Annotated in this window: 54 protein-coding genes, 1 tRNA gene and 1 pseudogene (2 of these 56 only partly in view); 19 read left to right on the top strand and 37 right to left on the bottom strand. The window is 61.0% G+C overall.

Annotated elements, in window-relative coordinates:
- On the bottom strand, positions 1–2,106 hold the 5' portion of the coding sequence (locus FHT28_RS13750; protein ID WP_168596518.1) for a DNA translocase FtsK. 567 nt of this gene lie to the left of the window's left edge; the window shows 2,106 of its 2,673 coding nt (coding positions 1–2,106); its start codon is at positions 2,104–2,106; its stop codon lies beyond the left edge, outside the window.
- Positions 2,107–2,203: 97 nt separating this feature from the next.
- Between FHT28_RS13750 and FHT28_RS13745 the strand changes: the two genes are divergently transcribed.
- Positions 2,204–2,380, top strand: coding sequence for a hypothetical protein (locus FHT28_RS13745; protein ID WP_168596517.1), 177 nt, complete (start codon positions 2,204–2,206; stop codon positions 2,378–2,380).
- Here FHT28_RS13745 and FHT28_RS13740 read toward each other — a convergent pair whose 3' ends face one another.
- The 3 genes from FHT28_RS13740 to tesB form a co-directional block, all read right to left on the bottom strand.
- The gene (locus FHT28_RS13740) at positions 2,381–3,739 is read right to left on the bottom strand and encodes an ammonium transporter (RefSeq protein WP_037196900.1); all 1,359 of its coding nucleotides are present in this window, start codon (positions 3,737–3,739) and stop codon (positions 2,381–2,383) included. It abuts the gene before it with no gap.
- Positions 3,740–3,767: 28 nt separating this feature from the next.
- Positions 3,768–4,118 carry a P-II family nitrogen regulator gene (locus tag FHT28_RS13735; protein ID WP_034509110.1) on the bottom strand — a complete coding sequence of 117 codons (351 nt, stop codon included), beginning with the start codon at positions 4,116–4,118 and terminating at the stop codon, positions 3,768–3,770.
- Positions 4,119–4,332: 214 nt separating this feature from the next.
- Positions 4,333–5,217: an acyl-CoA thioesterase II gene (gene tesB / locus FHT28_RS13730; protein WP_092573162.1), complete on the bottom strand. Its 885-nt coding sequence runs from the start codon at positions 5,215–5,217 to the stop codon at positions 4,333–4,335.
- A gap of 83 nt (positions 5,218–5,300) precedes the next feature.
- Between tesB and FHT28_RS13725 the strand changes: the two genes are divergently transcribed.
- Positions 5,301–6,515 (top strand): ubiquinone biosynthesis hydroxylase, encoded by a 1,215-nt coding sequence (locus FHT28_RS13725; RefSeq protein WP_168596516.1) that lies wholly within the window; start codon positions 5,301–5,303, stop codon positions 6,513–6,515.
- 161 nt (positions 6,516–6,676) lie between these two features.
- Positions 6,677–7,150, top strand: coding sequence for a VOC family protein (locus tag FHT28_RS13720; RefSeq protein ID WP_037196903.1), 474 nt, complete (start codon positions 6,677–6,679; stop codon positions 7,148–7,150).
- Between the two features lie 18 nt (positions 7,151–7,168).
- Here the strand turns inward: FHT28_RS13720 and FHT28_RS13715 are convergent, their stop codons facing one another.
- The 4 genes from FHT28_RS13715 to FHT28_RS13700 form a co-directional block, all read right to left on the bottom strand.
- Positions 7,169–7,357 carry a Trm112 family protein gene (locus tag FHT28_RS13715; protein ID WP_037196904.1) on the bottom strand — a complete coding sequence of 63 codons (189 nt, stop codon included), beginning with the start codon at positions 7,355–7,357 and terminating at the stop codon, positions 7,169–7,171.
- 10 nt (positions 7,358–7,367) lie between these two features.
- Positions 7,368–8,036, bottom strand: a complete 669-nt coding sequence (locus tag FHT28_RS13710) for an LON peptidase substrate-binding domain-containing protein (protein WP_173412076.1) — start codon at positions 8,034–8,036, stop codon at positions 7,368–7,370.
- Positions 8,037–8,258: 222 nt separating this feature from the next.
- A complete protein-coding gene (gene trxA, locus FHT28_RS13705; protein ID WP_037196907.1) occupies positions 8,259–9,233 on the bottom strand; it encodes a thioredoxin in 975 nt (324 codons plus the stop codon).
- Between the two features lie 157 nt (positions 9,234–9,390).
- Positions 9,391–9,900: a prolyl-tRNA synthetase associated domain-containing protein gene (locus FHT28_RS13700; RefSeq protein ID WP_168596515.1), complete on the bottom strand. Its 510-nt coding sequence runs from the start codon at positions 9,898–9,900 to the stop codon at positions 9,391–9,393.
- 244 nt (positions 9,901–10,144) lie between these two features.
- On the opposite strand from FHT28_RS13700, the gene FHT28_RS13695 reads away from it, so the two are divergent.
- Positions 10,145–10,219 (top strand) — tRNA-Gly (locus FHT28_RS13695).
- 307 nt (positions 10,220–10,526) lie between these two features.
- Here the strand turns inward: FHT28_RS13695 and ugpC are convergent.
- The 6 genes from ugpC to FHT28_RS13665 all read right to left on the bottom strand — a co-directional run bounded on the left by ugpC (position 10,527) and on the right by FHT28_RS13665 (position 17,118).
- Positions 10,527–11,591, bottom strand: coding sequence for a sn-glycerol-3-phosphate ABC transporter ATP-binding protein UgpC (ugpC, locus tag FHT28_RS13690; RefSeq protein ID WP_168596514.1), 1,065 nt, complete (start codon positions 11,589–11,591; stop codon positions 10,527–10,529).
- 29 nt (positions 11,592–11,620) lie between these two features.
- Positions 11,621–12,475, bottom strand: coding sequence for a sugar phosphate isomerase/epimerase (locus FHT28_RS13685; protein WP_168596513.1), 855 nt, complete (start codon positions 12,473–12,475; stop codon positions 11,621–11,623).
- A 30-nt stretch (positions 12,476–12,505) separates the two neighbouring features.
- Complete coding sequence (locus FHT28_RS13680) at positions 12,506–13,744, bottom strand: ROK family transcriptional regulator (RefSeq protein ID WP_047553748.1); 1,239 nt, start codon at positions 13,742–13,744, stop codon at positions 12,506–12,508.
- 148 nt (positions 13,745–13,892) lie between these two features.
- Complete coding sequence (locus FHT28_RS13675) at positions 13,893–14,735, bottom strand: carbohydrate ABC transporter permease (protein ID WP_047553751.1); 843 nt, start codon at positions 14,733–14,735, stop codon at positions 13,893–13,895.
- A complete protein-coding gene (locus FHT28_RS13670) occupies positions 14,732–15,661 on the bottom strand; it encodes a sugar ABC transporter permease (RefSeq protein ID WP_047637751.1) in 930 nt (309 codons plus the stop codon). Before FHT28_RS13670 ends, FHT28_RS13675 begins: the two co-directional genes overlap by 4 nt.
- A 158-nt stretch (positions 15,662–15,819) precedes the next feature.
- Positions 15,820–17,118, bottom strand: coding sequence for an extracellular solute-binding protein (locus tag FHT28_RS13665; protein ID WP_047553757.1), 1,299 nt, complete (start codon positions 17,116–17,118; stop codon positions 15,820–15,822).
- Between the two features lie 283 nt (positions 17,119–17,401).
- Here FHT28_RS13665 and FHT28_RS13660 point away from each other — a divergent pair, with 283 nt between their 5' ends.
- Entirely contained in the window at positions 17,402–18,448 is a 1,047-nt protein-coding gene (locus FHT28_RS13660; protein ID WP_168596512.1) for a Gfo/Idh/MocA family oxidoreductase, read from the top strand.
- 87 nt (positions 18,449–18,535) lie between these two features.
- On the opposite strand, the gene FHT28_RS13655 is transcribed toward FHT28_RS13660, so the two are convergent.
- Both FHT28_RS13655 and FHT28_RS13650 read right to left on the bottom strand, forming a co-directional pair.
- Positions 18,536–19,678 (bottom strand): ROK family transcriptional regulator, encoded by a 1,143-nt coding sequence (locus FHT28_RS13655; protein ID WP_168596511.1) that lies wholly within the window; start codon positions 19,676–19,678, stop codon positions 18,536–18,538.
- Positions 19,679–19,876: 198 nt separating this feature from the next.
- Positions 19,877–20,029, bottom strand: a pseudogene (locus tag FHT28_RS13650) (cupin domain-containing protein); the annotation flags it as partial.
- A gap of 164 nt (positions 20,030–20,193) precedes the next feature.
- Between FHT28_RS13650 and FHT28_RS13645 the strand changes: the two are divergent.
- Entirely contained in the window at positions 20,194–21,087 is an 894-nt protein-coding gene (locus FHT28_RS13645) for a LysR family transcriptional regulator (RefSeq protein ID WP_037196112.1), read from the top strand.
- A 72-nt stretch (positions 21,088–21,159) separates the two neighbouring features.
- Here FHT28_RS13645 and FHT28_RS13640 read toward each other — a convergent pair whose 3' ends face one another.
- From FHT28_RS13640 to FHT28_RS13630, 3 genes are all read right to left on the bottom strand, one after another.
- A complete protein-coding gene (locus FHT28_RS13640; RefSeq protein ID WP_168596510.1) occupies positions 21,160–21,945 on the bottom strand; it encodes a carboxymuconolactone decarboxylase family protein in 786 nt (261 codons plus the stop codon).
- A gap of 190 nt (positions 21,946–22,135) precedes the next feature.
- The gene (locus FHT28_RS13635) at positions 22,136–23,119 is read right to left on the bottom strand and encodes an aldo/keto reductase (protein WP_168596509.1); all 984 of its coding nucleotides are present in this window, start codon (positions 23,117–23,119) and stop codon (positions 22,136–22,138) included.
- Between the two features lie 14 nt (positions 23,120–23,133).
- A complete protein-coding gene (locus FHT28_RS13630) occupies positions 23,134–23,505 on the bottom strand; it encodes a DUF2255 family protein (protein ID WP_168596508.1) in 372 nt (123 codons plus the stop codon).
- A 464-nt stretch (positions 23,506–23,969) separates the two neighbouring features.
- On the opposite strand from FHT28_RS13630, the gene FHT28_RS13625 reads away from it, so the two are divergent.
- On the top strand, positions 23,970–24,611 hold the full coding sequence (locus FHT28_RS13625) for a DUF1007 family protein (RefSeq protein ID WP_168596507.1): 642 nt from the start codon (positions 23,970–23,972) through the stop codon (positions 24,609–24,611).
- A 39-nt stretch (positions 24,612–24,650) separates the two neighbouring features.
- Here FHT28_RS13625 and FHT28_RS13620 read toward each other — a convergent pair whose 3' ends face one another.
- The gene (locus FHT28_RS13620) at positions 24,651–25,397 is read right to left on the bottom strand and encodes a phosphatase PAP2 family protein (protein WP_168596506.1); all 747 of its coding nucleotides are present in this window, start codon (positions 25,395–25,397) and stop codon (positions 24,651–24,653) included.
- 684 nt (positions 25,398–26,081) lie between these two features.
- Here FHT28_RS13620 and FHT28_RS13615 point away from each other — a divergent pair.
- The gene (locus FHT28_RS13615) at positions 26,082–26,831 is read left to right on the top strand and encodes a MipA/OmpV family protein (RefSeq protein ID WP_047554380.1); all 750 of its coding nucleotides are present in this window, start codon (positions 26,082–26,084) and stop codon (positions 26,829–26,831) included.
- Here the strand turns inward: FHT28_RS13615 and FHT28_RS13610 are convergent.
- The 12 genes from FHT28_RS13610 to FHT28_RS13555 form a co-directional block, all read right to left on the bottom strand.
- A complete protein-coding gene (locus FHT28_RS13610; protein ID WP_051963419.1) occupies positions 26,772–28,112 on the bottom strand; it encodes a cyclopropane-fatty-acyl-phospholipid synthase family protein in 1,341 nt (446 codons plus the stop codon). The genes FHT28_RS13615 and FHT28_RS13610 overlap by 60 nt on opposite strands.
- Positions 28,112–28,537, bottom strand: coding sequence for an EamA family transporter (locus FHT28_RS13605; RefSeq protein ID WP_210255740.1), 426 nt, complete (start codon positions 28,535–28,537; stop codon positions 28,112–28,114). The genes FHT28_RS13610 and FHT28_RS13605 overlap by 1 nt, the downstream gene beginning before the upstream one ends.
- Positions 28,537–29,685, bottom strand: a complete 1,149-nt coding sequence (locus tag FHT28_RS13600) for a GNAT family N-acetyltransferase (RefSeq protein ID WP_168596504.1) — start codon at positions 29,683–29,685, stop codon at positions 28,537–28,539. The genes FHT28_RS13605 and FHT28_RS13600 overlap by 1 nt, the downstream gene beginning before the upstream one ends.
- Positions 29,666–30,481 (bottom strand): alpha/beta fold hydrolase, encoded by an 816-nt coding sequence (locus FHT28_RS13595; protein ID WP_037196105.1) that lies wholly within the window; start codon positions 30,479–30,481, stop codon positions 29,666–29,668. Before FHT28_RS13595 ends, FHT28_RS13600 begins: the two co-directional genes overlap by 20 nt.
- The gene (locus tag FHT28_RS13590; RefSeq protein WP_047553779.1) at positions 30,471–31,343 is read right to left on the bottom strand and encodes a fatty acid desaturase; all 873 of its coding nucleotides are present in this window, start codon (positions 31,341–31,343) and stop codon (positions 30,471–30,473) included. The genes FHT28_RS13595 and FHT28_RS13590 overlap by 11 nt, the downstream gene beginning before the upstream one ends.
- Positions 31,340–31,693 (bottom strand): permease, encoded by a 354-nt coding sequence (locus FHT28_RS13585; RefSeq protein WP_168596503.1) that lies wholly within the window; start codon positions 31,691–31,693, stop codon positions 31,340–31,342. The genes FHT28_RS13590 and FHT28_RS13585 overlap by 4 nt, the downstream gene beginning before the upstream one ends.
- Positions 31,690–32,643 carry an arginase family protein gene (locus tag FHT28_RS13580; RefSeq protein WP_047553783.1) on the bottom strand — a complete coding sequence of 318 codons (954 nt, stop codon included), beginning with the start codon at positions 32,641–32,643 and terminating at the stop codon, positions 31,690–31,692. The genes FHT28_RS13585 and FHT28_RS13580 overlap by 4 nt, the downstream gene beginning before the upstream one ends.
- A gap of 4 nt (positions 32,644–32,647) precedes the next feature.
- Positions 32,648–34,069: an aminotransferase class III-fold pyridoxal phosphate-dependent enzyme gene (locus FHT28_RS13575; RefSeq protein WP_037196099.1), complete on the bottom strand. Its 1,422-nt coding sequence runs from the start codon at positions 34,067–34,069 to the stop codon at positions 32,648–32,650.
- A 20-nt stretch (positions 34,070–34,089) separates the two neighbouring features.
- The gene (locus tag FHT28_RS13570) at positions 34,090–34,773 is read right to left on the bottom strand and encodes an MtnX-like HAD-IB family phosphatase (protein WP_047553786.1); all 684 of its coding nucleotides are present in this window, start codon (positions 34,771–34,773) and stop codon (positions 34,090–34,092) included.
- A 103-nt stretch (positions 34,774–34,876) separates the two neighbouring features.
- A complete protein-coding gene (locus FHT28_RS13565) occupies positions 34,877–36,253 on the bottom strand; it encodes a HAMP domain-containing sensor histidine kinase (protein ID WP_037196093.1) in 1,377 nt (458 codons plus the stop codon).
- Positions 36,250–36,906, bottom strand: coding sequence for a response regulator transcription factor (locus FHT28_RS13560; protein ID WP_037196206.1), 657 nt, complete (start codon positions 36,904–36,906; stop codon positions 36,250–36,252). Before FHT28_RS13560 ends, FHT28_RS13565 begins: the two co-directional genes overlap by 4 nt.
- A gap of 164 nt (positions 36,907–37,070) precedes the next feature.
- A complete protein-coding gene (locus FHT28_RS13555) occupies positions 37,071–37,937 on the bottom strand; it encodes a LysR family transcriptional regulator (RefSeq protein ID WP_047553789.1) in 867 nt (288 codons plus the stop codon).
- A 105-nt stretch (positions 37,938–38,042) separates the two neighbouring features.
- On the opposite strand from FHT28_RS13555, the gene FHT28_RS13550 reads away from it, so the two are divergent.
- Positions 38,043–38,471, top strand: a complete 429-nt coding sequence (locus tag FHT28_RS13550) for a VOC family protein (RefSeq protein ID WP_037196204.1) — start codon at positions 38,043–38,045, stop codon at positions 38,469–38,471.
- 62 nt (positions 38,472–38,533) lie between these two features.
- Here the strand turns inward: FHT28_RS13550 and FHT28_RS13545 are convergent, their stop codons facing one another.
- On the bottom strand, positions 38,534–39,988 hold the full coding sequence (locus FHT28_RS13545; protein WP_168596502.1) for a PLP-dependent aminotransferase family protein: 1,455 nt from the start codon (positions 39,986–39,988) through the stop codon (positions 38,534–38,536).
- Positions 39,989–40,096: 108 nt separating this feature from the next.
- On the opposite strand from FHT28_RS13545, the gene FHT28_RS13540 reads away from it, so the two are divergent.
- The 4 genes from FHT28_RS13540 (at position 40,097) to FHT28_RS13525 (ending at position 43,666) form a co-directional block, all read left to right on the top strand.
- Positions 40,097–40,960 carry a DMT family transporter gene (locus FHT28_RS13540; RefSeq protein ID WP_092573149.1) on the top strand — a complete coding sequence of 288 codons (864 nt, stop codon included), beginning with the start codon at positions 40,097–40,099 and terminating at the stop codon, positions 40,958–40,960.
- Positions 40,961–41,047: 87 nt separating this feature from the next.
- Positions 41,048–41,512 carry a nuclear transport factor 2 family protein gene (locus tag FHT28_RS13535; RefSeq protein WP_037196087.1) on the top strand — a complete coding sequence of 155 codons (465 nt, stop codon included), beginning with the start codon at positions 41,048–41,050 and terminating at the stop codon, positions 41,510–41,512.
- A 1-nt stretch (position 41,513) separates the two neighbouring features.
- On the top strand, positions 41,514–42,113 hold the full coding sequence (locus FHT28_RS13530) for a TetR/AcrR family transcriptional regulator (RefSeq protein ID WP_168596501.1): 600 nt from the start codon (positions 41,514–41,516) through the stop codon (positions 42,111–42,113).
- A gap of 227 nt (positions 42,114–42,340) precedes the next feature.
- The gene (locus tag FHT28_RS13525) at positions 42,341–43,666 is read left to right on the top strand and encodes a glucoamylase family protein (RefSeq protein WP_037196084.1); all 1,326 of its coding nucleotides are present in this window, start codon (positions 42,341–42,343) and stop codon (positions 43,664–43,666) included.
- A gap of 158 nt (positions 43,667–43,824) precedes the next feature.
- Here the strand turns inward: FHT28_RS13525 and FHT28_RS13520 are convergent, their stop codons facing one another.
- The 3 genes from FHT28_RS13520 to FHT28_RS13510 all read right to left on the bottom strand — a co-directional run bounded on the left by FHT28_RS13520 (position 43,825) and on the right by FHT28_RS13510 (position 47,819).
- A complete protein-coding gene (locus FHT28_RS13520) occupies positions 43,825–44,814 on the bottom strand; it encodes an Ldh family oxidoreductase (protein WP_168596500.1) in 990 nt (329 codons plus the stop codon).
- A gap of 83 nt (positions 44,815–44,897) precedes the next feature.
- Positions 44,898–46,433, bottom strand: coding sequence for an aldehyde dehydrogenase family protein (locus tag FHT28_RS13515; protein WP_168596499.1), 1,536 nt, complete (start codon positions 46,431–46,433; stop codon positions 44,898–44,900).
- A gap of 102 nt (positions 46,434–46,535) precedes the next feature.
- Positions 46,536–47,819 (bottom strand): FAD-binding oxidoreductase, encoded by a 1,284-nt coding sequence (locus tag FHT28_RS13510; RefSeq protein WP_047553803.1) that lies wholly within the window; start codon positions 47,817–47,819, stop codon positions 46,536–46,538.
- Between the two features lie 207 nt (positions 47,820–48,026).
- Between FHT28_RS13510 and FHT28_RS13505 the strand changes: the two genes are divergently transcribed.
- Both FHT28_RS13505 and FHT28_RS13500 read left to right on the top strand, forming a co-directional pair.
- The gene (locus tag FHT28_RS13505) at positions 48,027–48,263 is read left to right on the top strand and encodes an Lrp/AsnC ligand binding domain-containing protein (RefSeq protein ID WP_034509182.1); all 237 of its coding nucleotides are present in this window, start codon (positions 48,027–48,029) and stop codon (positions 48,261–48,263) included.
- A 404-nt stretch (positions 48,264–48,667) separates the two neighbouring features.
- Positions 48,668–49,870: a glycosyltransferase family 4 protein gene (locus FHT28_RS13500; RefSeq protein WP_168596498.1), complete on the top strand. Its 1,203-nt coding sequence runs from the start codon at positions 48,668–48,670 to the stop codon at positions 49,868–49,870.
- On the opposite strand, the gene FHT28_RS13495 is transcribed toward FHT28_RS13500, so the two are convergent.
- Positions 49,837–50,691, bottom strand: coding sequence for a glycosyltransferase family A protein (locus FHT28_RS13495; RefSeq protein ID WP_168596497.1), 855 nt, complete (start codon positions 50,689–50,691; stop codon positions 49,837–49,839). The two genes, FHT28_RS13500 and FHT28_RS13495, sit on opposite strands and share 34 nt — an antisense overlap.
- Positions 50,692–50,876: 185 nt before the next feature.
- On the opposite strand from FHT28_RS13495, the gene FHT28_RS13490 reads away from it, so the two are divergent.
- From FHT28_RS13490 to FHT28_RS13475, 4 genes are all read left to right on the top strand, one after another.
- On the top strand, positions 50,877–52,391 hold the full coding sequence (locus FHT28_RS13490; RefSeq protein ID WP_047553808.1) for a polysaccharide biosynthesis C-terminal domain-containing protein: 1,515 nt from the start codon (positions 50,877–50,879) through the stop codon (positions 52,389–52,391).
- 10 nt (positions 52,392–52,401) lie between these two features.
- A complete protein-coding gene (locus FHT28_RS13485; RefSeq protein ID WP_168596496.1) occupies positions 52,402–54,192 on the top strand; it encodes an alpha/beta fold hydrolase in 1,791 nt (596 codons plus the stop codon).
- A 63-nt stretch (positions 54,193–54,255) separates the two neighbouring features.
- Positions 54,256–54,924, top strand: coding sequence for a response regulator (locus FHT28_RS13480; RefSeq protein WP_047553810.1), 669 nt, complete (start codon positions 54,256–54,258; stop codon positions 54,922–54,924).
- Positions 54,914–55,635: the 5' portion of a sensor histidine kinase gene (locus FHT28_RS13475; RefSeq protein ID WP_047553812.1), read on the top strand. The gene runs 694 nt beyond the window's last position; 722 of the gene's 1,416 nt are visible here — the first part of the coding sequence; its start codon is at positions 54,914–54,916; its stop codon lies off the right edge, out of view. Before FHT28_RS13480 ends, FHT28_RS13475 begins: the two co-directional genes overlap by 11 nt.

Raw genomic sequence — 55,635 nt, 5'->3', positions numbered from 1 at the left:
CGCGCGCGCCATCTGCGCCAGGCGCTGCACCGCGCCTTCGATATCCTTGCCGGCGACCATCATCAGGTCGGCCATCTCGTCGATGATGACGACGATGTAAGGCATCGGCTTCAGATCGAACTCTTCCGTCTCGTAGATCGCCTCGCCGGTCTGGCGGTCAAAACCGGTCTGGACAGTGCGGCTGATGGCCTCGCCCTTGGCGACGGCCTGCTCGACACGCATGTTGAACCCGTCGATGTTGCGCACGCCGATCTTCGACATCTTCTTGTAGCGCTCCTCCATCTCGCGGACGGTCCATTTGAGCGCGACGACGGCCTTCTTCGGGTCGGTGACCACAGGCGAGAGCAGATGCGGAATGCCGTCATAGACAGACAGTTCCAGCATCTTCGGGTCGATCATGATCAGACGGCACTGCTCCGGCGTCATGCGATAGAGCAGCGACAGGATCATCGTATTGATGGCGACCGACTTGCCGGAACCGGTGGTGCCGGCGACGAGCAGATGCGGCATCTTGGCGAGATCGGCGATGACGGGTTCGCCACCGATCGTCTTGCCGAGCGCCATGGCAAGCTTGGCCTTGGAGGTCTCGAAATCGCGGCTGGCGACAAGTTCACGCAGATAGACGGTCTCGCGCGTGGAATTCGGCAGTTCGATGCCGATGGCGTTGCGGCCGGGAACCACGGCGACGCGGGCGGCGATCGCGCTCATCGAGCGGGCAATATCGTCGGCCAGGCCGATGACACGCGAGGACTTGATGCCAGGAGCAGGCTCCAGTTCATAGAGTGTCACCACCGGGCCGGGTCGGACATGGATGATCTCGCCCTTGACGCCGAAATCCTCCAGCACGCCTTCGAGCATGCGGGCATTCTGCTCCAGCGCATCGGCGGAAAGCGTCGTATCCCGGGTGACGGTCTTCGGCTCGGCGAGCAAATGCACAGCTGGCAGCTGGAAGCCATAGGGCCGTATGAACGAGGTCTGTGCCTCACGCTCCGCACGCACGCCGGGCTTCGGACGCGCGGCCGGCGGGATGATGCGCTGGCCGGCTGCCGCCTTCGGCGAAGCGGGACGCAACGGCCACTCATCCTCGTCCTCATCATCGGGCAGGATATCGGCCGGGCGCCGCGGATCGCGCTCATAGGACGAATCCTCGTCCTCATCGTCGTCATCGCTGAGGCTGATGGAGGGCGCGGAAACGACACGGCGCGCGGCCGAGCCTCCGAGCGAAGGCTCGACGCGATCGCCCCGGGCCATCGGCGTCTTGGCGCGCACGGGCTCGTTCAGCGTGCCGAATTCGTCATCATTGAAATCATAAGGCGCATCGAAGGCGTGGTCGCGGCGCTTGCGCGGACCCATGCCGAACAGGCGGCGGAGACGAGCATGCGCATTATACCATGCATGCATGACCGCCCCGAAGGCCATAAAGTTGCCCAAAAAGCCGGTGCGATCATCGTCCTCGTCTTCATCGCCTACCCGACGAGCGCGGCTGTGTGTGTTCTCATAATCGTCTTCGTCCTCGTCGTCCTCCGCCAGGCTTTCACCGATCACGCCCGCGCCAAAAAGCATGAGCCAGATCGCGGGAACAGCCAGAACCGAACCGATCACGATGGCGACGACGCCGCTCGGATAGGTGCCGATGAAAAGGGCGGGAAAGCGCAGGAGAATATCGCCGACGACCCCGCCGATGCCGTTCGGGATCGGCCAGGTCGGCGGCGCGGGAAAGCAGGCGATGGAGCCGGCCGCGACGACGCAGCCGCCGAGCCACGCGCCAAGGCGCGACGGCACGCGATTGAGCTTGCGGTTGGAAATGAAAGCAAAGGCCCAGGCGGCGACAGGCAGCAGCGCGACGACGGAGGCAAGCCCGAGCGCCTGCATCATGATATCGGCAAAGGCGGCACCGGGAAAACCGAGCAGGTTGGTCGGCGCATTGCCGGTGGCGTAGGAATAGCTAGGATCCATGACGTTCCAGGTCGCCAGCGCCGCGACGGCCAGCGCCAGCAGGAACAGCAGCCCAAAGCCCGCCAGACCCTTGATCTGACGCCACACCACAGCCGAAAGCGAAAAACGGTCGGGGCGACCGCTCAACGCCGCCGAATTGCTTCTGCCCATGATATCCAGTCCCGTTCCTTGTCGAAAGCGCAAGCGAATCGGTCTATGCCCACTCGCCGGCAGGTTAGCCCTACCTAATCAGAGGAGGGTTAATGGCATGTTAACCATGCGCCCAAGCCTGGCGAATCAACTGCTTTTGCAGCCGGATATTACCGCACAAACAAAAAGGGCCCGAACCAAGGTTCGGGCCAAGAGCGGCCTATTTGCGATGAAATACGCCGCGACGGGATGTTTAGCGATGCCGGAGGCCATGCTCCGGCATCGCAAGCTCTGATCAGGAATTGTGGTAGGCAGCTTCGCCGTGGGAAGCGAGGTCGAGACCTTCGCGCTCGGCTTCCGGGGTGACACGCAGACCGATGATGATGTCGACGACCTTGTAGAGGATCGCCGAACCGACGCCGCACCAAACGATCGTGGTGACGACTGCGGTCAGCTGAACCATGACCTGGCTGCCCATGGTGACGCCATCGGCATAGCCGACGCCGCCGAGCGATGCGCTGGCGAAGATGCCGGTTGCAATGGCGCCGAAGATGCCGCCGACGCAATGGACGCCAAAGACGTCAGCCGTATCGTCGTAGCCGAACTTGTTCTTCACGACGGACACGAAGAAGTAGCACAGCGGGGAGACGATCAGGCCCATGACGATCGCGCCCATCGGGCCGGCGATGCCGGCTGCAGGCGTGATGGCGACGAGGCCGGCAACCATGCCCGAAGCGCCGCCGAGCATGGAGGCCTTGCCGCGGGTGAAGGTTTCAACCAGCGACCAGGAGATGATGGCGGCTGCAGTTGCGATGAAGGTGTTGACGGTTGCGAGCATCGCGCCGCCGGAAGCCTCGAGGTTGGAGCCGGCATTGAAGCCGAACCAGCCGACCCAGAGCATGGAGGCACCGACCATGGTCAGCGTCATGGAATGCGGAGCCATCATGTCCTTGCCGAAGCCGACGCGCTTGCCGACGAGGAGAGCACCGACGAAGCCAGCGATACCGGCATTGATGTGAACGACGGTGCCGCCTGCGAAGTCGAGAGCGCCCATCTTGAAGAGCATGCCGTTCGAATCCCAGACCATGTGAGCGATCGGGAAGTAGACGAAGGTCGCCCACAGTGCGCAGAAGAGAACCGATGCGCCAAATTTGATGCGCTCCGCATAGGCGCCGATGATCAGGGCCGGCGTGATGGCGGCGAAGGTCATCTGGAACAGCATGAAGATGAATTCAGGAATGACGACGCCCTTGGAGAAGGTCGCAGCCGTGGTCGAGGTCGAGACGCCCGAGAGGAACATCTTGGCCGTGCCGCCCCAATAAGGGCTGGTGCCGCCGCCGAAGGCGAAAGAGTAGCCGTAGAGGACCCAGATGATCATCACGACGGCGCCGATCATCGTGCACTGCATGAGAACGGAGAGCATGTTCTTCGCGCGGACGAGACCGCCGTAGAACAGCGCCAGACCCGGCACGAGCATGAACAGCACGAGAATGGTGGAGATGAACATGAAGGCGGTGTCGCCCTTGTCCGGAACCGGCGCAGCGGCTGCCGCTGCCGGAGCGGCGGTCTGCGCAAAAGCGATCGCCGGCGCGAGCAAGGCCGCAGAAAGCGCACCCACCCGCGCGAAGGTGGAGGAAAGCTTGGTAGATGTCATTGCAAATAACTCCCTGATCAGCCGTGTCTTACAGCGCTTCTGAATCGGTTTCGCCCGTACGGATGCGCACGGCATGGTCAATCGAATAGACAAAGATCTTGCCGTCGCCGATCTGGCCGGTCTTGGCGGCCGACGCGATGGCCTCGACAGCCTTGTCGACGATTTCGGATGCGACCGCGACCTCGATCTTCAGCTTCGGCAGGAAGCTGACGGCATATTCGGTGCCGCGATAGATCTCGGTATGCCCCTTCTGGCGCCCGTAGCCTTTCACTTCGGTCACAGTCAGGCCCTGGATGCCGACAGCCGTGAGGGCCTCACGGACCTCATCGAGCTTGAACGGCTTGATAATGGCCATCACAATTTTCATCTGGTTTCCCATCCTTTGTTTACCCTCGGCATGGAGCCGACTCTCCTTGCCGCCGACGAATGTTTCAGCAGCGACTGTGGGTACACATTCAAGGGGCGTGCCAGATTCGTGACACAATTATAACATATTGAAATCTAACAGATTTATCGAATAAACCCAATAAAGCGGCAGTTCGCGGCGTGGCCTCTGCACAAATAAAGTGCATTTTTATAAATTTGCACCTTATTTAATCATTTGCCTTTTTACGAATCAGCCCCTCTTGCGCGACAGACGCAATCAAGACACCGGATCGCGTAAACAGGCTGCCGCGGGTGAACCCGCGCGCGCCGGAGGCGCTGGGGCTTTCCTGGCTGTAGAGCAGCCAGTCGTCGAGCTTGAACGGGCGGTGAAACCACATGGCATGGTCGAGGCTCGCAACCTGGATGCCCTGATCCAGAACCGATGTGCCATGCGCGTTGAGCGCGACGTCGAGCAAAGTCATATCCGAAAGATAGGCGAGCACGGCGTTCCGATAGAGCCGGTCGTCCGGCACGGGGCCGGTCAGGCGCACCCAGATATTCTGCCGCTGGCTCGGCTGCGAGCGGGAGAAATAGCCCTCGATCGATACCGGCCGGATCTCGACCGCCCGCTTACGCTCCCAATAGCGGCGCACGTTCTCGGGCGCATGGGCGAGATAGCGCTCCTTGACCTGCTCCTCATCCATCAGCTCTTCCGGCATAGGGACTTGCGGCATCTCGCCCTGGTGCTCGAAGCCGGGCTCGTCGAACTGGAAGGAGGCCGTCAACGCAAAGATCGCCTTGCCATGCTGCACGGCCAGCACGCGCCTTGTGTTGAAACTGGAACCGTCGCGCAGCCGATCGACCTGGTAGAGGATCGGAACCGCGGGATCGCCCGGAAGCATGAAATAGGCATGCAGGGAATGCACGAAGCGATCGTCCGCCACCGTCCTCTGCGCCGCCATCAGCGCCTGGCCTATGACCTGCCCTCCGAACACGCGCTGCCAGCCCACCTGCGGGCTGTTGCCGCGAAACAGGTTCATCTCGATCGTTTCCAGATCGAGCGTCGCAAGCACGGCTTCCATGGGGGTCGGCTTCTCGCTCTCTCGCGACATTTTGGTTGAACTCCGATGGTAGGAACCATGAACAGGATGCTCTATATAGAACAGGAAATGACAGTGGGACACAGGGAAGCGCTATGTTGGACATGCTGGTAGTGGGTGGCGGATATGTGGGTCTTGCCGCTGCGGTGGCCGTCAAGCAGGCAGCCCCCCATCTCGACGTCATGATCGTGGAAGCCGCTCCGGAAACCGCGTGGAAGAAGGACATGCGCGCCTCGGCGGTCATCGCTGCCGCCTCGAAGATGCTTGAAGTCCTGGGCGTCTGGGACGAGATCGCGCCGGAAGCAGAACCGATCACCCGCATGATCGTCACCGATTCGCGCACCAGCGATCCCGTGCGTCCCGTCTTCCTCACCTTTGACGGCGAAGTGGCCGAAGGCCAGCCTTTTGCCCACATGGTGCCGAACCTTGCCATGGTCGCCGCGCTGCGCCGCGCGTGCGAACGCCTCGATATCACCATCAGCCACGGCCTCAGCGCCACCGGATTCGTGACCGACGATGCCAAGGTCGCGCTGACCCTTTCGGACGGCAGCGTGCTGGAAACACGCCTGCTGGTCGCCTGCGACGGGGTACGCTCCAAGCTGCGCGACATGGCAGGCATCAAGACCGTCAACTGGGACTACGACCAGTCCGGCATCGTCGTGACCGTCGAGCATGAGCGCCCGCATGGCGGCTGCGCCGAGGAGCATTTCCTACCGTCGGGCCCCTTTGCCATCCTGCCGCTGAAGAACAACCGCTCCTCCCTCGTCTGGACCGAGCGCACCGCCGATGCCAACCGGCTGGTCGCCTCGGACGATCTTGTCTTCGAAGAGGAGCTGGAGCGCCGCTTCGGCCACAAGCTCGGTGCGCTGCACGCCGTCGGCGAGCGTCGTGCCTTTCCGCTCGGCCTGACGCTCGCCCGTGCCTTCGTCGCGCCGCGTTTCGCGCTCGCCGGCGACGCGGCCCATGGCATCCACCCGATCTCCGGCCAGGGCCTCAATCTTGGCTTCAAGGATGTGGCAGCCCTTGCCGAAACCGTCGTCGAAGCCGACCGCCTCGGCCTCGACATCGGCTCGATCAACATCCTCGAGCGCTACCAGACCTGGCGGCGCTTCGACACCTTCCGCATGGGGGTGACCACCGACGCCCTGAACCGGCTGTTTTCCAACGACATCACGCCATTGCGCGTCGCCCGCGATTTCGGGCTTGGGATCGTCGACCGGCTGCCGAGCCTGAAGTCCTTCTTCATGGGCCAGGCCGCCGGCACGGCCGCCAAGGACAATCCACGGCTGCTCGCCGGAGAGGCCATCTGAACGGCCGAAGCCGAAATCCCCATCGGCATGCCTTCCGTCGGCCCGAAGCGGGCACCTCGAGCACTTTAAGGGTGTAAAATCGCTTCCATGGACTGGAGAAAGACAGTTTGCCTCTTATTTAAGCAGGGAATTGGGAACCCGACGAGCGAAAGGACCATGCAATGGCAAAGAACACGATCTGCGTATGGTATGACAAAGACGCCGAGGCCGCTGCCCGCTTCTACGCCGAGACCTTTCCCGACAGCGCAGTCGGTGCCATCATCCGCGCACCCGGAAACTATCCGGACGGTAAGCAGGGAGACGTATTGGTCGTTGAATTCACGGTTGCCGGTATTCCTTGCATCGGCCTCAACGGCGGCACCGCGTTTACACACAGTGAAGCCTTCTCATTTCAGATCGCAACGGACGATCAGGAAGAAACCGACCGCTACTGGAACGCCATTGTCGGCAATGGTGGCCGCGAGAGCAACTGCGGCTGGTGCAAGGACAAATGGGGTGTATCCTGGCAGATCACGCCGCGCGTCCTGACTGAAGCGCTCGCGGCAGGCGGCGATCAGGCAAAGCGTGCCTTCGATGCGATGATGACCATGAACAAGATCGACGTCGGGGTGATCGAAGCAGCTCGGCGCGGCTGAGGCGCCATGGTGCGGACGTTAATCCTCGATGCGTCGCGCTTCCGAAATCAGCATGATCGGAATACCGTCGCGGATCGGGTAGGCGAGGCGCGCCTTTTCGGAGATCAGCTCGTTCTTTTCCCGATCGTAGCTGAGCCGCCCCTTGGTGAGCGGGCAGACGAGCAGTTCAAGCAGTTTCGGATCCACCTTGCTGACCGTGATATCCATCACACCACTCCTATTGCAGCATGGAATCGGTCTCGCCCGAGCCAGCAAGTACGATCTTGACGATCGCGATGAAGGTCTCGGCCCGGGTCTTCAGGTCGGGCGCCTCCAGAAGCGCCTGTTTCTCGGCGGGATCGAAGGGCGCCATCATCGCCAGCGAATTGACCAGCATCATGTTGCTCGCCCGCTCCACGCTTTCCCAATCCGCTTCCAGCTTGTTAGCGTCCAGATAGGCCCGGAAAACCGACAGCAGCTCGGCCCGATCGACGGTATCCTCCTCGTCGCGCGACTTGAGGTCGGAAATGAAGGGCGTGATGTGGAAGCTGCGATAGGGCTGGTGGCCGATGACTTCATCCATCAGCCGGAAGCGGCAGATCCCGGTCAACGACGCGATATAGCGGCCATCGCCGGTTTCCGCGATCGAGGTGATGCGCCCAAGGCAGCCGACATGCGATAGATTGGAAGAGTCCGCCGGCTCGCCCAGCGCCGGCTGCACCATTCCAATCAACCGGTTTCCGGCGATGGCCGAGTCGAACATGGCGAGATAGCGCGGCTCGAAAATATTAAGCGGCAGCTGCGCGCCCGGCAGCAGCAAGGCACCAGACAAAGGAAAGACGACCACAGTTTCAGGCAGATCGCTCGGCTTCAGATATCTGGCATTTCCGACTTGCATGTTTTCCATCCCGCTAGATCACTGCGCCACGCGCCGCAGTGGGCCGCGCAGGAACGACACACAGTCGCGGCCGCGCCCCATCTCACGCCGCGCCAGTGAACAATGTGGCCCTATCTGCCGAAAACACAAGAGTATTTCGAGTCAAAACGGCGATACCTCCCGCTTCCCCTCCACCTACGACCACCGCCTGGCGAACTGTCGTAAGGGAGGTTTGGCGCAAGCATTGCACGCTCAGGAAAACAGGATCGATGAAAGTTTGCGGCGGGCAGCGATCGTTGCCGGATCCTTCGGGCCCCAGACGTCGAAGAACTCCAGCAACTGGCGGCGGGCGCCATCGTCGTCGAAGCTGCGGTCTCGGCGCATGATAAGAAGCAGATGTTCGGCCGCCTCCTCCCGCTTGCCTTCGACGTTACGGATCTTGGCAAGCTTGATGCGCTGCTCGTGATTGTCGGGATTGGTCGCCAGTTCATGCTCGATCGCGACGGGGTCGCCGAGCTTGCGGGCTTCGTCGATCTGGTCGAGCTTCTTCACCACGGCCTGTATGCCGGCATCGTTGGCAAGCGTCTCGGGCAGGTCCGCCAATGCTTCGCGCGCCCGCTGGCTCTGGCCGGCGGCGATCATGCATTCCGCCATGCCGGCGAGTGCCTTGGGGTTTTCCGGATCGGCCTGCAGCACCGCGCCGAACAGTTCGGCCGCCCCATTGACGTCGCCGGCTGCGAGCAGGCCGCCGGCTTCCTCGAGAACGGCCGCGATCTCGGCTGCCTGATCGTCGGCACCGCCCGCGGGACCGCCGAGACGATCGATGAACTGGCGGACCTGGCTTTCGGGAACCGCACCCATGAAGCCATCGGCCGGACGGCCATCGACGAAGGCGATGACTGCCGGGATCGACTGGATGCCGAGCTGACCGGCGACGGACGGATGGTCGTCAATGTTCATCTTGACCAGCTTGACGCGGCCATTAGCCTCGTTGACGACCTTTTCGAGAACCGGCGTCAGCTGCTTGCACGGACCGCACCAGGGCGCCCAGAAATCGACGAGCACGGGCTGATTGCGCGACTCCTCGATGACATCCTTGGCGAAAGTCGCGGTCGTGGTGTCCTTGATCGGCGAAGTCCCGGATGCCGCTGGCGCAGCCCCGTAGGAAGCCGAGGCCGACATCTGTCCGCCGAAGGAAGCGTTGTAGGGATTGTTCGGACCGCTCATGAGTATCTCCCGCCTGCCGGCATCCTGAACTTTGGAAGCACGATCCTCATGCAAGCCGACCAGCTTTGCATGGCATCGCGCTCGATGAAATAGCCTAAGCGATCGGACAATTCGAAGAGAAGTCGGATCGCTCTGATCTTAGCGCTAAAATCGTACGTTAGCCCGTCACTTTCAAGACTAGCGGCACATGACCCGTTGCTTCCATGAAACGCAAGAGATCGGCGCTGGCAATCGACGTCGTCGCATCGTTCGACAAGGGATGGCAATTGACGATGTCATGCGTCATCAGATCGGCATCGAGGACGAAGGTGACATTCTTTTCGGTATCGTTGATCGCGCCGAACGCCGTCACCGAGCCGGGAACAACGCCCAAATATTCCATCAGCTTTTCCGGTTTGCCGAAGGAGACCTTGCTGGCGGCGCCGATCAGCGTATGCACCGTCTTCAGATCGACCGTCGCGTTTTCCTCGACGGTCAACAGGAAGAAATTGTCCTTCTTGTCCTTCACGAACAGGTTCTTCGTATGGCCGCCGGGAATCTCGTCGCGCAGCGACACCGATTCGGCGACGGTGAAGACCGGGGCATGATCCTTGGTGCTGTGGACAATGCCGAGACTATCCAGGAAGAGGAAAAGATCGTCGCGGTCTTTCGGGCTGGTCTCGGTCATGGCGTCTCGCAATGGAAATGGTTCCGCCCCTGATACGTCGCCCACAATTCCATTGCAATCTTCCAGACGACGAAGAGCGGCGTTTCCGGGCTTTCCGGCAGCTACCGAAAAGAACCCGCAATTTTTCTTCGCCAACTCGTCATTTCCTTGTTGCATTTGAAAAACGGTTAGGCCATATAGCGCCCGTCGCCGCAAGACGACGCCCAGCGGTCCAACACACTACCCCGGACCACTGCGGAGATGAGCGGGTGTAGCTCAGGGGTAGAGCACAACCTTGCCAAGGTTGGGGTCGAGGGTTCGAATCCCTTCGCCCGCTCCAGTTTCTCTTTTGTCTATACGAAGACATAGATAACGGTTGTCCCCCCGAGACAGGGGTGACGACCTCGTGCCGAACCGGTTGTCGATGGTTTGCAAAGTCCTCCGTTCCAAATCGATATAGCCCAGATCATTAATGCCTGATCGCAGCCGCGGCTCCAAACCCTGGCGTTCGCGCGTCGAATTGACAATATCCGTAGCCGCCGGCCTTCGAGCGAACGGGCCGGGTCGGCGGGTAACGGAACGATGAACTGCGCGTATAAGCCGGCAGCCGGCCGCGCGCCGTGCCTCGCGCAGCGACATCGAGACGTTCAATAGGATGTCACGGCCTCGCCCGCCCCGAGACGGCTCCCTTCCGTGTCGAAGAGATGGATCGTCGGCCGGTTCGGCGAAACGTGCAGCAGGTCCCCGGGCTTCGCCTTGATCCTTTCCCGGAACACGCAACTGATGGTCTGTTCACCCAGCTTGGCCACGACGAGCGTTTCCGATCCCGTAGGCTCGACCACCACGATCGAGACAGGCACACCCGCCGGATCGAGCCGGATATCCTCGGGGCGAATCCCATACGTCACCGCCTCCGCCATCGTTCGGTCGCTTGGCAAGACCATGCCGTCTGCGGTCCGGAATCCCTCGGGCGTCATGGTTCCGTTGATGAAGTTCATCGCCGGCGAGCCGATGAAACCCGCAACGAAGAGGTTGCCCGGCCGGTCGTAGAGGTCGAGCGGGGATCCGGATTGCTCGACGCGGCCATCCTTCATGACAACGATCTTGTCGGCCATCGTCATCGCCTCGATCTGGTCATGGGTGACATAGATGGTGGTGGTTCTCAGGCGCTGATGAAGCTCCTTGATTTCCGAGCGCATTTGAACCCTCAGCTTGGCATCGAGATTGGACAAGGGCTCGTCGAACAGAAACACGGCGGGATCGCGAACAATGGCGCGCCCCATCGCGACGCGCTGGCGCTGTCCGCCCGAAAGCTGCTTCGGATATCGTTCCAGGAGGCTTTCCAGCCCCAGGATCCGTGCGGCATTGCCCACACGAGCGGCAATATCGGCTCTCGGCATCCGCTTCAGCCGCAGCGAAAATCCCATGTTCTGAGCCACGGTCATATGCGGATAGAGCGCATAGTTCTGGAAGACCATGGCGATGTCCCGGTCCTTCGGCGCCAGTTCGTTGACGACGTGCTTGCCGATATGGATCTCGCCCGACGTGATACCTTCCAGGCCGGCGATCATGCGCAGGAGCGTCGACTTCCCGCAGCCGGACGGTCCGACGAGGACGACGAACTCGCCGTCCTTTATGTCGACGGACACCCCTTTGATCGCCTTGAACGCTCCATAGTCCTTACGCGCGTTGTTGACCAAGACATGTGCCATTGCCATTCATCCTCCCGGGTTGCAGGCGATTAGAGAGCGCCGATCACGCCTCGCAGATAAGCGAGGCCCTGCCGCTCCCCCTCCCTGCGGGCTTCGAGATCCTTGCCCGGCCAGCCATAGGCGGCATCCTCATGTTCGATGGAGAGCGTTCCATCGAAGTTCGCGGCGCGCGCCTGACGCAGGAACCGCGGCCAGTCGAGCACGCCCTTGCCGGGCAGCTTGTATTGCCACCATCCCTTGCCATGGTAACCGACGGCCTGCTGCGCGGCAGCATCGATCGCCGTGTCCTTGGCATGCAGGATGACAACCCGATCCAGGACCTCCTCCAGGGCCTTGTATGGGTCGATCCCGATGCGGATCAGATGCGACGGATCGAATTCGAGGCCGAAGCGGCGATCGGGAATTCTGTCGAAAAGCTCCCTCCAGCCACTTGGCGTCGTGCCGACGAAATTGTCGTGCGGACCCGGCCAGTTCTCAATGGCGAATATGAGCCCGCTCGATCGCGTCGCCGCGATCAGCCCGTTGGCGTGTTCGGCAAAGGCATCATAGTTTTCGGCGTCGCTTGCAGTATTGTCGCGCCCCGGAAAGATCACGAATATCGGAACGCCCGCCTCGCCGATCGCCTGTGCAAACTCCGCAGTCGTGGCATGCAGCTCAGCCCGTTTCGATGGGTCAGGATCGAGCTGGTTGCCGAAATAGGCCACGGATGAGACGAAGAGATTGCGGCTGCGCGCCAGCGCGACGGCCGCGGCAACTTTCTCCGGCGATTGTATATGGCCTCTGACATCGATCTCGATTGCATCGAAGCCCGCGGCCGCCGCGAAGTCGACAACCTCCTCCAAAGGCCGATCATTGAATGTTGATGTGTAAAAGCCGATCTTCATCGAAATCCTCCCTAATGATCTTGAATGGTCCTAGGCGGTCAGACGGTCCATGAACTTGAGCGGCGAACGGGTGCGCTGCGCGGGATTTGCCGAAGCAAGCATCAGCGCTGTGGCCATTGGCATTGCCGCGGCTCCCAATGCCGACGCATCCTCCCCCAGCGAGGCGCGGTGGATCGAGGGCAGATTGGCGTCCGATCGATGCAGATGTTCGTGTACGTAACGCAGCAATTCATCGACCATGCGGATTGGCAGCCTGCCTCCGACCAGGACAGCATCCGGATCGACGATCGCGCCGATATGCTTGACGGCGACGGCAAGATGAACGCTCATCTCCATCAGCCACTGCGAGACCAGCCGCCGCCCGTCGGAATCGAGGGCAACGAGATCCTGTGGCGTGCGGGCCCGCACACCGTGCTTTTCCAGAAAATCGTAGAGAAAAAACAGCGAGAAAATCTGACCCAGAAGCTGCACCCGGGTGGCGCTGCTATGGGTGGAATCGACGATCGGCAACCAGCCGATCTCTCCGCTCAGACCCATCGCGCCGCGGTGGCCGTTGCCGTCCAGAACGAGGCCGCCGCCGGGGCAGGCGTTGATGGCGATGTAGAAGAAACTGCTGCTCTCCGCGCCAAGTCCGTATTCCAACTCGGCGAGCGCTGCGGCATTGGCCTCGTTTTCGATGAAAACCGGATGCGGCGTCAATCCTTCCAGCGCGGCGCGTACGTCGAACGCCGTCCATTCCTCGTATTCCGGCGGCTTTCCAAGCAGCGAGATTTCGCCGAGCCAATCGGGCATGGCCAGACCGATCCCGGCCAAGCGGGCCTCGTCGATCAGCCGGCTCCGCTGGAAATGGGAGATGGCATCGGCCGTGAGCTGCATGAATTCGCCAGGGAGGATGAAACGTTTCTCATAGTGGACGCGCGCCCGAACGTTGCCCACCGCATCGACGGCAAGGATGGTCAGATGATCGCGATCGATGTTGACGCCGATCGCAAAATAAGCGTCGGGATTGATCTCCAGCTCGATGGCCGGCTGGCCCCTGAGGCCGTGCCGCCTGCGCGCCTCGATAATCAGGCCCTCATCCAGCAACCGATCGACGATCCGGGCGATGGCGGGCTTGGTGAAGCCGGTCTGGCGGGCAATTTCGGCGCGCGAAATCGGTGCCTGGCGGTGAATGCAGCGAAGCACGACGGCCCGGTTGTGCTCGCCGGCGTCCCCGACATTTGCGCCGGATAGGTTGAGAAAGATGTGCCCGTCGTCGGTCTGCGTCATGTTTGAATATTCCCTCGTCCGAAATCCTTACTCAATCCGTTAGGGCAGTTCGGCTCGTCACGAAATCTCAAAACTGCTCCTTGTTGTTTCCAATCTCGCACGGAGAACCGCTCAAGCGCTTTTCCTGGAATGCCTTCAGTCAGCATCATCAGCCCTTTACCGCCCCGCTGGTCATCGCCCCAAGGATCAGCCGCTGCAGTGACAGGAAGGCGATGATCGCGGGTACAACGGAGATCAGGCAGGCCGCCGCCAGCAACTGCACGGAGGAATCGGTTTGCATTCCCTTGAAATTGAAGATTCCGACGCCGATCGGCATCAGATTGTTCTGCGTGAGAAGCAGAAACGGCACGAGGAATTGCGACCATCCCGCGATGACGGTGATGATGAAGACCGATGCGATCCCCGGTGCCGACAACGGCAGAATGATGCGCCAGAAAACCGAGAAACTGTTGCAGCCATCGATCATCGCCGCTTCGTCGAGGCTGCGCGGTATCCTGTCCACCGCATTCTTCAACAACCATGTCGCCACCGGCACGCCGAGCGCGACATAGACCATGACAACGGCGAAATGCGTGTCGAGCAGGCCGAGCCGGTTCATATAGCGATAGAGAGGAACCATGATCACAAGCGGCGAGATCATCTGGAACATCAACAGCCCCATCATCGACAGGCCCTTGCCGCGGAACTGGAAGCGGGAAAAGGCATAGGCAGCCGGAAGCGCGACGATCAGAACGCCGAGCCCGCTTAAGGCCGCAAGCTTCAGGCCATTCCAGAGATAAAGTTGGAAATAGCTGTTGTTCAGCACGGTCACGAAATTCTCGAAGGTCGGATTGTTCGGGATGTACCTCGCAACGCCGCGATAGATTTCCCGACGGTCTCGCATCGCCATCGACAGCAGGTAGGAAAGCGGTCCGGCAAAGAAGACGAACATCACCAGCATGAAGAGATAGCTGATGACATCGCCGAGACGGCTGCCCGTTCTGACACTCATTGCTGTTCCTCCTTGGGCAGAAACGATGCGTAGACAAGGGCGAGACCGAGACTGATGAACAGCATCAGCACCGAAAGCACGCTGCCCCCGGACAGATCATAATTCCTGAAGACGATGTTGAAGACGTAGAGCGAGATGACTTCCGTTGCCCGTCCAGGCCCGCCGCCTGTCAGCGTGATGATGGCATCGAAGGTGTTGACCGTCATGATGGTGATGAGGATCATATTGACGAGAATGGCCGAACGCAGCTGCGGCAAGGTCACGAATATGAACCGTTGCCGCCCTGTCGCGCCATCGACTTCCGCAGCCTCGTAGAGCGAGGGATCGATGGCCTTCAACGCCGCATACATGACCACCATGGAGAATGCCGTGCCGCGCCAGATGTTGGACAAGAGCGCCGACCAGGGCGCTATCGCCGGATCGGACAACCAGGCAACGGCGGGCAGATGCATGAGACGCAGGATGCTGTTGAGGGCGCCATAAGGCGCCTCGGAAAACAGCATCTGCCAGATGATGCCGCCGGCAATCCCCGGCACGACCCAGGCGACCAGCGCTGTCGTCCGGAGGATGGCGGTGCCGAACAGGCCGCGGTGTTCGCCGCGAACGACGACCACTGCGACTGCAAGGCCGAGAACCTGCTGCCCTACGACGCTGCCGCCGACAAAGACGAGGGTCGCCCAGAGAATGTCGGGAAGCTGCGGGGAGCTCAGGGTGTTGACGACGGAGTCCAGCGTGTATTGCTGGCTGTCGCCGATAAGGGTGGCATTGGTCAGCGACAGGCGGAAGACGTCGAACACCGGATAGAGATAAAACAGGCCGATGACGATGATTGCCGGCATCATCCACGGCAGCGGCGCACCGGCAAAGCGACGCGCGAACGATCTGCTGGGAGACGGACTTGCTGCCTCAATTGCGATGGGACTCATGAGCTTCTCTATCCGCGTTTTGATGGCGATTGACGACGCCCAAGGAGACATCGCCGCGGCTGGATCGGCTCAAACCATCACCGGGTCGCAGAGCCGATCCCTTCATCAAACAATCCCGGTCGGAAAGCCGCATTGCGCTTTCGTCCGAATTGCTTCGGCTAGAGACGCTTGTAAGCCTCCATTGTCGCCTTGAAGGCACCATCGAGCGCTTCTTCCGGCTGCTTGGTGCCGGAAAGGACATCCCCCATCATGATCTGGATCTGATTGGAGATCTCGGGATAGATCGGCACACCAGGGCGCGCTTGCCCGTCGGCCAATGCCTGCGAGAAGGTCTTGTTCGCATCCGTGGCGAAGACCGGATATTTATCGAATAGCGACTTCCTGGTCGGAAGCTGTTGCTGCAATGCGTTTGCCGGGCCCATATAGACGTCACGAGCAAGATTGGCGCACATCTCTACCTTGTCCTTGTCCTTGCTGAAGGCGGCAATCGTCCAGCCGCCGGTACCGGTAGAGCGGTGATCCGCGGTCGGGCCGGGTATCGGCGAGAACGTCCAGTTGTTGAAATCGGCCTCGTCCAGCGTTGCCTTTAGCTGCGCATATTGCCAGTTGCCGCCGATGAAGAGCGCAGTCGTGCCCGCAGCGGCGGCAGCGTTCAGATCATCATAGTTGGCAATGGTGGTCACCCGTTTCGGCGCAGCACCGGAAGCGACGAGATCCTTGTAGTAATTCAGGGCCTTGAGAAATTTCTGCTTGTTCTCCCCCTCGCCGAACACAGGCTTGCCGCTGTCATCCACCAGCTTGCCGCCAAGGGCCCAGTAGTTCGCAAGCCAATCGAAAGTGGCTCCCTCGTAGCGGCCGCCGTTGAAAAGGACGCCTTCCATTCCCTGCTTGACGGAGGAGAGCGCCGCTGTCTTCAGGCCGTCCCAGGTCTGCGGCGCATCGGGAACGATGGACTTGTTGCGATAGAGCACGCGAAGATCCGTATCCCACCACCAGGCGCGGATCGTTCCGTCCTTGTCGAGGATGCCGGTGCGGATGAAGGGGAAGAGGTCGGCGACTTCATCCTTTGAGAAATACGGCGTGAAATCCGCGAGGACGTGATTGACCATGAACTGCGACAGGACGAAGGAATCGACCGCGGCGCAATCCGGCGCATTCCCGGCCTTGGCCTGCTCGAGCATTTTCGCCTGCTCGGTGCCGATGTCAGTCGACATGAACTGCAGCTGCAGCTTCCAGTCCGGATGCTTCTTGATAAAATCGACGAACAGCTTCCGATAGCCGTCGGCAATCGCCGGATCGGCATTGTTCGGGCTATCGTTCGTCAGACGGACGACGAGCGTCTTGGGCGCATCGGCAAGGCCGATCCGGTCTTTCGTCGCCAATTCCTGTGCGAAGACGGCATGCACTGACAACAACGCTGAACCCAGCGCAAGCGCGCTGACGGTTGCTCTGATCATGATGGGTCTCCTCCCCATTGTGAATGGATGCAGCCTGGTGGTCGGTTGACCTCTCCTCATTTCCATGCTGCATTAAATAGATTAAGTTACTTTGATTTGATGTCAAGGATTTGATGTCGAGCCGGGGGATGGAGGATCGAAGGATGGCGGCTTTCAACACGAGCTGAAGGGACGAATGCCCTTTCCCAGATAGCGAAACACGCAACCCGGATGCTGCGGTTGCGACGGAGGTGCTTTTCCTCCGGCTGCGACGATAGCCGGCTGTTAGATCCAGGAGGACATTATGCATTTGCTCATTCTCGGCACCGGCGGCATGGCCAACCAGCATGCCACAAGATTCAAGGAAATTGACGGTGTCAGCGTCGTGGGAGGTGTCGACATAGACCCCGAACGTCTCGCGGCGTTTTGCTTGCAGCACGGCATTCCCAATCATTTCGGCTCGCTGGAGGAAGCCTTGGCGTGGGGAGAATTCGATGCCGTCGCCAACGTGACGCCGGACCGCATTCACCATCCGACGACCCTGCAGGCGATCGCCGCCGGCAAGCACGTCTTCTGCGAAAAGCCGCTGGCAACGGATGCCGTCAAAGCCATGGAGATGGCCGACGCGATGGAGCGTTCGGGCAAGGTCGGCATGGTCAACTTCACCTACCGTAATTCACCGGCCCTGCAGAAGGGACGCCAGATGGTACTGGCAGGGGAAATCGGCGAAGTCCGGCATGTCGAAGCCTCGCATCTGCAAAGCTGGCTGGTCGGCCGGCACTGGGGCGACTGGAAGACGGAAAGCAAATGGCTGTGGCGATTGAGCAAGAAGCATGGCTCGAACGGTGCGCTCGGCGACATCGGCATCCACATTGTCGATTTCACGTCCTACGGCTCCGGGCTCGACGTGGCGCATGTCTTCGCCCGGCTGAAGACATTCAACAAGGCCCCGGGTAACAAGATCGGTGAATATGATCTCGACGCGAACGACAGCTTCACCATGAACGTCGATTTCAGCAGTGGCGCAATCGGCACGATCCAGGCGACACGGACGGCTGCCGGCCAGATGGACCAGCTACGGCTGCGCGTCTACGGCGAGACCGGCTCGATCGAGATCATATACGATACCGGCAAATCGACGTTGCGCGCCTGCCTTGGAGACGATGTTCACACGGCGACATGGCGCGACGTCGCGTTCGACCCGGTCGAGACCAACTATCAGCGTTTCGTCCAGGCCGTGCGGGCGGGCAAGACCCAGGAGCCGTCCTTCCGGCGCGCAGCCAATATCCAGAAGGTTCTCGACCAAGCGATCGCCTCCGATCTCAGCCATGCGGACAAGGCGCTTGCCTGACATCGCCGACCAAGCTTGTAACCACCGGAGCGTGATGGTCTTTTGTTCGAATGGTCGCCACGCTCCGGTTCTTCAATTTCGCATGCCCTAGCCTGCCGCCGGCGGCGGCAGCAATGTATCGAGGAAGGGCAAAAGGGCGGCGCCCAGTGCAATACCGCCGCCACTGAAACTTGCGGGTTTCATCGGCGAAATCCAGGGGGTCAGAAACGGGCGGACAGTGGTATCCCGGCGTTCGATCGACAGTTGATGAATGAGGGATTCGATGAGGCCGCGCGGCAAATCCCCTCCGATCATGATCGTGCTGGGCGCAATGAAGCCGGCAATGGCGAGGATCGGGTCGAGGAGATGGCCGGCCGCGCTGCGAACCCATTTGTCGAGCGCCGGCGATCTCGGCAGTTCGCGTCCCTCGCGCATGCGTTCGAAGTCCTCTTGGCTCAACACCGCCCTCAAGGCGCCGAAACCGACAGCGCCATTGAGGGGAACGTTGTCGGCGCCGGTGTGCATTTCGCCGATGCTGCCGGCTCTGCCATGAACGCCTGAAAAGGGTATTCCGCGGATGAGGTAGCCAGCCTGGACATCTTCATCGATGATGATCATCGCCAGCGCGTCCAGCGGCACGGCATTGCCCATCGTGCGCTCCGCAAGCAGGGCGGCCGTGCATTCGTTCTCGACGAATATGCGCGGCAGCGTCACCATGGCGGCAAGCCGGTCGGTCTGCTCGTTGGTCCAGCCATTCGCGGCAATGCCGAGCCCGACGATCCGCAGGGATTTGGCTTCGCCTTGCATGAGATCGTCAACGGCGGTCTTTGCGGTATCGACGGCCGCATCCGTCACGCTGAATGTCCGGCGCTCGTGCACCTGGCCGCTAAGATCGATCAGGACGATTTCGCCGTGCGACGGGCGCAGGCGGATGCCTATCGAAAAAGCCCCTTCCGGCCGCAAGGCAAACTCGGAGGACGACGCGCCTCCAACATGATGATTGCGCCTGTTGGAGCTGATCAGGCCATCATCAGCGAGTCGGCGCAATATGTTGGTGATTCCCGGACCGCTCAGTCCGCAATGCTGCCCAAGCTCGAGCCGCGTCAGAGGACCATGACGCCTTATCGCTTCCAGGATGACGCGGATGTTTCGGTCGGCAATTTCGCCGGAACGCAGACCGACCGTCTTACCGCGTTTGATGTCCGTGAGGGGAACCTGTGCCCGCCGCGGCCCTGTCCTCAGATACCGCATAACCGCCTTCCGATAATCCTTTAACGCTTGTGGACCAAGCGGAAATCACTGGCAACTCATTTGTGTCGGAACGGCCTGTCCTATCCAGAGTTTGCATGGGCCAGACCTCAGTAAGACACGGCCCGCAATGCGCGTCACGGCCCGTATCTCACCTATTCGTTCGTCCTATTTGGCGATACGAGTCTAGCCGCGCCGTCAGGCTGTTCTGGCTCCGGGTTCGAATGTCACGGTGCCCGCCGAACCGCGCCGTGCCTCGTTGGCGGCAAACAAGAGATCGACGCGCACGGTGCCGGTGAACCAGCTCGCGGGACACTTGCCGGAGGGGCTGCTACCGTTTCTGGTGATTTCCATGGTTCATTCCTTTCGGCTTCCTATCCTGCGAGAACATAGGTGTGCCCATTCAGCAGGATTAGAGCCAAAATCCCGCAAAGACTTATGGGCTGCAGACATGAATTGCATGCCTCCGCAGCCATAATCTGTGCTAGAATACCTCGCACTTATGCGAGAGGTCCATAATGCTTCGCGAAAACGTTAACGATCTGCTCGCCTTCCTCGTCGTCGCGCGTGAGCGAAGCTTTACGAAAGCGGCAGCAAAGCTCGGCATATCGCAGTCTGGCCTAAGCCACACCATTCGCGGCCTCGAAGAGCGCCTCGGACTTCGGCTGCTGACACGCACGACACGCAGCGTTGCGCCGACGCCCGAAGGCGAGCGTCTGCTGACGACGATCGGTCCGCGTTTCGAAGAGATCGAAGGTGAACTGATCGCGCTGACCGATCTCAGGGAGAAGCCGGCCGGCACCATTCGCATCACTGCCGAAGATTTCGCGATCGACCATGTCCTGTGGCCGAAGCTTCGCAAGGTCCTGCACAATTATCCGGATATCAAGGTCGAGTTCGTCATCGACTATGGCCTGACCGACATCGTCGCGGAACGTTTCGACGCAGGTGTACGCCTTGGCGAGATCGTGTCGCAGGCCATGATCGCCGTCCGTATCAGCCCGGAACAGCGCATGATCGTCATCGGCTCCCCGGACTACCTCGAGCGAAATCCGGCCCCAGTGACGCCACAGGAGCTGCCTAGGCATAATTGCATCAATCTCAGGCTGCCGACTCGTGGCGGTCTCTACGCCTGGGAGTTCGAGAAGGACGGCGAGGAGCTGCGGGTGCGGGTCGACGGCCAGCTGACCTGCAACGGCATCACGCAGATCCTGACGATGGCGGTTGACGGCTATGGGCTGGGATTCGTTCCGGAGGGTCTGGCAAAGCCGGAAATCGACGCCGGACGCGTGGTTCAGGTTCTGGGCGATTGGTGCCCGTACTATCCGGGCTATCACCTCTATTACCCCAGCCGACGGCAGTCGTCAGCGGCATTTAATGTCGTCGTGGATGCGCTGCGGGACCGGGGGTAGCAACCCGGCTTCCTGTCTCGATCGCGCCCGCCCCAACTTGATGGAAACAGGCGCCGCGAGCCTATTGTGCCCTCAGCTTTCCCGCTTTTCGAACACGTCCCTGGCGATAGGAACGGCCGAAAAGACGTTCGGCCAACCGGCGTAGAAGGCCAGATGCGTCAGCAGCTCGGACGCCTGTTCCCTTGTCAGCCCGGCATCCATGGCCCGGTTGAGATGGTAGGTAATCTGCGCCACCTGGCCGCAGGAGATCAGCGACGTGACGGTGATGAGGCTGCGGTCGCGGGGAGCGAGGCCAGGCCGCAGCCAGACATCCTTGAACAACAGAGTGTTTGTATATTGAACGACGCCTTGCGAGACCGGCCCGACGTTCTGCTCCACGCTCGCAGCGCGTTGAGCATCCGCCACCTCGTTCAGCGGCAGAGGGGTTGGCGACACTTCGGGTAGCTGCTCCGCGCCGATGCCGCGGGCGGCAAAGACGTCCTTGGCGACGGCGACAGCCGTGATGGCATTGGCCCAGCCGGAATAGAAGGCGAGGTGTGTGATGATCTCCGAGAGTTCCGCGGACGTCACGCCATTGTCGAGCGCCAGATTGAAGTGGTAGGGCATCTCGATCGGCTGATTTCGGGCAATCAGCGCCGCCACCGTCACGACGCTGCGATCACGAGGCGAGAGACCCGGACGCTTCCAGAGGTCGCCGAGCAGTGCGTCTTGCGTGTATTTTGCAAGCGCAGGCGAGACGGCCTGGACATCACCCATCGTGATGGGTGCGGAGGCGAGCCCTTTCCTGTCGTCCTCGGCCAAGGCTGGCGTTGATGCGGCCAGCGTCATTGACAGGGCAGTCGCGGTAAGCTTGTTCATATCCTTATCCTTTTCGACAGCGAGACTGGGCCGAAACGTTCGGCACCCATGCTGACAGATGGGTGCCGACATCTCAGGGATTAGATGTCCGTTGCTGATAGGGCTTATGGGCCTGGCACATGAGCGGCCCCGGCATCGCAGAGGACACGATGCTCTCGCAACCGACGACGTTGATCATGAGGGCAGCGCGTCAAATCCCGACACGCTTCATATGTTCCTCCGGATACCGCGCACCTTGGATCTCGATGTTCGCGGCTTCGATCTCGTTCAAGTCTTCCATCGTCAGATGCACGTCGATTGCGCCGACGTTTTCCTCGAATCTCTCGAGCTTTCTCGTCCCGAAGAGCGGCACGATCCAGGGCTTCCGCGCAAGCAGCCAGGCAAGCGCCACCTGGGCCGGCGTGGCGCCATGGCGACCACCGATGCGCCCGATAAGATCGATAAGCTTCCGATTCGCCTCCCTTGCTTCGGGGGCGAAGCGAGGAATGCTGTTACGCATGTCCGACTTGTCGAAGGAGGTATCGACATCGATCTTGCCGGTGAGGAATCCCTTACCCAACGGGCTGAAGGGGACGAGGCCGATGCCCAACTCTTCAAGCGCTGGAAGTATCTCGGCCTCCGGCTCGCGGGTCCAAAGCGAATATTCGCTCTGCAGGGCCGCGACGGGCTGGACGGCGTGGGCACGGCGTATGGAATTCGCCCCAGCCTCGGATAGACCGAACCAACGGACCTTACCCTGCGCGATGAGATCCTTCACGACACCAGCCACATCCTCCATCGGTACGTCGGGGTCGACCCGATGCTGATAGAGGAGGTCGATATGGTCCGTTCGCAGCCGCCGGAGACTGCCTTCGATCGCCCTTCGTATGTGATCCGGCCTGCTGTTGACATTGCCGCTATTGACGCCCGTATCCGGATCGACGTCCCAACCGAACTTCGTGGCGATCTTGACCCGATCGCGAAGAGGCTCGAGAGCCTCGCCGACCATCTCCTCATTCGTAAACGGACCGTAGACTTCGGCGGTGTCGAAGAAGTCCATGCCCCTTTCGACGGCCGTCCGCAGGAGCTTGATCATGCCGTCTCGGTCAAGCAGTTCTCGAGCCGATCCATATCCCATGGCGCCCAGGGAAAGTGCCGAGACTTCGAGGCCCTGGCCCAGCGTGCGTTTTTGCATGTCGGTATTCTCCTTTAATCGCGCGGCGTGATCTTGACGGTCGCTGCGCGCGCACGCTCCCCGATCATGGGAGCCAGATAAGTGCTCTTCGAATATTTGGTGCGATAGGCATCGTCGATCTTGTCGTTGATCTCGCCCTTTGCGGCCTCGAACAGAACCTCGATCACCATGCCGGCCGCAGTGATCCGGCCTGCCTTCTGGTGGATTGCTGCCTGATACCACCGAGATCTCGCGCCGCTATATCCGCGAACATAGAGGCCGTCCTCAACAGCGACCGACCAGATCCATGTTGGCGTGCCATAGGTCGCGCCGTCATCTCTGAACGGCGATATATGCAGATCGTCCGTTTCGGCGATTTGCTTGAGCCTTTCCTTCTCCCATGCCATACGGCATTTCTCCTGGCCTGCCGGCCTGCAATTTTGTCCGGTGACAGACATCATCTAGAGAATTGCCGTCTGCCGACTATTGGCCTATTTCTGCTAGGACTTATGTGCCCGATTCATCAATGTGCTGAAGGTGAGAGAGGCATCATGCATTTCTTCACGTGCCGTCGCCGTAAAGGGATTGGAATCCCTGGCTCACTTCGATTTCGGAAGATCCCAAGCCCAGCCCGACCATCGTCCACAGCGGCGGTACCATGTCTGCGCCCGGCCCATCGCCTTTCGCCAACGGGGAACCATCGGCCGGGGATAGGAGCCAACGGCTATCTCGCCTGGTGCTGTAACCGCAGACATGCTTCGCCCCTTGCCGATCGTCCCTTGAGCCACTAGGGGATGCGGGTCTCAAATCAGTCTCAATTGACGTTCAGGTCTGCACCTCGAATTGACGGACAGAACGCGGTATTGCTCGCATGAAAAGAAAGACGCCCCTGCTGATCGCGATGCTGTCGCTTCTGCCTGTGCCCGCCCTTGCCCATCCGCATATCTTCATCGATGCCAAGTTCGAGGTCGTGGCGGCGCCCGACGGCTCCATCAGCGAGCTGCGCAACGTCTGGAGCTTCGACGAGGTGTTTTCTTCCTCGGTCCTCATGGATTACGATAAGGCTGGCAACCAAACGCTCAGCGCGAGCGAACTTAAGGCCGTCGGCAAGACGGTCCGGGATTCGCTTGCGCAGTACGGCTATTATACGAACGTCACCAGCAACGGCAAAGCGGTGCCGATGGCCAAGCCCGACGTGATCCAGGCAGACTACAAGGACGGCTCGCTGAGCCTTACCTTTTCATTGAAGCCCGAGCAGAAGACCTTTCTCAAGGGTACCACGATCTTCGGGATTTATGACAAGACGCTCTACACGGCGGTCGATTTCGCCACCGACAACGATATAGCGACGTCCGGAGCAGCCTTCGGCCGCTGCAAAAGCAAGGTTGTGAGGCCCAACCCCAAGGAAGTCATGGCGGAGAACCAGGCAGCCCTCACCAGCATGTTCTTCAGTGATCCGAAGGGCACGGACTACTCGCTGCTCGTGGCAACGAGGCTGGAAGTTCAGTGCTGATGCTGCGCGAGGGCCTGCCCCCGGCCTGACGCCATCACCTTAATCAGGCGAGCCGGCATCGATTCGCGCCGAACCTTCGGTGCCTCGGGATAGCGAGATATAGCGGCGGGCGATGATCCAGCAGCCGAGCGCCCAGGTCGCCCCGGCACACCAGCCGCCGAGAACATCGGTCGGATAGTGCACGCCGAGATAGACCCGGCTCGCGCCGATCATCAATGTCAGCAGGATGCCGACCGCGATGGTGAAGATGCGCGTCGAGCGATAGCGTCGCGTACCGGAAATGAGCACTGCAAGCGTCAGATAGGTAACCGCCGATACCATCGCATGGCCGCTCGGGAAGCTTAGATCATGAACCTCGACCAGATGCGGCACAATATCCGGCCGCGACCGCGCAACGCCGAGCTTCAACGTCGTGCTCAGCGCCCATCCGCCAAGCACCGAGGCTAATACGAGGATGGCAACGGCGCGCTGCCGGTCGAGCAACAGATAGACCGCCACCAGGACCGTCATCATCATGAGGACAGTGATGCCGCCGAGACTTGTGATGTCCTTGACCGCATGGGTCAGCCAGCTCGGCCCTATGGGAACAGACAGGTCACCAGGCTGGCGAAGCGCCAGCAAGATCGCCTCGTCAAACCCCCTTGTACTTCCCTCGAGAACCTCGCCCGTCAGAGAGACGAACAGAAGAACTCCGCCCGAAAGGGCGGCGAACATCACGAGCAGCAGGGGCTCAAAGCGGCTCAACCATCCCATTATGCCTGGTTTGCGAAACCGTTGATCGTTCATGCCGTATCGCCTGCCTGTCGCATCTTCACGTTGCCTCTTCCATATCTGGAAAGAAATCTATCTTCGGCCCAAGCTCCGCACCAATCGAAAAGCCTCGGCTTGCACAACCGTGACGCACCGAAAGCCGGTCGTCCTGAAAACGTCCGGACCGGAGTTCTTTCCGAGACGGGACGATGGCTATCTAGGGATAAAATCGGCAGGTTCCAACCGCGGGGAAAAAACAATCACGCCACGTTTGGCGCCAGGGCGTTTCAGGTTCATGACATGTTGCGCCTCTATTCTCGTCCGCGCGCTCTACAATCGCCGACGGTAACAGGGGATTTATTCGTTCATGACGAGGTGCATCTCGATTGCCCGCAAGAGAACACGACAACAGCGCCAAGACCGGTTCGCGGCCAAGGATCGAGATTCCCGGTGGCAAGCAATGAAGCCTCATGAGCGCCGCGACCCATCTTCCACAAACGATGCAAAACGTTTCGGCCGTCATCCAGGCACAATGATTGCCGAAAAAATTTTTGCTATTTTCGGAGCGTTGAGCTGTGATAATAGTCCCGCAAGGGCGATCAGGGATCGGGTGTAGTCAGAGTGTTAAGTGTTGGGACATCTTTCTCCGCCCGGTTGCTGGCGATGGCCGGATTGGGGGTGCTGATGACATCAGCCATCGGCGCGTTTCCCGCATCATCCATGGCCGAGGATGCCGCAAAGCCTTCATCAAGCACTTGGGTCGTGACGCTCGGCGCTACCGTGGAGTATGGTCCGAGCTACGAAGGATCGAAGCATTACACCTTCGGCGCCTTGCCCTCTTTCGATTTCCATCGCCTCGGCGAGGCCACGGAATACAGCGCTCCGGACGATAATTTCGACTATACTCTCTTCGACTTCCACGGCCTCGAAATCGGGCCTGTGGTCGGCTTGAGGGATGACCGTTTTGACCTCAACAATTTGCAGCTGCGGAGCCAGCGCAGGGTGCGCTGGAATTTCGATGCCGGCGGCTTCGCACAATATTGGCTGATGCAAAATCAGCTTCGGTTTCGGACGGAAGTGCGCCAGTCCCTTTGGGGCGGCGATGGCCTGGTCGGTGATCTCGCGCTCGATTGGTTTCAGCCCGTCGGCGACAAATGGCTCCTGTCCGCCGGGCCTCGCCTATCGCTGGCAAACTCCATCTACATGCGCAGCAACTTTGGCATCTCGGCGGGTCAAGCCGCGAGGAACGGTCATGTCAGCGCCTTCGACGCCGGTGCCGGCGTGAAATCTGTCGGTTTCACGGTGGCTGCGACCTATACGATCTCACCCGAGTGGAGCGTGCAGGTCTACGAGAAATATAACCGTCTGGTGGGCGATGCTGCCGACAGCCCGATCACCTCGAAGTTCGGCTCACCCGATCAGAATATTATCGGCTTTACCCTCAACAGAACCTTCAACGTCAATTTTTGAGGCGCTGCGCGCTTCATGATCGGCGATGTAGTTTCGCGTAAGCGGAATGACGTCGTTGCGCTTGGCTATCTGGATCTGGAAGACCACAAGATCCTCATAGCGGAAGGCAGCCTCCGCCGTCGAAAGATAATATTCCCACATGCGGCAGAAGCGCTCGTCATAGAGCTGCGCGGCCTCGGGCCAGCGCGCCATGAAACGAGCCCGCCAGCTTTCGAGCGTCTTCGCATAATGCAGCCGCAACACCTCGACATCGGTGATCGCAAGCCCCGCCGCCTCGATTTCCGGCACGATCTCAGAAAGTGCGGGAATATAGCCGCCGGGGAAGATGTATTTGTCGAGCCATGGCGTGGTGAAGCCGGGCGTCGCCGAGCAGCCGATGGTGTGAAGCACCATGATGCCGTCATCCTCGAGCAGTTCGGCGCACTTGCGGAAGAACGTGCGGTAGGAGGCGAGACCGACATGCTCGAACATGCCGACCGAGACGATCCTGTCGAAGCGGCCGGTCAGGCTGCGATAGTCTCTGAGCGCGAATTGAACTTCCGCCGGCGTTCCACCGGCCTTGTCGGCCACGCGCTTGGAGGCGTAGGCGTGCTGCTCTTCGGACAGCGTGACACCAAGAACGTAACCTCCAGGCGCATGTTCGGCCAGGTGCAGCGCGAGGCCGCCCCAGCCGCAGCCGATATCGAGAATGCTGTTATCGGGCTCGATCACGAGCTTGGCGGCCAGATGCCTTTTCTTGGCGATCTGCGCCTCTTCCAGAGACTGGTCGGCATGTTCGAAATAGGCGCAGGAATATTGCCGGTCGGGGTCGAGGAAGAGCTCATAAAGCCGGCCATCGAGATCGTAATGATGCGCGACATTGGCCCTTGAACGACCCGGAAGATTGCGATGACGGAAAATCCGCAGCTTGGTTCGGGCATGATCGATGACGCGCGCGATCAGCGGGTGGGTGCTGTTCTGCGCCTCCCGCAGCATCATGGCGACGAAGTCGTAGAGGGAGCCCTGCTCGACGATGAAACGGCCGTCCATGTAGAGTTCGCCAAGCCTCTTATCGGCATCGATCAGAAGAGCCCATTGCGCCCGGTCATCGGTGAAACGGACACGCACCGGCTCGCCGGTGCCATCGCCGAATGTGAAGACACGACCGCTTGCGGTCGTCACGGTCAGCGCGCCGCGCGTGACGATGGACGAAAGAGCGCGTTTCAGGCACCAGTCCACAAGGCTGGAGAAAACGGCATAACCCTTGCCCCTCGGGCGATTTTCAGCTTGCGGGTTGGACATCATCTATCCTTGCCGGCAACGGTGCGCGGTGCGTCGTGCTTCGCGTTCCAGTCGCCGTGATCCTCGGCTTCCACGTTGGCGCTTGCGATCAGCCAGACGCCCGTCAGGATCAAGCCGCTGCCGATCAACTGCAGGGCAACGATCCGTTCGCCGAAGACGAACCAGCCGGTCGCGATGATCAGCACGTAGCTGATACCAGAAAGCGGAAAGGCCCGGCTGAGATCGAGCTCGGAAAGAACATTCATCCAGATGAAGAAGCAGGCTATCTCGACGGCGATCGCCGCCAATATCCAGTAGGAGGAAAGCGCCTGCCACAACCATGCCTCCGCGCCGCCATCGCCCAATTGTTCCGCCCCATGCTTGATGAAGAACTGGAACAGCGTGTTGAGCACCGGCACGGCAAGCCAGGAAAAACGCATCGGCATCACGCACCCGCCTCATCTGTCGAGAACAGCGGCGACACCAGCCGCAGCAGTCTCTGAAGGACGGGATTGCGATGGCGAAAGAACATGGCGTTGGACGTCAGCTTGCTGCCAAGCCTGATCTTGTTTTCATAATAGGCCTGACCGCTTTGATAGCGGCTTATGCCATGATCCAGGCAATAGCGCAGGTTGGTGAACCAGCTCAGGAAATAGAGATTGTACGGCCGCCCCTTTTCGCCATCCATGCAGAAGAACTTGTCGATGGCGACATGCTCGTCATGCACGATCAGATTGGCGGCGAGCAGCCGGTCCTCGACGAAGTAGAAGGCGCAGTAGGAACGGCCGCCCATGCGGGTGAGAATTCCCTCGAAATATTCTGGGGTGAGCTCTTCGAACTGCCAGTCGCTGCGGTTTCGCGTGTCGTGATAGAGCGTCATCACCTCGGGCAGGAACGCACCGAAATCCGTCCTGATCTCGACCCTGACCTGTTCGAAGGACTTCAGCTTGCGCCGCATGTCCTTGCGGGTGCCGGAGGAAAGCTTGGCGAGATAGTCGTCGATCGTCTTGAAATCGATGTCGAGCCACGCCGTCGGCAAAGCGCCGATCGAGGCATAGCCATGTGCGGAAAGCGGATCGCCAAGCTCGGCGGAAACCTGTTCCGGAATATCCTTTAGACCGACGAGCGCGCAATCTTCCGTGACGGCAAACTGCTCGAAGAAAGACAGCATCTCCGCAAACAGCACGGCACGGCGCTCGTCCGGCACGTCGGGGTGAAAGCCGATCGCGCCCGTCTCGGTGCAGGGTGACCCCAGGCAGCCGAGGCGCAGCTTCAGAAAATTCGGGAAATGGCGCTGCACGCGCCGCACGGACCTACGCAGGAAGCCCTCTTCCAGCGTCGTGTCCAAGGCATAGAGGCAAAGAAAAGCCGGCATGGCGGCGCTCATCCGCCCATCTTCGACGACGGTGATATAGCGCCATTCGAAGCCCTCGATGCCGGCTTCCTCGATGGCAAGCAGGCAATCGTAATCCTCGACCTGGCCCTGAAAACAGGCGTTCCAGGCATCGCGGCCGATCGCACGGATGCTGAAGTGAACCTGGGCCACCGGATTGCCCGTCGGTTTGGGCACGGTCTTAAGCAGCGGCTGCGACATGGCGCGCCTCGAAGAAATCCGCAGTGAAATCGGCCACCTGGCGATGCTGTCGGTCCACATGGATCATGTGATAGCTGTCCTTGATCCATTTCAGCTCATGCGGGCCGCCGATGTGATCGGAGATGTAGCGTGCGTGTTTCGGACTGCTGAGGTCGTCGTCCTCGGCGTGCAGGATCAGCGTCGGCGTCTGGATATTCGGCAGCATGCCGCGGAGGGTCTTGCCCAGCCGATGCATCTCGACCAGCCCCTTGCCGGGGAATTTCTCGAGAATACCCTCGCCTGCCATGCCCTCGATCAGCCGGCGCATCCGCTGGTCCTTGATCCCGAGGGAGGCCGTCTCCTTGAAGCTCAGGCGATCGAGGAAAGGAATACGGGACAGCCAGCCTATCTGCGACGACAATAACGGATAGTAGAAGGGAACATCCCAGCCGTCATAGTGAAAGCAGGGTGAGTAGATAGCCACCGCGTCGATCGCCTTCGGCTGCTGTTCGGCGGCCAGCAGCGCCAGCTTTCCGCCGACGCAGATGCCGGCGGCAAAAACCTCCTGCGTTCGCGTGGCGAGCAACGCCGAGGCTTCGACGACGCTATCGAGCCAATCTTCCCAGCGGGTGCGCCGCAGCGTGCCGGCATCGACGCCGTGGCCGGCCAGCAACGGTGCATAGATGCTGTAACCCTTGCGATTGAGTTGGCGGGCGATCAGCTTCATTTCCGCCGGTGCGCCCGTCAGTCCGTGTACAAGAAGCACGCCTTTTCCATTTGAGCCCTCCATGAAGAAGCTCAACTCATCAGCTTTCATGAGAGAGCTCCGACTGCCGGTTCTCCTTGGCCATGAAGCCGAGGGCGTGGCAGGTGCTGATGACATGCGTACCGGCTTTTTCCTGCTCTTCCTTGATCTGCTCGTGCAGTGTCGGCAGTTTCGTCCAGTGGGTGCGCGGCCGGTAATGATGTTCGGCATGATAGCCGTTGCCGAACCACAGCCAGTTGTAGAACGACTTGTGACTGGAAACGCCCCAGGCGATCGGCTCGTCCGGATCGCCGTTCAGATGTTCGTAGTAGCCGTTCAGGGACGACAGGCAATTGCCGAGATAATAGAACGGCACGAAGAACAGCACCGCTTTCCAGTCATAGAGGAGCGCGACGGCTGCAAGGCCGAGGAAGAAAAAGAGCTCGAACCGACCCCAGGCCGCATCGAACGGGCGGTTGCGGGAGATAGCCTTATGAATATCGCCGAGACTGTCGCGGAAGAAGCTCATAAATGTGTAGGACCACACATTCTCGGGCTGTCCGTTACGACCGTGGCGATAGATCGACAAGAGATCGATGGTATCGCCCTTTTCGTCCGGCCTGTCGCTGTTGCCGGAATGATGGCGCATATGCACCCAGTGATAATAGGTCTGCGAAAAGCCGATCGCGACCGACTCCAGCAGGCTGAAGGCGTAGTTCATCCAGCGCGGCTTGAAATAGGGCGTGTGGATGAAATTGTGGGATATGCTGTTGATGTTCCAGGAGATCGATACGGCATACAGGCAGCCGAGAACCGCCGAGAGCCACAGGGGACGGCTTTCGAAGCCGACGATCAGATAGACATCGAAAGCAAGATGCGCGACGGCGGCCAGAACCGGCGCCACATCCCATCTGGTGTGCGCGAAAATTTTCATAGTCCGGTAACTCCCACACAGGCCACGCCGGCGGTCACGAAGAACACGCCCGTTGCATGGCGTAGGTTGATGTTTTCTTTGAAGATCACGGCACCGGCGAACACGATGACGACATAGCTCAACGCCATAAGGGGAAAGGCGATGGTGAGCGGAACCTGCTCCAGAACGGCCGTCCATGCAAAAAGCTCCACGGCCCAGAACACGATACCGAGCCAGGTAACCGGCTTCGCCATTGCCGAAAGCAGCGTATGCTCGCTGGCCGATTGCTTGAAGCAAACCTCGCGGGCCGTCTCCGCCAGCACGCAGAAGAGTATGAGCCCAAGCATGGGAAGGGTCAGGATGCCACTCATTGCATGTACTCCGCCAGCACTTCCAGCAGCGCGTGATTGGCCGCGCTGTTGATGTTTCTGGTCGTTTCAGCTCCCTGCCGGACGCGCGGCTGATCGATGAAGATCTCGGCGCGCTTCATCAGCTGGGTCCTGAGGCTGCCGGCATAGCTCGGAGCGGAATAGTCACCGATGACATCCGCGCCGATGATGCGATGACGGCTGCCGATTTCGCTGATCAGTGCCAGCAGATAGGGCAGCCGCATGCGGCCCTGATCCCAGTTCGTGACGGCATCGTCGGCGGCAAGGACATCCTTGTCGATGGTAACATAGACAGCCTCGGTGCGAATACGGCTGAGCATGCGGTCGATGAAATTTTCCTCGCCGATCTCCGAGATCGATTTCCAGTGCAGCGCACCCTTTTCCTGCCGATAGCTGGCGCCGCTGCCATAATCGGCAAGCACGCGGCTCGGCGGATGTTCGTAGGGATAGAGCTCGAGCTTGCCTTCGCCGAGCCAGTGCAGGTTCGCCCCTTTGCGTTCCGGGCTGCGAAGATCGTGGCTGCAGACGCCTATCGTGATGACCTTCTGGATACCGGGATTGGCAAGTGCGGTATTGACCCAGGAGCCGCAATGCATGCCGCCGTCGAAGGTAACCCAATCCGGATGATTGTCGAAATGGATCAACGTCGCCGCGCCGGATTTCCGCTCCAACGCGCCGGCTAGCAGCATCGCCGTGATGTGATGGAAATCGCCGGATCCCATGAAGCAGAGCTGCGGATCCTTGGCCGGCGCCGGCGTATTCTTGACGATTTTGCGGCCGAGTTCCGCAAGAGCTTTCTGCTTGCCCCATAGCCGAATCTCTCGGCCCGTATCCTTGTCGAAATATTGGTACGCGCCCGCAAACTTGCAGGCGCGCACGAAATCCGGCTGCAACTCCAACGCATCATCGAGATGAAGAAGCAGGAGTTGCACCGTCTTATCTCCGGGCGGCGCGCGTTAGAAGCTGATCGAGCAGGGCAAGAGCCAGATCGATCTCTTCGCGGGTGATCAGCAGATTGGGCGCGAAGGTGATGACGTTCTTGTGGTAGCCGCCGACGTCAAGCACCAGGCCGTACATCTTCGCGCCGACCTGCAGGTCGCCCTTCATGCCTTCATCGCAGAGCCAGTCCATCGTGGCCTTGTCGGGCGTGTAGCTGTCGTCCTTGCAGATTTCCATCCGCAGGGCCAGGCCCAGCCCGTCGACTTCGCCGACGATGGCATGGCGCTTCTGCAATTGTTTCAGCCCGTCGAGGAAATAGGCGCCCTTCGCCATGATGGCCGCGCCGAAATCCTCTTCCTCCAACATCTTCATCGTTTCGAGTGCCACGGCGGTCCCCATCGGGTTGCTGGCGAATGTCGAATGCGTCGAGCCAGGCGGGAAGATGGTCGGATTGATCATTTCCTCCCTTGCCCATACGCCGGAAAGCGGATTGAGCCCGTTGGTGATGGCCTTGCCGAAAACCAGGATATCGGGCGAGACACCGAAATGCTCGATCGACCAGAGCTTGCCGGTGCGGTAGACGCCCATCTGGATTTCGTCGACGACGAGCAGGATGCCGTGTTCGTCCAGCACCTTCTTCAGCTCGACGAAGAAGTTCATCGGCGGAATGACGTAGCCGCCCGTACCCTGGATCGGCTCGATATAGAACGCGGCATACTCCGATTTGCCCGCCTTCGGATCCCAGACGCCGTTATATTCGCTCTCGAACAGACGGGCGAACTTCTGGACGCAGTAGTGCCCGTATTCTTCCTTCGACATGCCCTTCGGGCCGCGGAAGTGATAGGGAAACTCGACGAACTGCGCCCGATCTCCGAAATGACCGTAGCGGCGGCGATAGCGATAGCTCGAGGTGATCGCCGAAGCGCCGAGAGTGCGGCCGTGATAGCCGCCCTCGAAGGCGAACATCAGGCTCTTGCCGCCGGTGTAATTGCGCACCAGCTTCAGCGAATCCTCGACGGCCTGCGAACCGCCGACGTTGAAGTGAACGCGCCCCTTGTGCCCGAACTTGAGTTCGGCATCCTGGGCGATCATCGCCGCAAGCTCCACCTTTTCACGATGCAGATATTGCGATGCGACCTGCGGCAGCCGATCGAGCTGACGATGCGCAGCGTTGTTCAGGCGCTCGTTGCGATAGCCGAAATTGACGGCGGAATACCACATCTGCAGATCCAGAAACGGTGTTCCTGTGCGGTCGTAGACAAAGGAGCCTTCGCATTCTTCAAAGAATTTGGGCTTGTCCGTGTAGTGGACCGTGTCGCCGTGCGAGCAGTAGGTCTCTTCGAGGACACGCAACTCCTCCTCGGAACGGACGGGCGCTTGCGTGTCGCCACTGAAGGCTTCGGCTACATTCGTTTTCATTCAATGCCTCTCAGTCAGATTCATGCTGTCTTGAAATGCGGCAGCACACGGGGGCGCCGTACGACGCTTGGAAGAACGGCTTCCATTTTCGGAAGCAGATCGGAAAAGTCCTCGAAAGCGACATAGGGAATGCCGTTTTCGTCACAGTAGTCGGCAAGCTTGGCCTTCGCGAAAACGAGGTCCACCTTGTCGGAAACGCAAAAATCGCTTCGCCCATCGCCGATGTAGACCTGCAGATCGGCGCTATCGACAACGCGGCATTTGCAGACGCCCGACCCGGACACGCAGCCCGTTGCCGTAAACGGCGGGAACAGCGAATAGGACTCAGCGCCTTGGCCGAAGCTGCAGGTGAGCACGTTGGCAACGATCGGCAGACCTTCGATGCCATGACGCGCCAGAATGCGGCGGATGAAATAGTCGACGCCATCGCTGACGACGGTCACGGGCAATTCATCGCGGCGGCAATAGGACAGGAAGCTTTCGAAACCCGGATCGATCGACACCGTGTCGAGAAACTGATCGAGCTCCGCCCTGCTTGCCTGAATGAGAGCGATCTGCCGGCGCATGCACTCGCCGGAACCGATCTGCCCCTGCTTCCAGAGCCGCTCTATGTCTTCCCACTCGGAACCGGCGAAACGGGACAACACCATATCCGTCGCGTCTTCGATGGATATGGTTCCATCAAAATCGCAAAACACCTGCATGAAATACCCTTTCACCATATCCCTAGTTGCGTCTAACAACCGCGGATGAGCCAGGCATGAGCTGAAAATGATGCGAAAATGAAAACAGACAGGAAGTTGATTTTTAACTTGCGAGCAATCTGAGGTCGACTTGGAGACCCTTGCTCCAACGCGGCGTTGAAAGCTCGACCGTCGCCGAGAGCCGATCTGCCGTATCCGCGACGATGGCGAGACCGAGGCCTGCGCCTTCCGTGTGAAGCGTATTGAGCCGATAGAAGCGCTGGAACACCGCCTCCCTTTCCTGGGGCGGAATACCCGGCCCGCTGTCACTGATCGAAATCCGGCCGAAACCGTCTTCCGACGTGATCGAAACCTTGATCTCCCCTCCGACGGGCGTGTATTTGATGGCATTGTCCAGGAGGTTGCTGACCATCATGCGGATCAGCGATTCGTCGGTCTGGACCTGCAGTGCTTCGTCTCCCTGCAGCACCACGTCGAGCTCGCGGCTGGTGATGATATTGCCGAATTCGGCAAGTACCGACGCCACCAGATGATAGAGCGTCACCGACGTCGGATTGAGGGGATGGTGACTGACCCTTGCCAGCCGCAGCAGCTGCTCAATCAGATGAATGGCGCGGTTGTTGCTGGCAACGAGGTCGGCGACGATCGCCTGCCGTTCATGCTCGCTGTCGCTGTTTCCAAGCATCTGCAGCAACAGTTTCACGCTGGCCTGGGGCGTGCGCAGCTGATGCGCGGCAAGATCGGAAAAGCGCCGCTCGAGCGTCAGCGACTGGCCGAGCTTCTCCAGCAGCTGGTTGATCGAGCGGCCGAGCGGCAGGAGATCTCGCGGCAAGCTTTCGACAGGAATGGCTGAGAGATCCTCGGGCGATCGGGTGCGGATTTGCCGCACCAGCCCATGAATCGTTCGCAGGCCGCTGTTGATGCCGAGCCAGATAAGGAAGCCGATGACCGGCACGAGCATCAGCAGCGGGAAGAAGAGATTAAGGAGTATGTTGGAGACGAGCGTTTCGCGAAGCGCGATCTTCTCGCCAAGCTCGATCACGATGCTCGTGTTCGGGATTGGCAGCGAATACACGCGCCAGTCCTCACCGCCATATGTCAGGGTCGTAAACCCAACTTTCTGTTGCGGTACGTCGGAAGGGAAGGCCGTGCTGCTGTAGAAGCGAATATTGCCGTCGACCCAGGCGCGAAACATATGCGCCTCGGCATAATCGTCGGCGTCCTCGTTGAAGGCCAGCTGATTGTCCATGTTGAAATCAATGTCGTCGATCTGCTTTGCCGCGCGGTCCGGCGCCTTTTCCAGGGGTCGGCGCAGCAGGCTCCAGATCACGTTCGCGTCATCGATAAGCTGGGCATCATAGATATTGTTGATCTCCCGAGTCGCGCTGTTGAACGCAAAAGCGGCAATCACCACGATCGTCACCACGACGACCGGGGCGATCCGGAGAAACAGCTTGCGGGTAAGCGTTGAGTTGTTCATCGCTCGATCATGTAGCCGACACCGCGGATCGACTTGATGAAGTCGGTGCCGAGCTTCTTGCGCAGATTGTAGATGGTGACTTCGATCGTATTGCTCTCGACGGTGTTTTCGGCGTCATAAAGCGCGTACTCGATATCGTTCTTCGTCACATAGCGGCCGCTACGCTCCATGAGCAGCTTCAGCAGATGGAACTCCTTGGCCGTGGTATGCACCTGCGCGCTTCCCTTTCGAGCGACCATGGCGGAAGGATCGACCTCCACATCGCCGCATCGAATGACGCTCTCGGTGCGGCCGTCGCGCCGGCGGATGAGCGCGCGCAGGCGGGCGAGCAACTCGTCGAGATCGAACGGCTTGACCAGATAGTCGTCGGCGCCCTCATCGAGCCCCTCGACCTTCTGACGCACGGAATCGAGCGCCGTCAACAGCAGCACGGGCACCGCGTTGCCACGCTGCCGGATCCGCCGCAGAACTTCCATACCGCTCAGCTGCGGCAGATTGATATCGAGAACGATCGCCGCAAAATGGGAATGCTCGGCTGCCTCGAGGCCGGATTCGCCGTCCCGCATCCAGTCGACGCCGTAGGCATGTTTTTCCAGGGCCTTCTTCAGCGATGAGCCGAGGATATTGTCGTCTTCAACAAGCAGAACGCGCACGATCGACCCCATGTAGCCGAGAAAATTTCATAGCCGATGTGAGCCGCAATTGGAGCGACCTTGTGGCAAAGCTATGACGGATCATTTCCGCTTGGCAAGAGCCGAGGGAGTGCATCACCCTCCCGAAGGTTGCGCCGCCGGTTCGGAAGGATGAAATCGCCCCGTCAGGCAACCTCAGAGCCGCACCCGATCAGGCAATCGGCAAGGTACGCGCTCGCGGGGTTGCCGTCGCGCGACCGCAATATCCCGATCTCGCGATAGAATGTCGACGCAGCGAGCGACACCGCACGCACGGACGGCATAAGGGGCGGGCCGCCATCGACGATCGGTAGAAGCGCCACCCCGAGCCCTTGCCCGACCAGAGCCAGCAACGCGGCTATGTCATCGATCTCCACGGATTCGTTGGGCGCTATCGCATGGGACCGCAGGAACCGATCAACCTGCCTGCCGCCGAACGAGCTGCGGTCATAGCGGATGAATGGCTGCTCCCGCAGCAATGTCTGCCAATCATCGCCCTCCACCCGCTCGGGAACCGCCAGCACATAGGGCTCCCGCAGCAGGGGCTGCCACACAAGATCCTTGGGTATGCCGAAGGGAGGCTCGATGAGTACCGCCAGATCAAGCTCGCCGGCATCGAGCAGATCGAGCAAATGAAGGGAGACACCCGGAACGATATGAACATGATGGTTCGCAAACCGCTGGCGGAACGGCACGAGCGCACGCGCAAGCACCGTCGATTGAACAGAGGCAATGGCGCCGATGCGCAGTTGGCCGCCCGAAACCTCATCGGCCGGATCGGCGATGCGCTCGAACATCGCTATGATGCCCTTGGCGCGTTCCAGCGTTCGCAAGCCCGCGGCATTCAATGTGGCGGAACGGCCGGTTCGCTCGAATAATTGGACGCCGAGTCTTTCCTCGAGACGCTTCATTTGACCGCTGACGGCCGCCTGCGTCAGTCCGATCCGATCACCAGCGGCCGCAAATGTCCCGAAGCGGGCGACAGCAACAAGCGTTTTCAGTTCGGGTATCATGATGCATAATTTTTCCTATGACTCAGCCTTATAATATACAATTTTTCATAGGAAATAATGTACCTTATTGATCACTGCATCGAGTTCGCACATCTGGAGACGATCATGAGTGCAGCACCTCTTCACCCTTTCCATCTCGCATTTCCCGTCAACGATCTTGCGGCGGCCCGCACGTTCTATGGCGGCCTTCTTGGCTGCCCCGAAGGTCGGAGCTCCCCCGACTGGATCGATTTCAATTTCTATGGCCATCAGGTCGTCGCCCACCTGGCTCCGGGAGAAACGGGCGAAGTGGCGGCGAATGCCGTCGATGGTCACGGCGTTCCCGTGCGCCATTTCGGCGTCGTTCTGTCGATGGAGGAATGGGAGGCGGCGGCCGAGAAGCTGACCAAGGCCAACATAGACTTCGTCATCAAGCCCTATATCCGCTTCCGGGGCGAGCCTGGAGAACAGGCGACCATGTTCTTCAAGGATCCAAGCGGAAACGCCATCGAGATGAAGGCCTTCGCCGACATCAACAGCCTGTTTGCCAAGTAAGGCATTAAGCCCCGCGATGTGAGCGCCCATGAATGGCGGAACGCTCATATCGCAGGGTTTTCCTACGTCCTCGAAGAACCGCGAGCTCCGCCGACAGTCGGACGATCCGTGCTCAGCCTCCGCATGGATGCTTCCAGCACGTCGAAGATCCTGCCATCGGTCGACTGCGCGACATTGAACCGCATGAAGCTGCCGGCATTGTCCGCCACGCTGAAGGCATTGCCGGGAGCAAGGATGACGCCTTCGGCCAGGCAGGCGCGGGCGACATCGGCCGCATCCTGGCCCTCCGGCAGCCGGCACCAGAGGAGCATGCCCGCCTGCGGCTTGAGCCAGGGCGTGATGCCGATAGCCTCCAGCCGCGCCGTCACCTCGCTCATGGCCTTGGCAAGCCGGACGCGCAGCGCCTCGACATGCTTGCGATAGCTGCCGTCCTTCAGCGCCAGATAGACGAGCTCCGCCGATAATTGTCCGCAACTGAAGCTGCTGGCAACCTTGAGATCGACGAGTCCGTCGATCCAATCCGGCCGCGCGGCGACGAAGCCGCACCGCACCGAGGCCGAGAGCGTCTTCGAAAAGCTGCCGATATGGATCACCCGCTCGAGCCCGTCATAAGCGGCAAGCCGCGGTGCCGGGACATTCTCGAAATCGGAAAAGATATCGTCCTCGATGATAACCAGGCCGGACGCATCCGCCAGCTTCAGCAGGCGATGCGCCGTCACGGGCGACAGCACGGCACCCGTCGGATTATGGATGGCGGAGTTGGTGATGTAGAGCCGGGGCTTGTGCCGTTCGAGCGCCTGGCCGAACAGCTCGACATCCGGCCCCGTCGGCGTGAAGGGCACGGCGACGACATTGGCCCGGTGCGCACGCAGCAGCGCATGGAAATTGAAATAACAGGGATCGTCCACCAGCACGGTGTCGCCGGGCTCCAGCAGGAAACGGCAGAGAAGATCGATCGCCTGCGTGCCGGATTCGGTCAGCATGATCTGGTCCGGAGGCACGGTGATGCCGTGCTCGCCCAGCCGCCTGGCGAGCAGCTGCCGCAGCGGCGGCAAGCCGAGCGGCGTGCCGTAATTGGCGAGCGTTTCGAGGTCTCCGCGCGCCAGCGTCCTCATCGCACGGCGCAGCGCCGCCTGCGGCAACCAGGATGCGGGAAGCCAGCCGCAGCCGGGCTTCAAGACATCGTCACCCATCTCAAGCGATTGCCGCGAAATCCACAACGGATCGACGTTGCGGTCCGATCTTGCGCCGGCCTCAGACAATGAAAGCGGCGGCAGGGGGCCGCACACATAGAATCCTGAGCCCGGCCGCGAACGGATCATCCCCTCGGCGGCAAGACGCTCATAGGCCTCGACCACGGTGGAGACCGATACCTGCATGATCTTGGCGAGGCTGCGAACGGAGGGAAGCCGTGCGCCGGGCATCAGGCTACGGGTGGCTATTCGATCGGAAATCGCAGCCATCACGGCTTCGATACGCGTGCCGCCGACCGCGCTCACAGCCAATGCATCGTCCATCCGTACTGCACCTCATACCATAACAGTTCCCTTAAATTGTACTGCACTGTCTCTGGAATAGCCAGTCGGCTTCGCCGATACCGCTGGCATCAAGAAGGAGCATGCGCAATGGACAAGGCAACGATAGGATGGATCTACGGGCTGATAGGGGTGGTGATCTTCAGCGGATCGCTGCCGGCGACGCGGGTGGCCGTCATGGACTTCGATCCGGTGTTCCTGACCGTCGCCCGCGCAGTCATCGCCGGCCTATTGGGCCTATGCCTGCTGCTTGCCTTTCGGGAAAAACGCCCCGCCCGCAGTGATATCGGGTCACTGGCGATCGTCGCGCTCGGCTGCGTCGTCGGTTTTCCCCTGCTGACGGCGCTGGCGCTCAAGCATGTCACATCGGCCCATTCGATCGTCTTCATCGGGTTGCTGCCGCTTGCGACCGCCATCTTCGGCGTGCTGCGCGGCGGCGAACGACCACGGCCGGCTTTTTGGATATTCTCCGCCATCGGCAGCGCCCTCGTCAGCGGCTATGCCCTTACGCAGGGCGTATCGGCCTCGCCGGTCGGCGATCTGCTGATGCTCGCAGCCATTCTCGTCTGCGGACTCGGTTACGCCGAAGGTGCCGTGCTGTCGCGCCGGCTCGGCGGCTGGCAGGTCATCTGCTGGGCTCTGGTTCTGTCCCTGCCGGTCACCGTCGCGCTCTGCATCGCCACCATGCCGCATACTATCGACGGCATCGGCGGCCCGGCCTGGATCGGCCTCGCCTATGTTTCGTTGTTCAGCATGCTGATCGGCTTCGTCTTCTGGTATCGCGGACTGGCGCAAGGCGGCATCGCAGCCGTCGGCCAGTTGCAGTTCCTGCAGCCATTCTTCGGCTTCGCGCTTGCGGCGGCATTGCTCAAGGAAAGCGTCAGCTGGTCCATGCTCGTTGTAACGATCGCTGTCGTCGCCTGCGTCGCCGGCGCCCGGAAATTCGCGCGCTGAGGCGCTCGTATCAGACGGCCGTGTGCCGGCTTGATCTTCTAAACTGATCGGTCTATAAAATACCAATCGGTTTAGAAGGAGCACATCATGCCGACCCCGCTTGTCCCACCCTTCACCCGCGAGACCGCGATCGCCAAAGTCCGCATGGCAGAAGACGGCTGGAACAGCCGCGATCCCGAGCGCGTCTCCAAGGTCTATACGGAAGACAGCCAATGGCGGAACCGCGCCGAATTCCCGCGCGGCCGCAAGGAGATTGTCGAGTTCCTCACGCGCAAATGGGCAAGGGAGTTGGATTATCGGCTGATCAAGGAACTCTGGACCTTCGAGGGCAACCGCATCGCCGTCCGCTTCGCCTATGAATGGCACGACGACAGCGGTCACTGGTTCCGCTCCTACGGCAACGAGAATTGGGAATTCGATGCCGACGGGCTGATGCAGCGCCGCTTTGCCTCCATCAACGACATGCCGATCAAGGAAAACGAGCGGAAGTTCCACTGGCCGCTCGGCCGGCGCCCCGACGATCACCCCGGCCTGTCGGATCTCGGCCTTTGAAATGACGCGCACCGTCTTCGAAAAGCCCGATGCCGTTGCCCTTGTGGCCGAGGTCTTTCGCGAGCTCGGCTACGAGGGCGCGTCGATGAGCAGCATCACGGCGCGCACCAAACTCTCGAAGGGCAGCCTCTATCATTTCTTTCCCGGAGGTAAGGAACAGATGGCGGCCGAGATCATGGCCCATATCGATGCCTGGTTCGTCACGGAAGTGTTCAGGCCGCTCGAAGAGGATGACCCTCGCGCCGCCATCCTCGGTATGTGGGAGACGACGGACACCTATTTCCGCTCCGGCCGCCGTGTCTGCCTCATCGGAGCCTTCGCGCTGGACGAAACGCGCGATCGCTTCCCGAGCGCCATTCAGAACTATTTCCTGCGCTGGATCGAAGCACTCGCCGGCGCCTTGACGAGAGCCGGCCTGGCTGCTGCGGAAGCAAGAGTGCTTGCCGAGGAAGCAGTGGTCGGCATCCAGGGTGCGTTGACGCTGGCAAGGGCGCTTGGGGATGATGCGATTTTCGGCCGCACCTTGGCGCGGCTGAAGGAGCGGCTGGGAGCGGCTGGGAGCGGCAGTCGAATAAAAAGCCCCGCGTCGCGAATCACTTGATAGGCGACAGCGCCTTGACCCTGACGCAGGGGGGTCACATCTTATTGCGCGATGTCCGAGAAACGGTGCCTTCCGCCATCAATATTAACGATGAGTTGCGCGCCAAAGCGCTGATCTTAAATAATCCTCCATAAAAGCGTGGCAGCGTTAATCATGTTTGATTTGCAACTATCCGAGCTCCTGTGCTCATCAGCAGGGAATGGGAGCATCCAGGAGATGGGTAGAAGATGCTGCAGCAGGTAAACGACACCGACAACGCGCTGATCGATCGATTGCAACGTTCCGCGTTCGATTATTTCATGCTTCACACCAATCCGGAAAATGGGCTGGTGGCCGATACGTCAATCAAGACAAGCCACTGCAGCATTGCCGCCGTCGGTTTTGCGCTGTCGAGCTATCCGGTCGCCGTCGAGCGCGGCTGGATCGACCGCGCCGAGGCAGCGACACGGGTGCTGACCACGCTCGATTTCTTCGCCGACAGCCAGCAGGGCACCGAACGCGGCGCCACTGGCCATCGCGGCTTCTACTACCACTTCCTCTACATGGAGACCGGCAAGCGCGCCTGGAACAGCGAGCTTTCGACGATCGACACCGGCTTGATGCTGCTCGGCGTATTGACGGCCGCCGCCTACTTCGATGGCCCCAGCCAGACCGAACAGGACATCCGCAAACAGGCGACCTTTCTCTACGAGCGCTGCGATTGGCGTTGGGCCCTCAACAAGGGACCGACGATCAGCATGGGCTGGAAACCGGCAAGCGGTTTCCTGCGCTGGCGCTACCAGGGCTATGACGAGGCGATCTTCCTCTATGTCATGGCGCTCGCCTCGCCCACGCATCCGATCCCGTCCTCGAGCTACGACGCCTTCGCCTCGACCTACACCTGGATGATGTTCAAGGATACGCCTTTCCTTTATGCAGGGCCGCTGTTCATCCATTTGTTCTCCCATGCCTGGATCGATTTTCGCGACATCCGCGACAAGCACGTGGCCGACAAGGACATCGACTATTTTCGCAACACGCAGACGGCAATCGCCGTTCAGCGCGACTATACGGACCGCAATCCCGGCCATTTCCTCGGCTATGCGAAGGATATCTGGGGGCTTTCGGCCTGCGATGGCCCCAACCCGACCGGAACGAAACATAGCCGGCGACACGGCCAGAGAGTTTTCGGCTATGCCGCCCGCGGTGCGCCACTCGGCCCCGACGACGGCACGATCGCTCCTTGGGGGCCGCTGTCCTGCCTGCCTTTCGACCGTCAGGCCGCGCTCGACGGGACGAAGGCGCTGCTTTCGACCTATCCCAGCCTGCTGCTCGACGGCCGCTTTCCCGGCGGCTTCAATCCGAGCGTCAAAGGCCCAGGCCCGGAAGGCTGGGTGGACGACCGCTCGGTCGCCATCGACCAGGGCCTGCTGGTTATGATGATCGAAAACGCCCGCACCGGCTTGATCTGGAACCTCATGCGCCAATCGCCGATCCTTCGCCACGGCCTGGAACGAGCGGGCTTCACCGGCGGCTGGCTCGACGAGAAACAGGCGACGCCCGCGATCGCCTGATTTTGATCGCCGGTAGCCATCAGGTATCCTCGTCGACATGGCAACGTTGCTGCGCAATCCTTCTCCCCTCGGGGAGAAGGAGCTGCCTCCTTGCACCAATTCATCTTAGCGTAAGAGCGCGGCCGAAACGCATTCACCTGACCATCATCTTCAGCGCTTCAAAGCCCCTTGATCGCCTCGATTACCTCGTCCTCAACCAAAATCCCATTGGCGATTGCCTCGCGTCGCGAGGTCTGCCCGCGCCGCCCGGGCAGGCGGACGTTGGGATCTTGGGTGATCTCGCTTGCCAGCAGTGCAAGCCGCTGTGCCGTGTCGGCAACGCTCATCGCCGCCGGATTGATGGCGATGATCGTGTGGCCGAGCCCCGGCGGCGCCCCCTTGTCGTCGAAGAGCGACGAAGCCTCGAAGGCATAGTTGGCGCCGGTGAGACCGGCGGCGAGAATTTCCACCATCAACGCCAGCGCCGCCCCTTTGGAATCGCCCGCAGGAATCATCGTGCCGGCAAGCGCCTCCTCGGCATTGGTAGTCGGCCTGCCCTCGCGGTTGAAAGCCCAATCGGCGGGAATGGATGCACCCGTCTGCCGCGCGGCCATCACCTTGCCGCGCGCCACTTTCGATAGCGCCAGATCGATCACGATCGGGTCGTCGTCAGGAAGCGGCGCGGCAAATGCAATGGGATTGGTGCCGAAGACCGGCGTCTTGCCGCCCCAGGGCGCCATGGACGCCGGGGCATTGGCCACCATCAACGCCACCAGGCCCTGATCGGCGAAGCGCTCCACCGTCAGGCCCATCACGCCGGCATGATGAGAGCGGCTGATGGCGGCAAGCGCGATCCCCTGCTCGCGGGCGATGATCGGAAGCTCGCCGACGGCAAGATCGAGGGCAGGATAAGCATAGCCATGGCCGGCATCGATGCGCAGAACGGCGGGAAAGGGCCGGCTCATCTGCGGCACGGCGAAACCATCGGTCTTGCCCGCCTTTGCATGCCCCGCATAGGCAAGGACGCGCCGCAGGCCGTGACCGCTCTGCCCGGCAGCCTCCGCCGCAACGAGCGCGACGGCCACGGAGCGGGCGTTGTCAGCGCTCACGCTGCTTCGCTGCAGTGCCTCCACGACAAGCGTTTCAGCTTCGGCAAGCGACAGATGCATGAGACGAGACCTTGAGAACAAATGAGGAGGATGAAGACTTTCTACGCCTTCGCCCTCCTCGTCGCAATGCAACAAAACTCTGGCTATTCCACATCGAATTTGACGCCCTGCGCCAACGGCAGGGTGCGGCCGTAATTGATGGTATTGGTCGCCCGGCGCATATAGGCCTTCCAGGCATCCGACCCGGATTCGCGGCCGCCGCCCGTTTCCTTCTCGCCGCCGAAAGCGCCGCCGATCTCGGCACCGGAGGGGCCGAGATTGACATTGGCGATGCCGCAATCCGAACCGCGCGCCGAAACGAAGGTCTCGGCCTCGCGCATGTCATTGGTGAAGATCGAGGACGACAGGCCCTGCGGCACGGCATTATGCAGCGCCACGGCGCTGTCGAAATCGCTGTATTTCATCACGTAGAGGATCGGCGCGAAGGTCTCCTGCTCGACCGGGCCGGTCTGCTCGGGCATCTCGACCAGCGCCGGACGGACGTAGAAGGCTTCGGCCGATCCGCTCTCGACACGTTCGCCGCCGGTAATCTTGCCGCCGGCCGCTTTGGCTTCAGAGAGTGCCGCCTGCATCCTGTCGAAGGCATGTCTGTCGATCAGCGGACCCACAAGCGTTCCCGCCTCCAGCGGATTGCCGATCGTCACCGAGCCATAGGCTTTCTGCAGGCGCGGCACGAGTTGATCGTAGACGCTCTCATGGACGAAGAGCCGACGCAACGACGTGCAGCGCTGGCCGGCGGTGCCCATGGCCGAGAAGGCAACCCCGCGCAACGTCAGGTCGAGATCAGCCGTCGGGCAGACGATCGCGGCATTGTTGCCGCCGAGCTCGAGGATGGCGCGTGCGAACCGGCCGGCGAGGCGCGGACCGACGGCGCGGCCCATGGCTGTCGATCCGGTCGCCGAGACCAGAGGAACCTTCGGATGATCGACCAGCAGTTCGCCGAGGTCGCGACCGCCGATGATCAGTGTCGAGAGATTGGCCGGCGCCTCCCCGCCTTCGGCGACATAACGCTTCAGCGCCTTTTCGAATAGAGCCTGCACTGCAAGCGCCGTCAGCGGCGTCTTTTCCGAGGGTTTCCAGATCGTCGAATTGCCGCAGACCATGGCAAGCGCCGCATTCCACGACCAGACGGCCACCGGGAAATTGAAGGCGGAGATGATGCCGATCGGCCCAAGCGGATGCCAACTTTCCATCATCCTGTGTTCTGAGCGCTCGGTGGCGATGGTCAGGCCGTAGAGCTGGCGCGAGAGACCGACGGCGAAGTCGCAGATATCGATCATTTCCTGGACTTCGCCGAGGCCCTCGGAGGTGATCTTGCCGACCTCGAAGGAAACCAGCCGGCCAAGCGCCGCCTTGCCGCCGCGCAGCTCCTCGCCGAGCAGGCGGATCAGCTCGCCGCGCTTCGGGGCCGGCACGTCGCGCCATGCGAGAAACGCCTCATGCGCCTTGTCGATCGCAGCCTTCGCCTCTTCGGACGAATGCTCCTTGAGCCGGCCGATTTCGGCGCCGGTCACCGGAGAGGTGACGGCGAGCGTTCCGCCCGTAAAGCGATCGGCTGCAACACCGAGTTCCGTCAATATCGCCTTGGTCTCGGCGGCAAGATCGAGTGTCGCGGTCATCTCGTTTCCTCTTCCTGTAATGATGGTTCGGTTGCCGTTCTATCTCTTTGCTTTTCCGCAATTCCGGACGGAAAGCCGCTGCGCATTTTTCCTGGAATTGCCTTAAACTCTTGCGCCGACAAAATGCGCGGCTTGGGCGCCGGCCTCGTACCACATTTCCTTGACGGCCCTGAAGCCGGGCTCCACGATATCCGTCACCGGCAGCGGCAGCTCGGCCTCGGAGATCTGGCCGAGGATATGGCTTGCAAGCACTTTTCCGAACACCGTGCCCGGCGCGATGCCGCGACCATTATAGCCGGAAAAGCCGACGACATTCTGCGCAAGCCTATGGAAGCGCGGCAGCGCGTTGTCGGTCATGCCGATCTTACCGTACCATTCGCATTCGAAGGGAATGTCCCCGAGCTGCGGGAAGAGCTTTCTCAGTGACCGGCGCGCCCAGTTCTTGTGCACGGCAAGGCCGGTGTTGCGCAACGCCCCGACACTGCCGAAAACGAGTCGGCCGGCTTGATCCATGCGGAAGGACGAGAGGACCTCCTTGGTGTCCCATGCCCCCTCCCGGCCGGGCAGGACGGATTTGCGCAAATTGTCGCCGAGCGGCACGGTGGCAAAATTGAAATAGGGAAGATGCACCTGCTCGTTTCGCACCGTCTCCCAGGGGCCGGTGCTGTAGGCGTCCGTCGCAACGACGATCCAGTCAGCGCTGACCTTGCCGCCATCGGTCGAAACCACCCATTTCGCGCCGCTCCTTTCCGTCGCCGTCACGCGGCTGCCGGTGTGAACCGCAACACCGGCCTTGACCACGGCATGCGCCAGACCGCGCGCATAGGCGAGCGGCTGCAGGGTGCCGGCACGCATGTCGAGCAAGGCCCCGGCATAGGCGGAGCTGCCGACGCGCCGCTCTGTCTCGTTTGCGTCGAGAACCGTTACAGGCGCACCGCGCTTGCTCCATTGCCGCGCCCGCTCCTCGATCTCCTTCAAGCCCTCGGGGCCGACAGCGCAATGCAGCGTGCCATTGCGCTCCAGCTCGCAGGCGATGCCGTGCTTGTCGATCAGCTCCATGACAAGCTTCGGCGCATTGCCGAGTAGATCGAGGAGCCGCTCGCCATGAACGGGGCCGAGCTCGCCCGGCAGGTCTTCCGGCATCACCCACATGCCGGCATTGATCAGGCCGACATTGCGCCCGGCACCGCCGAAGCCGATTTCATTGGCCTCCAGCAGCACGACACGGCTACCTGCCTCGGCGAGATGCAGCGCCGCCGACAATCCGGTATAACCGCCGCCGACCACCACGACATCGGTGGAAACCTCGCCGGCAAGCGGCTTCGTCACCGGCGGTGGCGGGGCGGTCTTTTCCCAAAGACCATGGGAACGTGGGTCATTCAGCATGAGATCGGTCCAATCGATGAAGGCAATCCCGCTAATCTAGCGCCACGTTCGAACTTGCGGAAGCGGCAAGAGCGACATCCGGTGGACAGAGAAAAACTTGCATGGCCATGGCGCTTTCGGCCATTATAGAGAAAATGCCGACCGCCATCGCGGTTGCAGGTAAAAGCACGCCGCCATCGCGGTCGCGGACAGAAGCAGGACAGTCTCATGAAGCCCATTTTCGTTCAGCTCCAATGCGCTCCCGGCAAGACCTACGAGGTCGCCGACGCAATCTACCAGACGGAGCTGGTCTCGGAGTTGTATTCCACCAGCGGCGACTACGACCTGCTGCTGAAGGTCTACATCAAGGAAGAGCAGGATATCGGCAAGTTCATCAACGATAACATCGCCCATATCCCCGGCATCGTCCGCTCGTTGACGACACTGACGTTCCGAGCGTTTTGAGAGATCCAGACTTCGGATCAGCATGCGCCACGGTTAAAGCTGCGTTCGCGGGATTGCCCCTCACCCCAACCCCCTCCCCGTTCTTGCCGAGAGAGGGAGTTCACTGAGTTTTGCGGCCCGGGCACGATCGCATGGCAAGTCCCCTCTCCCCGCATTGCGGGGAGAGGGCTGGGGTGAGGCGCCACGCACTGTAATCCGGCATCAACACACTCGCCTGACAAGCACAATCCCCTTGCGCAACGCTCCGATATTAACCCTCTTGCCTAAAGCCGCTTGGCTTTCGACCCGCGATTAAGCCTTTTTTAACCGACCGGATGATCTGCTTCGCCGGCTGATCAACGGGCGGCGCGCCGTAGCGCCGGATTGCTGTCGCTTGGCGCAGCATAGGGGTTTAAGGTGGATCGATGACATCGGCTATTGCTGACAATCAGGCAAACAAGCAGGCCGGACCGCTGATCGTGCATGTCGTGCGCCAGTTCCTGCCGAACAAGGGCGGCCTGGAAGACGTCGTCGCCAATCTCTGCCGGCAGTTGATCTCCCGCGGCTATCACGTGCGCGTCGTCACCTGCGACAGCCTGTTTTCAGACCCGGGCCGCAAGCTGGCGGCGACCGAAACGATCGATGGCATCGAGGTCGTGCGTATCCCCTGGTCCGGCTCCAGCCGTTATCCGCTGGCGCCGCAGGTGTTCCGCCATGTTGCCGATGCGGATCTCGTGCATGTCCACGCCGTCGATTTCTTCTTCGATGCGCTTGCCTGGGGCAAGCTGATGCACGGGCGCCCCATGGTTGCCACCACGCATGGCGGCTTCTTCCACACGCCGAAATATGCCGCCATCAAGAAAGTCTGGTTCAATACCGCTACACGACTATCGGCGCTCGGCTACAACTATCTCATCTGCTGCAGCCAGTCCGACGCGCGGCTGTTTTCCAATATCGCTAGAAATCGCGTCCGCCTGATCGAAAACGGCGCCGATGTCAGCAAGTTCGCCAATTGCGCCGCATTGGAAGCCCGTCGCCGCATCGTCACCATCGGCCGCTTCTCGGTCAACAAGCGGCTCGACCGCATGCTCGACGTGATGAAGGCGCTCGCGGCGCGCCATGCCGACTGGCATCTCGATATCATCGGCGCCGTGTCGGATCTCGATCAGCCGACATTGGAGAAGGAAATTGCCGCACGCGGCCTCGAACGAAACGTCTCCCTGCATGTGGCGATCGATGACGGCTCGATCCGCAACATCATCGCCCGCGCTTCGCTCTTCGCTTCGGCCTCCGAATACGAAGGTTTCGGCCTGGTGGCGATCGAGGCCATGAGCGCCGGCCTGCTGCCGGTGCTGAATGCCAACGACGCCTATAAGGCCCTGGCCGAGACCCACCCGGCGCTGATGCTTTCAGATTTCTCCGATCCGGAAACGGCTGCCGATACCCTCACCGCGGCGTTCGAGCGCCTTGAGGCAGATGACCTGAGCTTGAGGCAGGAGCTGCTCAGCGACGCCCGCGCCTATGCATGGGATGAGGTCGCTCAGCGCTACATGGATGTCTATGCCGAAACCATCACGCCCAAGGGCAAATCGCCTCAGCTCCTGCGCCAGCGCGGCCAGGTCGCATAACCCTCCAGAATGCCCAGAAGCCAGGCGCGTTTGTAGCGCGCCGCATCGGGATTGAATCTGGCGAGCGCCGCGAGCCAGCCGGCAACGGGCCGGAACAGCCGATAACAGACATAGGGTAGCGGGAAAGCCTGCTTGCGCATCAGGGCGCCAAAGCCGCGGCCATATTTGCGCGCCCGCTCCACCTGCCGCGGACCATATTCGCTCGTGACCTGATCGTGATGGACGATCAGGTCCGGGAAGAACATCGCCCGTTTGCCGACGGCAAGCGCGCGCAGCAGGAAATCTGCCTCCTCGCCGCTCTGGAAGGGTGATTCCGAGCCGACGCCGAGGTTTTCATCGAAGCCGCCGATATCGGCAAGCGCCGCGCGGCGCACGAAGATGCCGTTTGAGTTGCCGCATTTCAGATAGTTCCAGCGCGTGAGGGCACGCCGCGTCTCGCCGGTCGGGCTAACGGAGGCCAGCCCCTCGGCGTCGAGGGTACGACCCGTGACGATCGCAAGTTCAGGGTGCGCGGCAAACAGCGTCCCGGCAGCGGCAAGCGTATCGGCTTCGTACCAGCAATCATCGTCGGGAAAGCAGACATAGTCGCCCGTGGCTGCCGCCAGACCATTGTTGCGCGCCCGCGAAAGCCCCTTGGGCGAGCGGATATGCCGGATCGCGAAGAGAGACGAAAAACGGCCGATGAGCCCGGATAGTCGATCATCCGCGTTCTGATCGACAAGAACGACCTCGAAATCCTTGTAGCGCTGTTCGGCCAGCGACCGGAACAACCGCTCCAGCTGGTCAAAACGATCGATCGTGCAGACGATGAGGCTGAACAATGAAACCCTCCGGACAAGCCCCAGACGGCCAACATCAGAAGGAATGAATATTAGCCGAAGTAAAAAATCAACTTACAGCAGCATTAAACGCTAAATATTAAGGCATATGAAATAGAGCAGACGTTATCTCCACGAAGAGCCGATATGTGCGTTGGTTTCGGCGAATTGAGGAACGGTCTGTCTTCATGACGAAGAGCATCATGGCAAATTCGGTTTTGAACGCGGCGGCGGGATTGACCCTGCTCGCGACCGGCTTTGCCTGTTCTATCATTGCAGCACGCCTGCTGGGCCCGGAAGCCAACGGCATCATCGCCTTCTCGCTGTGGCTGACGACGACGGGAGCGCTTATCGCCGAACTCGGCGCCGGCGTCACGCTGCTGCGCATCCTGCCGCAATTGAAGGGACGGGGCTATTCGGCCGAGGAACGACTGGGCTTTGCCGCCTATCTCCTGCAGCCGACCATCCTCGCAACCTTGATCCTGCTCGCCGGCTATGTTGCCTACTACTGGGATACGGGGCGATTGCATTGGGCCGGCGACGCGTCCGCCGTCATCGCCATCACCGGCGTGTTTTTCGTTCTCCAGTCATTCGGCGCCTATAGCAAGAACTACCTGATCGGCGAGCAACAGCTCGGCACGTTCCTGCGCATCACCGTGACAAGTTCGGTGCTGCAGCTCGCCGCCGTGCTCGCCGGTGCCATCTTCTTCGGCGTCAGCGGCGCGCTTGCCGGCTATGCCATCGGCCAGTTGCCGATGTTCATCGCAACCCTCAGGATCGCCATCGCGCGGAAAAACAACTGCGGCGTCGGCCTTGCCTCTCTCATCAGTTCATCCCTTGTCCTCTCGATCGAACTCATCAACAGCTCGATCTTCCTCAACCGCATCGAGCTGCTTTTCCTGCAGCATTATTGGGGCATCGAAGCGGTCGGCTTTTATGCCGTCGGCCTGTCGCTCGCTAATCTGGCGCTGCAGCTGCCGGTGCAACTAAGCGGCAGCCTGCTGCCCTATTATTCCGAACAGATGCATGCGCGGGCATCCGACAAGCTGCCGGTTCACGTCTTCGCGGGCGTGGCGCGCAGCATAGCCTATATCACCCTGCCGATGAGCTTCGGCCTTGCGGCCATCGCGCCTGAGCTGGTGGTGACGATCTTCGGCACGCCGTTCGCTCCGAGCGGCGGCATGGTGGCGCTGCTGTCGCTGACCGCGGTGCCCTATGTCGTCATGCAGATCTGCACGCAATATCTCTATTCCCTCGATCGTGCGCGCGAACGCACTATCATCGGCGGGATCGCCAGCGTCGTCATGGTGGTCGGCTGCCTGATCGCGGTGCCGTTCTACGGCGGCGAAGGCGCCGCGCTGGTTCGCCTGCTGGTCTTCACTGTCATGTGCCTCCTGATGGTCCGTCGCATGGAATTCGAGGGCTCGACCCGGGGCATGCTCGTCAACCTCGCCAAGGTGACGGCTGCGGCCATTCTTTGTGCCGCCGCCGCCTATGGCTTCGTTCAAGCCCTATCCGGCGTCGCAGGCCTGGCGGGCGCCGTCATCGCCGGCGCTCTGGCCTATGGCATCGCGCTCAGGCTGCTGAAAGCCGTGCCCACGGAGGACGTCGACGTCCTGCAGAAAATCGCAGCGCGATTGCCCGCCCGCATCAATCCGATTGCCGTTCAAGCTCTGGCGTTACTGGCGCCCCGCCGAATATAAGGAGACCGTCATGGCTGGTTGGGGAGCCGCCGAACAACACGATAAATCGAAGCGCATGAAGGCGGCAGCCGTGCCGGTGACCTTCGCGGGTACCGTTGGCCTGTTCACGCCGGCTGCTGTATCTCCAAGCGCAACTGCCGTGCTGTTCCTCAGCCCTTGGGGCTTCGAGGAAATGTGCGTCCGCAAGTTCTGGCGCATCCTGGCGGAGGATCTTGCCGATATCGGCGTATCCAGTCTGCGTTTCGACTACGCCGGCACCGGTGATGCGCTTGACGTCGCCGATGACGGCCGGGGCCTGGCGTTGTGGGAAGAAACCGCGCTCGCCGCCGTCTCCACGTTGAAGTCGCTCTCCGGCTTCGAGAGGCTGATTCTCATCAGCCAGGGCCTCGGCGGCAGCATAGCCGCCACGCTCGCCGAGCGCCTGTCCGATGTAGATGGGATCGCCTTCCTCGCGCCGGTCGTTTCCGGCCGTGCCTATCTGCGTGAATTGACCGTCTGGTCGAAGATGATCGACGAGGGCATGGGACTTGCGGAGGCGCAGCGTCAGACCGAAGGTGTCACCGTTGCCAGCCTGCGCATGCCGGACAGCATCGCTGATGCCGTCAAGAAGCTCAATCTGATGACGCTCTCGGGGCTCGGCGCGCCGAACGGCCTCGTGCTGAACCGGCCCGGCCGGCCGGGAGACGCGGACTTTTACCGCCACCTGGAGACGCTCGCCCCGCATGTCGAGCAGGCTCCCTACGAGGGTTACGACGACCTGGTGTCGAACCCCACCGTCGCCGTCATGCCGACCGTTGCGGGCCACAGGATCCTCGAGTGGGTGAAGTCGATTGTCGTAAAGCCCACAGCGGCGGTTTCTATCAATCTCATGAGGCCCGATGCCGAACCGCTCGTCGGTGACGGCTTTCGCGAGACGCCGGTGCGTTTCGGCGCCGGCGAACGCATTTACGGTGTGCTCTGCGAACCCACGGGCGTTCGCACCGGTGCAACGGCACTGCTCCTGACCACCGCCTACGACCGCCATGCCGGCTGGGGCCGGATGTCGGTTGCCATGGCACGCGCGCTTGCCCACGACGGCATCGCTTCCCTGCGCTTCGACACGGCCAATGTCGGCGACAGCCCACCGCTTCCCGATGCTCCGGAGCAGGTGCTGTATTCGCGCGACCAGCAACGGGATGTCGCCGACGCGCTCGACCTGCTGGAAGCGCGAAACCTGCTGCCGGCGTTTGTCGTCGGCCGTTGCAGCGGCGGCTATCTCGCCTTCCAAGCCGCCTTGCGCGACATCAGGTGCAACGGCCTGATCACCGCCAACCCTTACAATTTCTTCTGGGACGAGACCCGATCGGTCGACGAAGCCCTACGATTCGCGCCACGGTCGCTCGAAACCTACGGGCGGAAACTCCTGCAGCTGGAAACGCTGAAGCGGCTCTATGGCGGCCAGATCGATGCTGGAAGCGCGATACGCAACATGGCGATCGTGCTCGCCAGGCGCGCGGTGCGATTGTGTCGTCCGTTGTTCAGTCTCTTTCCCTTCTTAGCCGGTGCGCGTGAACCCGTCATCAGCGGTTTCCACGCGCTCGCCAAGCGCCGGGTCGACATCTCCCTGATCTACAGCGCCCATGATATCGGCCTCGATCACCTCCACGAGCAGTTCGGCGAAAATGCCGCCGGCCTGAAGCATTTTCCGGACATCCGCCTCACCATCATCCCCGAGGCAGACCACAATCTCACCCCGCCCTATGCGCGCAAGGTGTATCTGCGAGAGGTCAGGGAGATGGGATTGAGGCTCGGCAGGCGATGAAATCTGACCGTAACGTCAGCCGGAAATACTCGCCATATCCGGCACTTGTTGTATAGTTGCAGCATGAGGCTGCTGATCGTCGAAGACAACCGCGAACTGGCGTCCTGGCTCGGCAAGGCGCTGCGTCAGGCGCAATATGCCGTCGACATCGCCTACGACGGCGAGGACGCCGAGCACATGCTGAGGGTCGCAGCCTATGCCGCTGTCATCCTGGATCTGTCGCTGCCGAAAATGGACGGGTTGACCCTGTTGAAGCACGTGCGCCAGAGCGGCAACAAGGTGCCGGTCATCATCCTCACGGCCAATGCCAGCCTCGACGGCCGGATTGCCGGCCTCGATAGCGGTGCCGACGATTATCTCGCCAAGCCTTTCGAGATTGCCGAACTGGAAGCCCGCATCCGCGCCGCCGTCCGCCGTGGCCACGATCACGCCGCGCCGGAGATCGCCGTCGGCGACCTTTTGTTCGATGGCGGAACGCGGCAGTTTTATCTCGCCGGCGAGGCCCTGGCGCTGACGCCGCGCGAACATGCCGTGCTCGAACACCTGGTCATGAAGGCCGGCACGACCGTGACCAAGACCACGCTGTCGGAAAGCGTCTTCGGCTTCGACGATCTCGCCGATACCAGCGCCATCGAAATCTATGTGCATCGCGTCCGCAAGAAACTCGAGGGCAGCACCGTTCAGATCGCGACGCTGCGCGGCCTGGGCTATCTCCTCCGCCATGCACAATAAGGACGCTCCCCCGCCGAAAGGACGCCTGGGCCGCACCGTAAGCGCGCTGACGAACAGCCTGCGGGCGCAATTGTTTGCCTGGGTGGTCCTGACGCTGATCGGGGCGATCTGCATCAACCTTTATCTCAGCTTCCGCTCGGCCGACGCCACGGCCGATCTCGTCACCGATCGCACGCTGCTCGCCTCGGCCCGCGTCATCGCCGAAGCCGTGCATGTCGATGGCAGCGGCACCGTGCAGATCGATATCCCGCCGGCGGCGCTTGAAATGTTCGATACCGGCTATGGCGACCGTGTCTTCTACCAGGTGGTGACCGCGTGGGGAAACCTCATCGCCGGCTATCCCGACCTGCCCCACCCGAAAAGGGAGCAGGTCGGCGAGGACACGACCTTTCGGGCCGACGGGATGCGGGCCCTGATGCTGAGCCATCCCGTCGTCGGCCTCAACCAGGACGGCCCGGTTTCCGTCACCGTCGCCGTCACCCACAACAGCCAATATGCCATGCGCCGCAGGCTGTGGCTGTCGGACTTCACCAAGCAGCTCGTGCTCGTCCTGGTCGCCGGCCTGGTGACCATCATCGGCCTGCAGCGCGGCCTCACGCCGGTGCTGAGACTTCGCGACGCCGTGCGCGAGCGCGGGCGTCAGCGCCTGGATCCTTTGGAGCCCGATATGGTGCAGAACGAGCTGCGGCCGCTCGTTCACGCCCTCAACGA

The organism is Rhizobium sp. SG570 (genome assembly GCF_012275345.1).
Lineage (GTDB): Bacteria > Pseudomonadota > Alphaproteobacteria > Rhizobiales > Rhizobiaceae > Rhizobium > Rhizobium lusitanum.
The sequence above is the reverse complement of the archived record's forward strand: the minus strand, read 5'-3'. Positions and strand labels throughout refer to the sequence as shown.

What these genes read in the sequence shown, in the direction of transcription:
- FHT28_RS13745 (WP_168596517.1), top strand. Translation starts at nt 2,204, where the DNA reads ATGTTAACCATGCGCCCAAGCCTGGCGAATCAACTGCTTTTGCAGCCG.
- FHT28_RS13740 (WP_037196900.1), bottom strand. Translation starts at nt 3,739, where the DNA reads ATGACATCTACCAAGCTTTCCTCCACCTTCGCGCGGGTGGGTGCGCTT.
- FHT28_RS13735 (WP_034509110.1), bottom strand. Translation starts at nt 4,118, where the DNA reads ATGGGAAACCAGATGAAAATTGTGATGGCCATTATCAAGCCGTTCAAG.
- tesB (WP_092573162.1), bottom strand. Translation starts at nt 5,217, where the DNA reads ATGTCGCGAGAGAGCGAGAAGCCGACCCCCATGGAAGCCGTGCTTGCG.
- FHT28_RS13725 (WP_168596516.1), top strand. Translation starts at nt 5,301, where the DNA reads ATGTTGGACATGCTGGTAGTGGGTGGCGGATATGTGGGTCTTGCCGCT.
- FHT28_RS13720 (WP_037196903.1), top strand. Translation starts at nt 6,677, where the DNA reads ATGGCAAAGAACACGATCTGCGTATGGTATGACAAAGACGCCGAGGCC.
- FHT28_RS13715 (WP_037196904.1), bottom strand. Translation starts at nt 7,357, where the DNA reads ATGGATATCACGGTCAGCAAGGTGGATCCGAAACTGCTTGAACTGCTC.
- FHT28_RS13710 (WP_173412076.1), bottom strand. Translation starts at nt 8,036, where the DNA reads ATGGAAAACATGCAAGTCGGAAATGCCAGATATCTGAAGCCGAGCGAT.
- trxA (WP_037196907.1), bottom strand. Translation starts at nt 9,233, where the DNA reads ATGAGCGGTCCGAACAATCCCTACAACGCTTCCTTCGGCGGACAGATG.
- FHT28_RS13700 (WP_168596515.1), bottom strand. Translation starts at nt 9,900, where the DNA reads ATGACCGAGACCAGCCCGAAAGACCGCGACGATCTTTTCCTCTTCCTG.
- ugpC (WP_168596514.1), bottom strand. Translation starts at nt 11,591, where the DNA reads ATGGCACATGTCTTGGTCAACAACGCGCGTAAGGACTATGGAGCGTTC.
- FHT28_RS13685 (WP_168596513.1), bottom strand. Translation starts at nt 12,475, where the DNA reads ATGAAGATCGGCTTTTACACATCAACATTCAATGATCGGCCTTTGGAG.
- FHT28_RS13680 (WP_047553748.1), bottom strand. Translation starts at nt 13,744, where the DNA reads ATGACGCAGACCGACGACGGGCACATCTTTCTCAACCTATCCGGCGCA.
- FHT28_RS13675 (WP_047553751.1), bottom strand. Translation starts at nt 14,735, where the DNA reads ATGAGTGTCAGAACGGGCAGCCGTCTCGGCGATGTCATCAGCTATCTC.
- FHT28_RS13670 (WP_047637751.1), bottom strand. Translation starts at nt 15,661, where the DNA reads ATGAGTCCCATCGCAATTGAGGCAGCAAGTCCGTCTCCCAGCAGATCG.
- FHT28_RS13665 (WP_047553757.1), bottom strand. Translation starts at nt 17,118, where the DNA reads ATGATCAGAGCAACCGTCAGCGCGCTTGCGCTGGGTTCAGCGTTGTTG.
- FHT28_RS13660 (WP_168596512.1), top strand. Translation starts at nt 17,402, where the DNA reads ATGCATTTGCTCATTCTCGGCACCGGCGGCATGGCCAACCAGCATGCC.
- FHT28_RS13655 (WP_168596511.1), bottom strand. Translation starts at nt 19,678, where the DNA reads ATGCGGTATCTGAGGACAGGGCCGCGGCGGGCACAGGTTCCCCTCACG.
- FHT28_RS13645 (WP_037196112.1), top strand. Translation starts at nt 20,194, where the DNA reads ATGCTTCGCGAAAACGTTAACGATCTGCTCGCCTTCCTCGTCGTCGCG.
- FHT28_RS13640 (WP_168596510.1), bottom strand. Translation starts at nt 21,945, where the DNA reads ATGAACAAGCTTACCGCGACTGCCCTGTCAATGACGCTGGCCGCATCA.
- FHT28_RS13635 (WP_168596509.1), bottom strand. Translation starts at nt 23,119, where the DNA reads ATGCAAAAACGCACGCTGGGCCAGGGCCTCGAAGTCTCGGCACTTTCC.
- FHT28_RS13630 (WP_168596508.1), bottom strand. Translation starts at nt 23,505, where the DNA reads ATGGCATGGGAGAAGGAAAGGCTCAAGCAAATCGCCGAAACGGACGAT.
- FHT28_RS13625 (WP_168596507.1), top strand. Translation starts at nt 23,970, where the DNA reads ATGAAAAGAAAGACGCCCCTGCTGATCGCGATGCTGTCGCTTCTGCCT.
- FHT28_RS13620 (WP_168596506.1), bottom strand. Translation starts at nt 25,397, where the DNA reads ATGAACGATCAACGGTTTCGCAAACCAGGCATAATGGGATGGTTGAGC.
- FHT28_RS13615 (WP_047554380.1), top strand. Translation starts at nt 26,082, where the DNA reads ATGGCCGAGGATGCCGCAAAGCCTTCATCAAGCACTTGGGTCGTGACG.
- FHT28_RS13610 (WP_051963419.1), bottom strand. Translation starts at nt 28,112, where the DNA reads ATGTCCAACCCGCAAGCTGAAAATCGCCCGAGGGGCAAGGGTTATGCC.
- FHT28_RS13605 (WP_210255740.1), bottom strand. Translation starts at nt 28,537, where the DNA reads ATGCCGATGCGTTTTTCCTGGCTTGCCGTGCCGGTGCTCAACACGCTG.
- FHT28_RS13600 (WP_168596504.1), bottom strand. Translation starts at nt 29,685, where the DNA reads ATGTCGCAGCCGCTGCTTAAGACCGTGCCCAAACCGACGGGCAATCCG.
- FHT28_RS13595 (WP_037196105.1), bottom strand. Translation starts at nt 30,481, where the DNA reads ATGAAAGCTGATGAGTTGAGCTTCTTCATGGAGGGCTCAAATGGAAAA.
- FHT28_RS13590 (WP_047553779.1), bottom strand. Translation starts at nt 31,343, where the DNA reads ATGAAAATTTTCGCGCACACCAGATGGGATGTGGCGCCGGTTCTGGCC.
- FHT28_RS13585 (WP_168596503.1), bottom strand. Translation starts at nt 31,693, where the DNA reads ATGAGTGGCATCCTGACCCTTCCCATGCTTGGGCTCATACTCTTCTGC.
- FHT28_RS13575 (WP_037196099.1), bottom strand. Translation starts at nt 34,069, where the DNA reads ATGAAAACGAATGTAGCCGAAGCCTTCAGTGGCGACACGCAAGCGCCC.
- FHT28_RS13570 (WP_047553786.1), bottom strand. Translation starts at nt 34,773, where the DNA reads ATGCAGGTGTTTTGCGATTTTGATGGAACCATATCCATCGAAGACGCG.
- FHT28_RS13565 (WP_037196093.1), bottom strand. Translation starts at nt 36,253, where the DNA reads ATGAACAACTCAACGCTTACCCGCAAGCTGTTTCTCCGGATCGCCCCG.
- FHT28_RS13555 (WP_047553789.1), bottom strand. Translation starts at nt 37,937, where the DNA reads ATGATACCCGAACTGAAAACGCTTGTTGCTGTCGCCCGCTTCGGGACA.
- FHT28_RS13550 (WP_037196204.1), top strand. Translation starts at nt 38,043, where the DNA reads ATGAGTGCAGCACCTCTTCACCCTTTCCATCTCGCATTTCCCGTCAAC.
- FHT28_RS13545 (WP_168596502.1), bottom strand. Translation starts at nt 39,988, where the DNA reads ATGGACGATGCATTGGCTGTGAGCGCGGTCGGCGGCACGCGTATCGAA.
- FHT28_RS13540 (WP_092573149.1), top strand. Translation starts at nt 40,097, where the DNA reads ATGGACAAGGCAACGATAGGATGGATCTACGGGCTGATAGGGGTGGTG.
- FHT28_RS13535 (WP_037196087.1), top strand. Translation starts at nt 41,048, where the DNA reads ATGCCGACCCCGCTTGTCCCACCCTTCACCCGCGAGACCGCGATCGCC.
- FHT28_RS13530 (WP_168596501.1), top strand. Translation starts at nt 41,514, where the DNA reads ATGACGCGCACCGTCTTCGAAAAGCCCGATGCCGTTGCCCTTGTGGCC.
- FHT28_RS13525 (WP_037196084.1), top strand. Translation starts at nt 42,341, where the DNA reads ATGCTGCAGCAGGTAAACGACACCGACAACGCGCTGATCGATCGATTG.
- FHT28_RS13520 (WP_168596500.1), bottom strand. Translation starts at nt 44,814, where the DNA reads ATGCATCTGTCGCTTGCCGAAGCTGAAACGCTTGTCGTGGAGGCACTG.
- FHT28_RS13515 (WP_168596499.1), bottom strand. Translation starts at nt 46,433, where the DNA reads ATGACCGCGACACTCGATCTTGCCGCCGAGACCAAGGCGATATTGACG.
- FHT28_RS13510 (WP_047553803.1), bottom strand. Translation starts at nt 47,819, where the DNA reads ATGCTGAATGACCCACGTTCCCATGGTCTTTGGGAAAAGACCGCCCCG.
- FHT28_RS13505 (WP_034509182.1), top strand. Translation starts at nt 48,027, where the DNA reads ATGAAGCCCATTTTCGTTCAGCTCCAATGCGCTCCCGGCAAGACCTAC.
- FHT28_RS13500 (WP_168596498.1), top strand. Translation starts at nt 48,668, where the DNA reads ATGACATCGGCTATTGCTGACAATCAGGCAAACAAGCAGGCCGGACCG.
- FHT28_RS13490 (WP_047553808.1), top strand. Translation starts at nt 50,877, where the DNA reads ATGACGAAGAGCATCATGGCAAATTCGGTTTTGAACGCGGCGGCGGGA.
- FHT28_RS13485 (WP_168596496.1), top strand. Translation starts at nt 52,402, where the DNA reads ATGGCTGGTTGGGGAGCCGCCGAACAACACGATAAATCGAAGCGCATG.
- FHT28_RS13480 (WP_047553810.1), top strand. Translation starts at nt 54,256, where the DNA reads ATGAGGCTGCTGATCGTCGAAGACAACCGCGAACTGGCGTCCTGGCTC.